General features: G+C 62.3%; 55 protein-coding genes and 1 pseudogene (2 of these 56 cut by a window edge). 37 read left to right on the plus strand and 19 right to left on the minus strand.

Annotation, left to right across the window (positions count from 1 at the left end; all coding sequences use genetic code 11):
- A protein-coding gene (locus tag SB822_RS31920; RefSeq protein ID WP_007586698.1) for a heavy metal response regulator transcription factor crosses the window boundary here: on the minus strand, nt 1-631 show its 5' portion. 47 nt of this gene lie to the left of the window's left edge; the window shows 631 of its 678 coding nt (coding positions 1-631); it begins with the start codon at nt 629-631; its stop codon lies beyond the left edge, outside the window.
- A 577-nt stretch (nt 632-1208) separates the two neighbouring features.
- Between SB822_RS31920 and SB822_RS31925 the strand changes: the two genes are divergently transcribed.
- The gene (locus tag SB822_RS31925; protein ID WP_410856428.1) at nt 1209-2801 is read left to right on the plus strand and encodes an aspartate:alanine exchanger family transporter; all 1593 of its coding nucleotides are present in this window, start codon (nt 1209-1211) and stop codon (nt 2799-2801) included.
- A 287-nt stretch (nt 2802-3088) separates the two neighbouring features.
- Nucleotides 3089-5026, plus strand: a complete 1938-nt coding sequence (locus SB822_RS31930; protein ID WP_410856429.1) for a putative bifunctional diguanylate cyclase/phosphodiesterase — start codon at nt 3089-3091, stop codon at nt 5024-5026.
- 12 nt (nt 5027-5038) lie between these two features.
- Here SB822_RS31930 and SB822_RS31935 read toward each other — a convergent pair whose 3' ends face one another.
- Nucleotides 5039-5497 (minus strand): Lrp/AsnC family transcriptional regulator, encoded by a 459-nt coding sequence (locus SB822_RS31935; RefSeq protein WP_007745325.1) that lies wholly within the window; start codon nt 5495-5497, stop codon nt 5039-5041.
- Between the two features lie 261 nt (nt 5498-5758).
- Here SB822_RS31935 and SB822_RS31940 point away from each other — a divergent pair, with 261 nt between their 5' ends.
- From SB822_RS31940 to SB822_RS31980, 9 genes are all read left to right on the plus strand, one after another.
- Entirely contained in the window at nt 5759-6829 is a 1071-nt protein-coding gene (locus SB822_RS31940) for a Leu/Phe/Val dehydrogenase (RefSeq protein WP_410856430.1), read from the plus strand.
- A gap of 939 nt (nt 6830-7768) precedes the next feature.
- Complete coding sequence (locus SB822_RS31945; protein ID WP_410856431.1) at nt 7769-8473, plus strand: FadR/GntR family transcriptional regulator; 705 nt, start codon at nt 7769-7771, stop codon at nt 8471-8473.
- Between the two features lie 65 nt (nt 8474-8538).
- On the plus strand, nt 8539-9429 hold the full coding sequence (gene ltnD / locus SB822_RS31950) for an L-threonate dehydrogenase (RefSeq protein ID WP_007739939.1): 891 nt from the start codon (nt 8539-8541) through the stop codon (nt 9427-9429).
- 26 nt (nt 9430-9455) lie between these two features.
- Nucleotides 9456-10772, plus strand: a complete 1317-nt coding sequence (gene otnK / locus SB822_RS31955; protein WP_410856432.1) for a 3-oxo-tetronate kinase — start codon at nt 9456-9458, stop codon at nt 10770-10772.
- Entirely contained in the window at nt 10769-11425 is a 657-nt protein-coding gene (locus SB822_RS31960; protein WP_410856433.1) for an aldolase, read from the plus strand. The genes otnK and SB822_RS31960 overlap by 4 nt, the downstream gene beginning before the upstream one ends.
- Before the next feature lie 136 nt (nt 11426-11561).
- The gene (locus SB822_RS31965) at nt 11562-12902 is read left to right on the plus strand and encodes an MFS transporter (RefSeq protein ID WP_007586680.1); all 1341 of its coding nucleotides are present in this window, start codon (nt 11562-11564) and stop codon (nt 12900-12902) included.
- A 24-nt stretch (nt 12903-12926) separates the two neighbouring features.
- A complete protein-coding gene (otnI, locus tag SB822_RS31970; protein WP_410856434.1) occupies nt 12927-13715 on the plus strand; it encodes a 2-oxo-tetronate isomerase in 789 nt (262 codons plus the stop codon).
- 48 nt (nt 13716-13763) lie between these two features.
- Complete coding sequence (gene denD / locus SB822_RS31975) at nt 13764-14750, plus strand: D-erythronate dehydrogenase (RefSeq protein ID WP_086917597.1); 987 nt, start codon at nt 13764-13766, stop codon at nt 14748-14750.
- Nucleotides 14751-14838: 88 nt separating this feature from the next.
- The gene (locus SB822_RS31980; RefSeq protein WP_410856435.1) at nt 14839-15096 is read left to right on the plus strand and encodes a hypothetical protein; all 258 of its coding nucleotides are present in this window, start codon (nt 14839-14841) and stop codon (nt 15094-15096) included.
- On the opposite strand, the gene SB822_RS31985 is transcribed toward SB822_RS31980, so the two are convergent.
- The 8 genes from SB822_RS31985 to SB822_RS32020 form a co-directional block, all read right to left on the minus strand.
- A complete protein-coding gene (locus SB822_RS31985) occupies nt 15093-16151 on the minus strand; it encodes a GlxA family transcriptional regulator (protein WP_007739946.1) in 1059 nt (352 codons plus the stop codon). The two genes, SB822_RS31980 and SB822_RS31985, sit on opposite strands and share 4 nt — an antisense overlap.
- Before the next feature lie 94 nt (nt 16152-16245).
- Nucleotides 16246-17016 carry a CbtA family protein gene (locus SB822_RS31990; RefSeq protein ID WP_410856436.1) on the minus strand — a complete coding sequence of 257 codons (771 nt, stop codon included), beginning with the start codon at nt 17014-17016 and terminating at the stop codon, nt 16246-16248.
- 13 nt (nt 17017-17029) lie between these two features.
- Complete coding sequence (locus SB822_RS31995) at nt 17030-17239, minus strand: CbtB domain-containing protein (RefSeq protein ID WP_410856437.1); 210 nt, start codon at nt 17237-17239, stop codon at nt 17030-17032.
- A 42-nt stretch (nt 17240-17281) separates the two neighbouring features.
- The gene (locus tag SB822_RS32000) at nt 17282-17629 is read right to left on the minus strand and encodes a nitrile hydratase accessory protein (protein WP_410856438.1); all 348 of its coding nucleotides are present in this window, start codon (nt 17627-17629) and stop codon (nt 17282-17284) included.
- A 10-nt stretch (nt 17630-17639) separates the two neighbouring features.
- Nucleotides 17640-18263, minus strand: coding sequence for a nitrile hydratase subunit alpha (gene nthA / locus SB822_RS32005; RefSeq protein ID WP_410856439.1), 624 nt, complete (start codon nt 18261-18263; stop codon nt 17640-17642).
- Between the two features lie 18 nt (nt 18264-18281).
- Complete coding sequence (gene nthB, locus SB822_RS32010) at nt 18282-19025, minus strand: nitrile hydratase subunit beta (RefSeq protein WP_007739952.1); 744 nt, start codon at nt 19023-19025, stop codon at nt 18282-18284.
- Between the two features lie 30 nt (nt 19026-19055).
- A complete protein-coding gene (locus tag SB822_RS32015; RefSeq protein ID WP_079487429.1) occupies nt 19056-19559 on the minus strand; it encodes a DUF1097 domain-containing protein in 504 nt (167 codons plus the stop codon).
- 34 nt (nt 19560-19593) lie between these two features.
- The gene (locus SB822_RS32020; RefSeq protein WP_410856440.1) at nt 19594-20562 is read right to left on the minus strand and encodes a CobW family GTP-binding protein; all 969 of its coding nucleotides are present in this window, start codon (nt 20560-20562) and stop codon (nt 19594-19596) included.
- Nucleotides 20563-21272: 710 nt separating this feature from the next.
- Here SB822_RS32020 and SB822_RS32025 point away from each other — a divergent pair.
- From SB822_RS32025 to SB822_RS32055, 7 genes are all read left to right on the plus strand, one after another.
- On the plus strand, nt 21273-22373 hold the full coding sequence (locus SB822_RS32025; RefSeq protein WP_410856441.1) for an asparaginase: 1101 nt from the start codon (nt 21273-21275) through the stop codon (nt 22371-22373).
- A gap of 223 nt (nt 22374-22596) precedes the next feature.
- Entirely contained in the window at nt 22597-23511 is a 915-nt protein-coding gene (locus SB822_RS32030; RefSeq protein ID WP_007586660.1) for a LysR substrate-binding domain-containing protein, read from the plus strand.
- A 181-nt stretch (nt 23512-23692) separates the two neighbouring features.
- Nucleotides 23693-24973 carry a dicarboxylate/amino acid:cation symporter gene (locus SB822_RS32035; RefSeq protein WP_007739968.1) on the plus strand — a complete coding sequence of 427 codons (1281 nt, stop codon included), beginning with the start codon at nt 23693-23695 and terminating at the stop codon, nt 24971-24973.
- Nucleotides 24970-26451, plus strand: coding sequence for an amino acid racemase (locus tag SB822_RS32040; protein ID WP_410856442.1), 1482 nt, complete (start codon nt 24970-24972; stop codon nt 26449-26451). Before SB822_RS32035 ends, SB822_RS32040 begins: the two co-directional genes overlap by 4 nt.
- A gap of 85 nt (nt 26452-26536) precedes the next feature.
- Entirely contained in the window at nt 26537-27982 is a 1446-nt protein-coding gene (gene aspA / locus SB822_RS32045) for an aspartate ammonia-lyase (protein ID WP_007739970.1), read from the plus strand.
- A gap of 251 nt (nt 27983-28233) precedes the next feature.
- The gene (locus SB822_RS32050; protein WP_007586656.1) at nt 28234-29541 is read left to right on the plus strand and encodes a dicarboxylate/amino acid:cation symporter; all 1308 of its coding nucleotides are present in this window, start codon (nt 28234-28236) and stop codon (nt 29539-29541) included.
- 13 nt (nt 29542-29554) lie between these two features.
- Nucleotides 29555-30502 (plus strand): amino acid ABC transporter substrate-binding protein, encoded by a 948-nt coding sequence (locus SB822_RS32055; RefSeq protein WP_410856443.1) that lies wholly within the window; start codon nt 29555-29557, stop codon nt 30500-30502.
- Nucleotides 30503-30522: 20 nt separating this feature from the next.
- Here SB822_RS32055 and SB822_RS32060 read toward each other — a convergent pair whose 3' ends face one another.
- Nucleotides 30523-30843: a hypothetical protein gene (locus tag SB822_RS32060; RefSeq protein ID WP_079500694.1), complete on the minus strand. Its 321-nt coding sequence runs from the start codon at nt 30841-30843 to the stop codon at nt 30523-30525.
- 191 nt (nt 30844-31034) lie between these two features.
- Nucleotides 31035-31931 (minus strand): transcriptional activator NhaR, encoded by an 897-nt coding sequence (gene nhaR / locus SB822_RS32065; RefSeq protein ID WP_007586651.1) that lies wholly within the window; start codon nt 31929-31931, stop codon nt 31035-31037.
- Nucleotides 31932-32078: 147 nt separating this feature from the next.
- On the opposite strand from nhaR, the gene SB822_RS32070 reads away from it, so the two are divergent.
- From SB822_RS32070 to SB822_RS32085, 4 genes are all read left to right on the plus strand, one after another.
- On the plus strand, nt 32079-32561 hold the full coding sequence (locus SB822_RS32070; protein WP_079500696.1) for a CBS domain-containing protein: 483 nt from the start codon (nt 32079-32081) through the stop codon (nt 32559-32561).
- A 93-nt stretch (nt 32562-32654) separates the two neighbouring features.
- Nucleotides 32655-33620 carry a Tim44 domain-containing protein gene (locus tag SB822_RS32075; protein ID WP_086917592.1) on the plus strand — a complete coding sequence of 322 codons (966 nt, stop codon included), beginning with the start codon at nt 32655-32657 and terminating at the stop codon, nt 33618-33620.
- Nucleotides 33621-33742: 122 nt separating this feature from the next.
- Nucleotides 33743-33940 carry a hypothetical protein gene (locus tag SB822_RS32080; protein ID WP_007586642.1) on the plus strand — a complete coding sequence of 66 codons (198 nt, stop codon included), beginning with the start codon at nt 33743-33745 and terminating at the stop codon, nt 33938-33940.
- A 348-nt stretch (nt 33941-34288) separates the two neighbouring features.
- On the plus strand, nt 34289-35641 hold the full coding sequence (locus SB822_RS32085) for a dicarboxylate/amino acid:cation symporter (RefSeq protein WP_007586640.1): 1353 nt from the start codon (nt 34289-34291) through the stop codon (nt 35639-35641).
- A gap of 57 nt (nt 35642-35698) precedes the next feature.
- On the opposite strand, the gene SB822_RS32090 is transcribed toward SB822_RS32085, so the two are convergent.
- From SB822_RS32090 to SB822_RS32100, 3 genes are all read right to left on the minus strand, one after another.
- The gene (locus tag SB822_RS32090; RefSeq protein ID WP_410856444.1) at nt 35699-36988 is read right to left on the minus strand and encodes an SUMF1/EgtB/PvdO family nonheme iron enzyme; all 1290 of its coding nucleotides are present in this window, start codon (nt 36986-36988) and stop codon (nt 35699-35701) included.
- 178 nt (nt 36989-37166) lie between these two features.
- Nucleotides 37167-37958, minus strand: a complete 792-nt coding sequence (fnr, locus tag SB822_RS32095; protein WP_007739988.1) for a fumarate/nitrate reduction transcriptional regulator Fnr — start codon at nt 37956-37958, stop codon at nt 37167-37169.
- Nucleotides 37959-38108: 150 nt separating this feature from the next.
- Nucleotides 38109-38588 carry a universal stress protein gene (locus tag SB822_RS32100; RefSeq protein ID WP_410856445.1) on the minus strand — a complete coding sequence of 160 codons (480 nt, stop codon included), beginning with the start codon at nt 38586-38588 and terminating at the stop codon, nt 38109-38111.
- Between the two features lie 101 nt (nt 38589-38689).
- On the opposite strand from SB822_RS32100, the gene SB822_RS32105 reads away from it, so the two are divergent.
- From SB822_RS32105 to SB822_RS32115, 3 genes are all read left to right on the plus strand, one after another.
- Entirely contained in the window at nt 38690-38845 is a 156-nt protein-coding gene (locus SB822_RS32105; protein ID WP_410856446.1) for a hypothetical protein, read from the plus strand.
- Nucleotides 38846-38901: 56 nt separating this feature from the next.
- Entirely contained in the window at nt 38902-39591 is a 690-nt protein-coding gene (locus SB822_RS32110) for a FadR/GntR family transcriptional regulator (RefSeq protein WP_007586633.1), read from the plus strand.
- A 143-nt stretch (nt 39592-39734) separates the two neighbouring features.
- Entirely contained in the window at nt 39735-41243 is a 1509-nt protein-coding gene (locus SB822_RS32115) for an MFS transporter (RefSeq protein WP_086915126.1), read from the plus strand.
- Between the two features lie 16 nt (nt 41244-41259).
- Here SB822_RS32115 and SB822_RS32120 read toward each other — a convergent pair whose 3' ends face one another.
- Nucleotides 41260-41847 carry an acyl-homoserine-lactone synthase gene (locus SB822_RS32120; protein WP_007586631.1) on the minus strand — a complete coding sequence of 196 codons (588 nt, stop codon included), beginning with the start codon at nt 41845-41847 and terminating at the stop codon, nt 41260-41262.
- A 142-nt stretch (nt 41848-41989) separates the two neighbouring features.
- Here SB822_RS32120 and SB822_RS32125 point away from each other — a divergent pair, with 142 nt between their 5' ends.
- The gene (locus tag SB822_RS32125) at nt 41990-42322 is read left to right on the plus strand and encodes a helix-turn-helix transcriptional regulator (protein WP_007586630.1); all 333 of its coding nucleotides are present in this window, start codon (nt 41990-41992) and stop codon (nt 42320-42322) included.
- On the opposite strand, the gene SB822_RS32130 is transcribed toward SB822_RS32125, so the two are convergent.
- Nucleotides 42306-43010, minus strand: a complete 705-nt coding sequence (locus SB822_RS32130; RefSeq protein ID WP_035538321.1) for a helix-turn-helix transcriptional regulator — start codon at nt 43008-43010, stop codon at nt 42306-42308. The genes SB822_RS32125 and SB822_RS32130 overlap by 17 nt on opposite strands.
- A gap of 595 nt (nt 43011-43605) precedes the next feature.
- Here SB822_RS32130 and SB822_RS32135 point away from each other — a divergent pair.
- The 8 genes and pseudogenes from SB822_RS32135 to araD all read left to right on the plus strand — a co-directional run.
- Nucleotides 43606-43966 (plus strand): annotated as a pseudogene (locus SB822_RS32135) (dihydrodipicolinate synthase family protein); the annotation flags it as partial.
- A gap of 75 nt (nt 43967-44041) precedes the next feature.
- Complete coding sequence (locus SB822_RS32140; protein ID WP_410856447.1) at nt 44042-45622, plus strand: aldehyde dehydrogenase (NADP(+)); 1581 nt, start codon at nt 44042-44044, stop codon at nt 45620-45622.
- 114 nt (nt 45623-45736) lie between these two features.
- Nucleotides 45737-46687 carry an SMP-30/gluconolactonase/LRE family protein gene (locus SB822_RS32145; RefSeq protein WP_410856448.1) on the plus strand — a complete coding sequence of 317 codons (951 nt, stop codon included), beginning with the start codon at nt 45737-45739 and terminating at the stop codon, nt 46685-46687.
- A 250-nt stretch (nt 46688-46937) separates the two neighbouring features.
- A complete protein-coding gene (locus SB822_RS32150; protein ID WP_086915128.1) occupies nt 46938-48128 on the plus strand; it encodes an extracellular solute-binding protein in 1191 nt (396 codons plus the stop codon).
- A 151-nt stretch (nt 48129-48279) separates the two neighbouring features.
- A complete protein-coding gene (locus SB822_RS32155) occupies nt 48280-49359 on the plus strand; it encodes an ABC transporter ATP-binding protein (protein ID WP_007586618.1) in 1080 nt (359 codons plus the stop codon).
- Nucleotides 49356-50243 carry an ABC transporter permease gene (locus tag SB822_RS32160; RefSeq protein WP_007739998.1) on the plus strand — a complete coding sequence of 296 codons (888 nt, stop codon included), beginning with the start codon at nt 49356-49358 and terminating at the stop codon, nt 50241-50243. The genes SB822_RS32155 and SB822_RS32160 overlap by 4 nt, the downstream gene beginning before the upstream one ends.
- Complete coding sequence (locus SB822_RS32165; protein ID WP_094298059.1) at nt 50243-51148, plus strand: ABC transporter permease; 906 nt, start codon at nt 50243-50245, stop codon at nt 51146-51148. The genes SB822_RS32160 and SB822_RS32165 overlap by 1 nt, the downstream gene beginning before the upstream one ends.
- 8 nt (nt 51149-51156) lie before the next feature.
- Complete coding sequence (araD, locus tag SB822_RS32170) at nt 51157-52908, plus strand: L-arabinonate dehydratase (RefSeq protein WP_024163039.1); 1752 nt, start codon at nt 51157-51159, stop codon at nt 52906-52908.
- 73 nt (nt 52909-52981) lie between these two features.
- Here araD and SB822_RS32175 read toward each other — a convergent pair whose 3' ends face one another.
- Nucleotides 52982-53587, minus strand: a complete 606-nt coding sequence (locus SB822_RS32175; RefSeq protein ID WP_410856449.1) for a short chain dehydrogenase — start codon at nt 53585-53587, stop codon at nt 52982-52984.
- Between the two features lie 174 nt (nt 53588-53761).
- On the minus strand, nt 53762-54211 hold the full coding sequence (locus SB822_RS32180) for a DUF3005 domain-containing protein (protein ID WP_007586605.1): 450 nt from the start codon (nt 54209-54211) through the stop codon (nt 53762-53764).
- A gap of 284 nt (nt 54212-54495) precedes the next feature.
- Between SB822_RS32180 and SB822_RS32185 the strand changes: the two genes are divergently transcribed.
- The 3 genes from SB822_RS32185 to SB822_RS32195 form a co-directional block, all read left to right on the plus strand.
- Nucleotides 54496-54729 (plus strand): hypothetical protein, encoded by a 234-nt coding sequence (locus SB822_RS32185; RefSeq protein ID WP_007586604.1) that lies wholly within the window; start codon nt 54496-54498, stop codon nt 54727-54729.
- 171 nt (nt 54730-54900) lie between these two features.
- Nucleotides 54901-55833: a serine O-acetyltransferase EpsC gene (epsC, locus tag SB822_RS32190; protein ID WP_007741453.1), complete on the plus strand. Its 933-nt coding sequence runs from the start codon at nt 54901-54903 to the stop codon at nt 55831-55833.
- A gap of 39 nt (nt 55834-55872) precedes the next feature.
- A protein-coding gene (locus SB822_RS32195) for an AraC family transcriptional regulator (RefSeq protein WP_007741452.1) crosses the window boundary here: on the plus strand, nt 55873-56673 show its 5' portion. The gene runs 36 nt beyond the window's last position; 801 of the gene's 837 nt are visible here — the first part of the coding sequence; it begins with the start codon at nt 55873-55875; the stop codon falls past the right edge of the window.

Here is a 56673-nt window from a genome sequence, read left to right on the forward strand (position 1 = left end):
TATGAATCAGCTTGACGGGGAAGTTATCGTCGATCTTGCTGCGCAAGCGGCGAATCGCGACTTCGACGACGTTCGTGTCGCTGTCGAAGTTCATGTCCCACACGTACGACGCAATCTGCGTGCGGCTCAACACTTCGCCGTGGCGGCGCGCGAGCAGTTGCAGCAGCGAGAACTCGCGCGGCGTGAGATCGATGCGGGTCGTGCCGCGCTTGACGCGGCGGCGGTTCACGTCCATTTCCAGATCGCCGATGCGGATCAGCTCGCTTTCGCGCGGCGGCCCGCGACGGGCGAGTGTGCGCACGCGCGCGAGCAGTTCGACGAACGCGAAGGGTTTGACGAGGTAATCGTCGGCGCCGAGTTCGAGGCCGCGTACGCGGTCGTCGATGTCGTCGCGCGCGGTCAGAAAGAGCACAGGTGTGGTGCGCGTGGCACGCAGCGTCTTCACGACGGTCCAGCCGTCCATCCACGGTAGCATCACGTCGAGAATGATGACGTCGTAGTCTTCTTCCTGCGCGAGGATCAGGCCGTGTGAGCCGTCGTTCGCCACCTCGACCGAATAGCCGGACTCTTCCAGTCCCTTCTTCAGGTAGGCCGCTGTTTTTGGTTCGTCCTCGATGACCAGGATGCGCATCGTTCTGCTCCGCTTTGCTGCTGGATTTTGACGTTTCAATCATACCGAGATGTGTGTGGCGTCTGATTACATTTCGGTAATGTTTTGGTTTGCTTGTGTGTTTTCTGGCATCCGCGTTACGGTGTCTGCCATTCAAGCGTCGCCCCTGTGCGGGGCGGCACCTACTTTTCTTTGCCGCCGCAAAGAAAAGTAGGTGCCGCCCCGCACAGGGGCGACGCTTGAATGGCAAACACCATCACGCGGATGCCAGCAAAAACACTAGCAAACCAAACCGGCCGCGCTACGAAGGCAAATCGCGGATGCCACCGCAAAAGCAAACCCCGAATGCCCACGCATAGCCAAACCGCAAACCTCAGCGAAGCAAAAAACCAAAACCCGCTGCGAAAGCGAATACGCAAACCAGATCACAAATGGCCTCAGGCACCCGTTGCCTGGATACGCCATGCGCCTGCACAGCGTCTATGATTGATCAGGCAATACATGGGCATTAGCGCAAGTGACGCGCGCGCCCATTCCAGTCGCATCATGCTCTTTCGTTAGCTAACGGCAAGGCCAGTACACGACCCTGGGAGCGAACATGGATGCAGTCCGGACGTTGCTTGAATCGCAGCCGTTGCTCACGTTGTTTCTCACCATCGCGCTGGGCTATGTGATCGGCGAATGGAGCATCAAAGGCGTGGCGCTCGGCTCCGGCGCGGTACTGTTCGTCGGGCTTGCAATCGGCGGCTTTGCGCCGAAGTCCGCGCCGCCCGCGGTGCTCGGCACGCTCGGTCTGTTGCTGTTTCTCTATGGCATCGGCGTGCAGTACGGCGCGCAGTTTTTCGCCGGCTTGTCGAGTGCAGATGGACTCAAGGCGAACGCAGCCGCCGTGCTCGGCGTGATCGGCGCGGGCTTCGTGTCGCTAGCGCTCGGGCCGCTGTTCGGCGTGAAGCTCGATCAGGCGCTTGGCCTGTATGCGGGCGCCGGCACCAGCACGGCAAGCCTGCAGGCGGTGCTCGCCGTGCTGAAGGGCGAAGGCGCGGCCGTCGGCTATAGCGTTGCTTACCCGTTCGGCGTCGCCGGGCCGATCCTGTTTCTCTATGTGCTGAGCGTCGCGCTGGCGCGCAAGATCGAAGCGCCGCCCGCAAACATCATGGAGACGGCCGAGATCGCGCTGCGCAACCAGGCGTTCGTCGGCCTCACGTTTCCCGAACTGAAAGCGCGTCTGCCCGCGGGCCTCGGCATCGCGGCCGTGCGCCGCGCGCATCACAACCAGTTGCCCGCCGACGATTTCGTCATGCAAACCGACGACGTGCTGCTCGCGACCTCGATGGACGGCGACGAGTTGCGTAAGGCCACCGAACTGCTCGGCCAATTGCACACCGGACGCATGACGCGTTTCCGCGAAGACCTCGATTATCTGCGCGTGTTCGCGTCGAGCCGCACCGTGGTCGGCCATGCGCTGCGCGATATCCGATTTCCCGACGGCATGGTGTGCTCGATCGCGCACGTGCGTCGCGGCGACGCCGACATGCTGCCGAGTCCCGATCTGATACTCGAGTTCGGCGACCGTGTCGGTCTGCTGATCGGTCCCGGTCAACGCGATGCGGTGCGCAAGCTGTTCGGCGATTCGATCAAGGGAACGGCGGAGTTGAGCTACATCTCGATCGGCGTCGGCGCGGCGCTCGGTTTGCTGGTCGGCCTGATTCCGCTGCCGATACCGGGCGTCGGCAAGTTGTCGCTCGGGCTCGCTGCGCTGCTGCTGGTCGCGCTCTATCTCGGCAAGATCCGGCGCGTGGGTGGACTCGTCTGGACGATGCCGCTTTCCGCGAATCTCGTGCTGCGGAACTTCGGCCTGACTGTGTTTCTCGCGCAAGTCGGGCTGTCGTCGGGACCGAAGTTCTTTGCGACGATCGGCCTCACTGGCATCTCGTTCCTGCTGTACGGCGCGGCCATTCTGATTGCGCTCGTGTGCATCACGGCGGCGTGCTGCCTGTGGCTTTTTCGCCTGCCGTTCGACGCGACCGTCGGCGTGATTAGCGGCGCGACGGGCAACCCGGCGATCCTCGCGTTCGCGAACCGCATCGCGCCGACAGATCGCCCCGATATCGGCTACGCGATGATCTTTCCATCGATGACGATCGTGAAAATTCTGTTCGTCGAGATCGCGGCGGTGGTCTTGGGCGGATAGACCGGTGCGCTGTTAACGTGCTATTGATCTGACGAATACATCGTAAAAAAGGGCGTTTCGCGAGCATTACGCGTGTGTGTTGCGCAAGCGTGTGTGGCGCCGTCGAGACAGCGCGGCCCATCTCGCAGCTTTCTTTACTGGCGAACATAGTCGGTCTCGTATCATCAGGTTCGCCGCGAAACTGCCGTAAACATGCAGGTACGCGACAGACGCCATCGCCTCTCGCAGCCTGGACGTACCAACAGGCGGCGCCCCCGGACTTGCCGACCCATTCACGCTGCCGAGCCATGATTCGCCCGCAGGACCTCGCTTCGTTTCGTACTGTTCCCGCCGTGAAGGCCGCGCTGTCACGCTCGCAGTTCGACGCGTTCTCGCGGCAATTGCCGCTGCTGTATGTGATCCTCGTGGTGAACAGCGTCGCCGTGGCCGCGACGCATGTCGCCGTTGCGCCGGCTTGGCTCGCCATCTGGGTACCGCTCGCGATGTGCACGGCCTGCGCGATCCGGCTGGTCGTGTGGGTAAGGCGAAGAAACTTCCTCGCGTCGCTGACGGATGAACAGGTCGCGTCGCGGCTCAAGACGACGATCTGGCTGATTGCACTGCTGGGCGTCATCTTCACGGGCTGGGGATTGCTGCTTTTCCCGTATGGCGACCCGTACGCACGCGCGCACGTGGCCTTCTACATGTCGATTACGGTGATCGGCTGCATCTTCTGTCTGATGCACATGCGCAAGGCCGCATTGCTGCTGACGGCCATCGTGATCGTGCCGTTCTCGCTGTTCTTTTCGCTGACGCATAACGCGGTGCTTGTCGCGATTGCGATCAACATGCTGCTCGTTGCCGTCGCGATGATCTTCGTGCTGGTCACCTACTATCGCGACTTTGCGAACCTCGTTGGATCGAAGCATGCATTGCAGGCGAAGCAGGCCGAACTGCAACGGCTGAGCGACGAAAATTCGCGCCTTGCCAATCTCGACATCCTCACAGGGTTGCCGAACCGCCGGCGCTTTCTGGCCGATCTCGACGCGCTCTTTGAAACGGCGCAGGCAGGGCAGGCGCGGTTCGCCGTCGGCGTAATCGATCTCGACGGCTTCAAGCAGGTCAACGATCTATATGGCCACGGCGCAGGCGACCGCGTGCTCGAAGAAGTCGGCCGGCGGCTTCTCGACGTTTCGGGGCCGCATATCCAGCTTGCGCGGCTCGGCGGCGACGAGTTCGGCCTGCTGGTGACGGACGTGCGCGAGCCACAGGACTTGCGCGACATCGGCGCGGCGATCTGCGAAACGCTGCGCGCGCCTTACGCGTGGCCTGGCGCGACTGCGCGGCTGTCGGGATCGCTCGGCTTTGCGATCTATCCCGATGCGGGCCGCTCGCCCGCGCAACTGTTCGAGCGCGCGGATTACGCGTTGTACTTCGCGAAGGAGCATCGCCGCGGCGGCACGACGATCTTCTCGGCGGAGCACGAAAAGCAGATTCGCGAACTCGGGCAAGTCGAACAGGCGCTGCGGCATGCGGATCTCGAGCGCGAAATGACGCTGCATTTCCAGCCTATCGTCGACACGGTGCGCGAGCATGTCGTGTCGTACGAGGCGCTAGCGCGATGGGCCAGCCCGACGCTCGGCGACGTGCCGCCGGCGCTGTTCATCAAGGTCGCCGAGCGCAGCGATTTCATTCATACCGTGACGGCGGCGCTATTGCGTAAGGTGCTCGCGACGATGCGAGAGTGCGATCCCGCCGTGCGCGTCGCTTTCAATCTGTCGGCGCGCGATATCGGCTCCCTGGACGCGGCTGCGAACATTGCGGGCATCGTTCGCGAGAGCGGCGTCGCGCCTGATCGGCTGATCTTCGAAGTGACGGAGACGGCCGTCATTCAGGATTTCGAGCAGGCGTTCGCTTCGCTCGATGCGTTCAAGCAGCTAGGTGTTCACATTTCGCTCGACGATTTCGGCACGGGCTATTCGAGCCTCACCTGCATTCACCGGCTGCCGCTGGACAAGATCAAGATCGACCGAGGCTTTCTAGACCGCATCGACGCCGATCCGGCGGCGCAGGACATCGTGCGCAGCATCGTGGATCTGTGCCGCTCGCTTGAACTGACATGCGTGGCCGAAGGCGTGCAGACGGAGGCGCAGGCGAGCGTGCTGCGTGGGCTTGGCTGCACGGTCATGCAGGGCTTCTACTTCGGCGTGCCGATGCCGCTCGAAGAGCAGTCACTTGCGGTGTGATGGCTGCAGCGCTCAAGGCTCGACGGACACCGAGCGCTTCAGGCAGCGCAGCGCGAAGATCGAGCGGCTGTCCTGAAAGCCGGGCAAGCGATACAGCTTGCGCCGCAGAAACGACTCGTAGCCTTCCGTGCCCGCCACCGCGACCTTGATCAGATAGTCGTATTCCCCCGACACGAGAAATGCCTCGACCACTTCCGGCAGATCGGCGAGCGCTTCGCCGAAGCGGTCCAGCGTGCGCTCATCGTGCTTCGCGAGCTTCACTTCGATGATGACGGTATCTGGCAAGCCTAGCGCTTTCTGATTGAGCAGCGCCGCATAGCCTTCGATCACACCCGCCTCTTCGAGTGCGCGCACGCGGTTCCAGCAAGGCGTCGCCGACAGGCCGACACGTTCGGCGAGCTTCGCGTTTGAAAGGCGTCCGTCGTTGCGCAGTTCGCGCAGGATGCGCTGATCAGTGGCGTCCAGTTTCATGCGGTCTCCGGGTCAAGACGATTCGTCTTCTGTAATGCCGTTCTGATAGTCGATTATTCTGCCACGATCCCGTTCTGTGCCTGATCAACAGCACAAAATTCCCAATTTGACCGCATACACTTTTGCGACGGATGACCTTGCCTTGCGCGGGTCCCGAGAACTTCGCTGCCTGCGTCCGTGACCCGGACGACGAGCGGCCAGCCGGCGCGAGGCGATCGCTTCGCGCGGACTCAACTGCCTGCCCACAAGGAAGGAACACTGATGGACCGACTGACGACGAACTTTGCCGGAACGCTTTTCGGGCTTCACGGCGAACCGGCCCACGAACGCATTGTCGTGGCCAGCGATGCCGAATCCGGCCTGCAAGCCGTGATCGCGCTGTACAGCACTGCGCGCGGCCCTGCGTTTGGTGGTTGCCGCTACTGGCAGTACGCCTCGGACTACGAGGCGTATCACGACGCGCTGCGTCTGTCACAGGGCATGGCGTTCAAGAATGCGCTCGCGGGACTGCCGTTCGGCGGCGGCAAGGCGGTGATCCTGAAGCGTCCGGAGCAGATGGATCGCGTGGCGCTGTTCAAGGCGTTCGGCAGGCTCGTGCAATCGCTCGGCGGCGTTTATCTGACGGCTGAAGACGTCGGCACGACGGCCGACGACATGCGCGCGGTGCAGGGCGAGACGCCGTATGTGAGCGGCATTCCGCGCGACAACGACGTGTATGGCGGGAATCCGTCGCCGCGCACCGCGTATGGTGTGTTCGTGGGCCTGAAGGCGGCGGTGCAGGTTGCGCTTGGGCGTGACACTTTGGAAGGCATTTCGGTTGCCGTGCAGGGTTTGGGTTCGGTCGGCTGGGATCTGTGCGAACGGCTGCATCGCGCGGGCGCGGAACTGATCGTGTCGGATATCGATGCAGGCAAGACCGGGCGCGCGCAGCAGATGTTTGGCGCGCAGATCGCTGATGCGGCGCGGATTGCATCCGTCAACGCTGATGTGTTTGCGCCTTGCGCGCTGGGTGGGTCGATTACCGAGGCTGTAGCGGCTGGTTGTCAGTTTAAGGTTATTGCTGGTGGCGCTAATAATCAGCTGATGTCGCTGGCTGAGGGTGATGTGCTGCATCAGCGTGGGATTTTTTATGCGCCGGATTTTCTCGTCAACGCGGGTGGGATTATTAGCTGCGTGCGGGAGTATCTCGGCTCCGCCGATAAGCAGGCCGTGCTGGATGAGGTTGCAATGATCGCGCCGCGGGTTTTTGAGCTTGCTGAGAGGGTTAAGGCAACTGGCGTTGCTCCGGCTCGCGCTGCTGTGGTTTGGGCTCGGGAAATGATGGAGAGTTGAGGTTTGGTTGTTGTCCGCGACGCGGTTTGGGTTTGCTTTTGCCTTTGGGTTTGCCTGTAACCGGCGTCGCTTTTGGATTTTTGCCTTTGCTCGGGCATCCGCGTGATGTCTTTGGTGTTCACGCGTTGCCCCTGTGCGGGGCGGCACCTACTTTTCTTTGCCGCCGCAAAGAAAAGTAGGCAAAAGAAAGCGGCTCACACCGCCAGCGCTAGTTCTTGCCTGAGGGCCCCCAACTGGTCCCGCGCTTCACACGGCAACCACGTGACTCATGCTTGTTGCCAGCGCTCTTGCGGTGCGCCTCACCCACTTCACGCGCCCGCGTCGCAGCATGCCGTGCCAGATATTCCACCGCCGCCCAGGTGGCAAACTGTGTGTAGGCTGTAGCGCTGCACACGCCTCACTTCGGACCAATAGCGCACGCGTCCCACCATGTAAGAGCGCCAAGCTATACGTCGCGACAACTTACACACAGTTTGCCACCTGGGCGGCACAAACCATTCGCTGCCGCTAGCCCTTGAGCGGGTGTTTGAAGTGGGTGAGGCGATCATTCGAAGCGTTGGCGACGAACGCGAACAGAAATGCTGCCGTGTGAAGCGTAAGACCCTTTGGGGGCCCTCAGGCAGGAAGAAATGTTGGCGGTGTTAGCCGCTTTCTTTTGCCTACTTTTCTTTGCGGCGGCAAAGAAAAGTAGGTGCCGCCCCGCACAGGGGCGACGCATGAACGGCAAACACCGTAACGCGGATGCCAGCGCAAACACAAGCAAACCAAACCGCCCGCGCCACGAAGGCAAAACGCGGATGCCAGCGCAAAGGCCAAAAAACCCCGACCGGCAACGCCCGCGCCACGAAGGCATAACCCCAAACCCCGAGGGTTTCCCCCCATACCACCCGCCGCAGGCAAATTTGTATGATGACCATATGACATGGCAAATCCACTGATATGTTCGAAAAGATCCCGAGCCGGGCACTCAGCGACACGGTCGCGCAACAGCTCCTCGCACAAATCGACAAAGGCACCTTCGCCCGCGGCGGCAAGCTGCCAACAGAAGCCGTGCTATCGCAAGAATTCGGCGTCAGCCGCACAGTAATCCGAGAAGCGATCTCACGCCTAAAGAACGAAGGCGTGGTCGAGCCCCGCCAGGGCAGCGGCGTGTATGTGTCAGCCCATGGCGCGATCCGCCCACTGCGAATCGACTACGCAGAAGCAATGGAAGGCGGCTCAGTGCTGCAGATCCTCGCAGTGCGCCGCGCAATCGAAGCCGAAGTCGCAGCAGAAGCCGCCATGCGCCGCACGGACGCCGACATGCTGGCAATCGACGCCGTACTCAAAAAAATCGACGAAGCCGTCTCCGAGGGCCGCGACGGTGTCGCTGAAGACGTCGCGTTCCACCGCACGATCGCGACCGTGACGGGCAACCCGTATTTCCTGAAGACTCTCACGTTCCTCAACCAGTACCTCGAAGCAGGCACCGTCGTCACGCGCCGCAACGAAGCGCTGCGCGAGGACTTCTCGCGTCAGGTGCGCGACGAGCACGCGGCAATCGTCGCCGCGATTCGCGCCGGCGATCCAATGGCCGCCCGCAACGCCGCGCAAACGCACATGTACAACGCCGCCCGCCGCCTGGCAGAGGCCGGTATCTGCTGATCCACACACGTCTGCTCGCGACACGCGCGAGCCGTCGTCCGAAGCATTGTTCGTAGAGGAATGGTATGTCCAGAAATGTCGGAGTGATCGGTCTTGGCGCGATGGGAATGGGCGTCGCGCGCTCGCTGCTGCGCGGCGGCTTCAACGTGCATGCGTGCGACGTGCGCCGCGATGTGCTCGACCAGTTCGTCGCCGATGGCGGCAAGGCTTGCGCAAGTCCCGCTGAACTCGGCGCGCAATGCGACGTCGTCGTCACGCTCGTCGTCAACGCGGCGCAAACCGAAACCGTGCTGTTCGGCGAGCAGGGCGCCATTCGGGCGATGAAACCGGGCGGCGTCGTGATCGCCTGCGCAACCGTTGCGCCCGACTTCGCCATCGACCTCGGCCGACGCGTCGAAGCGGCCGGCTTGCACTTGCTCGACGCACCCGTGTCGGGCGGCGCGGCGCGCGCAGCATCGGGCGAAATGACGATGATGACGTCCGGCCCCGCCGCCGCCTACGCCGCATGCGACGACGTGCTCGCCGCGATGGCGGGCAAGGTCTATCGCCTCGGCGATCAGCATGGCGCGGGCTCGAAGGTGAAGATCATCAACCAGCTGCTCGCGGGCGTGCACATCGCCGCCGCTGCCGAAGCGATGGCGCTCGGCCTGCGCGAAGGCGTCGACCCCGACGCGCTCTATGACGTGATCACGCACAGTGCGGGCAACTCGTGGATGTTCGAGAACCGCGTGCCGCACATTCTCAACGGCGACTACACGCCGCTGTCGGCCGTCGATATCTTCGTCAAGGACCTCGGCCTCGTGCTCGATACCGCGCGTCGCTCGAAGTTTCCGCTGCCGTTGTCGGCGGCGGCGCATCAGATGTTCATGATGGCGTCGACGGCAGGGCATGGCGGCGAAGACGATTCCGCCGTCATCAAGATTTTCCCCGGCATCGACGTGCCGCCGAAGCGCTAAGCGGAGCCGAACCGGAGCCGAACGACATGACGACCTCTACCCGCAAGCCCCTGCTCGGCTGCATCGCCGACGACTTCACGGGCGCAACCGACCTCGCGAACATGCTGGTGCGCGGCGGCATGCGCACCGTCCAGACCATCGGCGTGCCCGCTGCCGATACCCGCATCGAAGCCGACGCGCTGGTCGTCGCGCTGAAGTCGCGCACCATCGACGCCGCCGATGCCGTCGCGCAATCGCTCGACGCGCTGGACTGGTTGAGCGCGCAAGGCTGCCGCCAGTTCTTCTTCAAGTACTGCTCGACCTTCGATTCGACCGATAAAGGCAACATCGGCCCCGTCGCCGATGCGCTGCTTGATGCGCTGTCGGCGATCGACGGCGGCACGCCGTTCACGATCGCGTGCCCGGCGTTTCCCGAGAATGGCCGCACGATCTATCGCGGGCATCTGTTCGTCGGCGACGTGCTGCTCAACGAATCGGGCATGGAACATCACCCGCTCACGCCGATGACGGACGCGAATCTCGTACGCGTGTTGCAGCGGCAAACGCAGTCAAAAGTCGGCCTCGTGCGCTATGACGCGGTGGCGCAGGGCGCGCAAGTCGTGCGCGCGTCGATCGATGCGCTGCGCCACGACGGCGTGCGCATGGCGATCGCCGATGCCGTCTCGGACGCCGATCTCTACACGCTCGGCGAAGCCTGCGCGGACCTGCCGCTGATCACGGGCGGCTCGGGCGTCGCGCTCGGCTTGCCGGGCAATTTCCGCCGCGCCGGTCTGCTCGACGATGCCGCCGATGCCGGTGAACTGCCGCGCGTCGGAGGCGCGTCGGCAGTGCTGGCGGGCAGCGCATCGAAAGCGACCAATGCGCAGGTTGCCGCATGGCGCGACACGCGCCCCGCGTTCCGCATCGATCCATTGGCCGCCGCGCGCGGCGAGCCCGTCGTCGAACAGGCGCTCGCCTTCGCGCGCGATCATATGAACGCGGCGCAGCCTCAGCCCGTATTGATCTACGCAACGGCATCGCCGGATGAAGTGAAGGCCACGCAGCGCGAACTCGGCGTCGCGCAAGCCGGGGAACTGGTCGAACGCACGCTGGCTGCGATTGCGCGCGGACTGCACGATCTCGGCGTGCGCAAGTTCGTCGTCGCGGGCGGCGAGACATCGGGCGCCGTGGTGCAGGCGCTCGACGTCGAAATGCTGCGCATCGGCAAGCAGATCGACCCCGGCGTCCCCGCAACCGCGACCATCGGTGCTGAGTCGCTCGCGCTCGCGCTCAAGTCGGGCAACTTCGGCGCCGTCGATTTCTTCGCGAAGGCGCTGCGTCAACTCGACGGAGGCGCGCAATGACGCTCGCCATCCACACGGGAAGCGAGGCGAAAGTCCGCGAAGAAATCTGCGTGACGGGCGCGAGCCTGTACGAGCGCGGCTACACCGTCGGCAGCGCGGGCAACATCAGCGCGCGCCTCGACGACGGCTGGCTGATTACGCCGACGGACGTATGTCTCGGCCGTCTCGACCCGGCGCAGATCGCCAAAGTCGATCTCGAAGGCAACGCCGTGTCAGGCGGCAAGCCGTCGAAAACGCTCGCGCTGCATCGCGGCGTCTACGAGCGCAACCGCGAGGCGCGCGGCATCGTGCACACGCATTCGACGCATCTCGTCGCGCTGACGCTCGCGGGCGTCTGGAGCGAAGCCGACGTGCTGCCGCCCATCACGCCGTACTACGTGATGAAGGTCGGCCACATTCCGCTGATCCGCTACCGGCGTCCCGGCGATCCGCAAGTCGCGCAGCAGATCGCGTCGCTCGCCGAGCGTGTGCGCGGCGTGCTGCTCGAACGGCTGGGGCCTGTCGTGTGGGAGCGGTCGGTATCGCAGGCGTCGTATGTGCTCGAAGAGCTGGAAGAGACGGCGCGCCTGTGGCTGATGACGAATCCGCGTCCCGCCCCGCTCGACGAAACAGCGCTTGAAGAATTGCGCACGGTGTTCGGCGCGCGCTGGTGAAACGCTCGCACGCATAGAAGCTCAACGGTCCGCGAACGTCGCGGGCCATCCGCATGACCAACCAGGCAAAAAGCTGGAGGACCGACCGCCATGAAGCGGGCGGCCAATAACCGGCGCCATCCGAAGGAGACAGTGCATGACAAGCTATCAGGCGGCATCCGCACGCCCCGCATCAACTGCCGACGCAGCCGGACAACAACCCGGCGCGGCTGAAATCGAACGCACCTACGGCAAGGTGTTCTGGCGCATCGTGCCGTTCCTGATGCTGTGCTACGTGGTCGCGTATCTGGACCGTGTCAACGTCGGCTTTGCGAAGCTGCAGATGTCGCAGGACCTTGCGTTCAGCGAAACGGTGTTTGGTCTCGGCGCGGGCGTGTTCTTCGTCGGCTACTTCCTGTTCGAATTGCCGAGCAACATCTTGATGCATAAGCTCGGCGCGCGGATCTGGATTGCGCGCATCATGATCACGTGGGGCTTGATGTCCGCGCTGTTCGTGTTCGTCAAGACGCCGGCGCAGTTCTATGCGCTGCGCTTTCTGCTCGGTCTTGCCGAAGCCGGTTTCTATCCCGGCGTGATCCTGTACCTGACCTACTGGTTTCCGTCGCATCGTCGCGCGAAGATCATCGCGGTGTTCATGTCGGCGATTCCTGTGTCGGGCATTTTCGGCAATCCGCTGTCGGGCTGGATCATGCAGAGCTTCGATTCGCATCACGGCTTCGCGGGCTGGCAATGGATGTTCGTGATCGAAGCGGTGCCCGCCATCGCTATCGGCATCGCGACGATTCTGTATCTCGACAACGGCATCGCCAGCGCGAAATGGCTGACGCCGCGCGAGAAAAAACTGCTCGCCGATGAGATCGCCGCGCAGCCGCAAGAAAAAACCAAGTCGCATTCGGTGGGCGCCGTGTTTCGCGATCCGCGCACGTGGTGGATGTCGCTGATTTACTTCGCGTTCGTCACGGGTCAATATGGGTTGACGTTCTGGATGCCGACGCTCGTCAAATCGACGGGTGTTACGGGCGCGTTCCAGATCGGCCTGTTGAGCGCGATTCCGTTTCTGGTCGCGATCGTCGTGATGAACGTGATGGGCCACAGCGCGGACAAGCGTCGCGAGCGCCGCTGGCATCTGATCGGCCCGGCGCTTGCGGGTGCGGTCGGCTTTACGATCGCGGCTTCGTTTGCTGACAACACGGTCGTATCGATCGCGTCCTTGTCGATCGCGGCAGCAGGCGTGCTGACCTGCGCGCCGCTCTTCTGGTCGCTGCCGACGGCGTTCATGTCGGGCGCGACGGCGGCGGCGGGCATCGCTATCATCAATTCGATCGGCAATCTGGCGGGCTTCGCGAGCCCGTACATGATCGGCTATCTTAAGGACCTCACGCACAGCACGCAGTCCGGCATGTACGTGCTCGCCGCGATGCTCGTGATCGGTGCGCTCGCCACCTGGCTGACGCCCGCGCGCCTCGTGAACCGCTAAACGCGCATTTAAGGAGTTGCTTCGATGCCTCGCTTCGCCGCCAATCTGACGATGATGTACAACGAACACGCGTTTCTCGATCGCTTCGCCGCTGCGGCGCGCGATGGCTTCGAGGCCGTGGAGTTCCTGTTCCCCTATGACTTTCCGGCCGCCGATCTGAAGGCGCGCCTCGACGAACATGGCCTCACCCAGGCGCTGTTCAACGCGCCGCCCGGCGACTGGGCGGCGGGCGAGCGCGGCATCGCGTCGTTGCCGGGCCGCGAGGACGAGTTTCGCCGCAGCGTCGATACGGCGCTCGAGTATGTGCGTGTGCTCGGCAACGACAAGCTGCACGTGATGGCGGGTTTGATCAAGCCGGACCAATCGCGCGCGGCGCATCGCGAGGTGTATCTGAAGAACCTCGCGTATGCGGCGAAGACCGCGCAGGCGGACGGCATCACCGTCGTCATCGAACCGATCAACACGCGCGACATTCCCGGCTTCTTTCTGAACCGGCAGGACGATGCGCAGGCGATTTGCGCGGAAGTCGGCGCGGCGAACCTGAAAGTGCAGTTCGATCTTTACCACTGCCAGATCGTCGAAGGCGATCTCGCCGTGAAGCTCAAGCGCGACATCAAGGGCATCGGTCATATCCAGGTTGCGGGCGTGCCCGAGCGGCACGAGCCGGATATCGGCGAAGTGAACTATCCGTATCTGTTTTCATTGATCGACGAACTGGGTTACGACGGCTGGATCGGCTGCGAATACCGGCCGCGCGCGGGCACGTCCGACGGGCTTGGATGGATCAGGCCGTACGTGAAGGCACGCAGCTAAGGTCGTACCTGAGCGCGTTCGACAGACACACTGAGGATTAACAGGAACATGAAAGTACTGATCACGGGCGGCGCGGGATTTCTCGGCCAGCGTCTCGCGCGCGAGCTGCTCGCGCGCGGCGAACTGAAGGGCACGGACGGACAGCGTCAGCCGATCACCGAACTGGTGTTGCTCGACGTCGTCGCGGCGCCGGGTCCGAAAGACGAACGCGTGCGCGTCGAAGTCGGCGATATTGCCGAGCGCAGCGTGCTCGAACGTCTGATCGACGACAAGACGGCGGCGATCTTCCATCTTGCGGCGATCGTCAGCGGCCAGGCGGAAGCCGATTTCGAGCTTGGTATGCGCATCAATCTGGACGCGTCGCGGCTGCTGCTCGACGTGTGCCGTGCGCGCGGACATCAGCCGCGCGTTCTGTTCACGAGTTCGGTCGCCGTCTACGGCGGCGACTTGCCCGAGGTCGTGCTCGACGAAACCGCGCTCAATCCGCAGTCGTCGTATGGCGCGCAGAAGGCGGGCGCCGAGTTGCTGCTCAACGACTACGCGCGGCGCGGTTTCGTCGATGGCCGCGTGCTGCGCCTGCCGACCATCAGCGTGCGGCCCGGCAAGCCGAATGCGGCGGCGTCGTCGTTCGCGAGCGGCATCATTCGCGAGCCGCTCACCGGCGAACCGGCCGTGTGCCCGGTGAGCGGGTCGACGCGTTTGTGGCTACTGTCGCCGCGCAAGGCGATCGAGTGTCTGATCGCGGGAAGCGAGATCGACAGCGCGGCGTTGGGCAATCGCCGCACAGTGAACCTGCCGGGCGTTTCGGTGACGGTCGACGAAATGGTCGCCGCGCTGCGCGAGGTGGCAGGCGATGCCGTCGCGGCGCGCATCGAATGGAAGGCGGATGAGCGTGTCGAGAAGATCGTCGGCAGCTGGCCTGCGCGATGGGATGTGTCGCGGGCGGCGCAGCTTGGGCTGCACGGCGACGCGTCGTTCAAGGACATCGTCCGCGCGTTCATCGACGACGAACTCGGCGGGAAGATTCCGCAGTAGTGACTTCTACGGGAGCGTGCGGTTGCTCCCGTTACCTGCGCGCATCGGCTTCTATAATCGGACGATCCACTCACACCGAGGGAATCTGATGCGGCGCAGCGCGATTCTCCTGATGGTTTTTCTGACCGCATGCAGCGCGACTGTCAAGCCGACGCTCACGAACGGCCGCGACGGCGCGGTGATTTCCTGCGACGGCCTGCTCTATAACTGGAAGATCTGCGACAAGGCGGCAAGGAAAACATGTCCGGGCGGCTATGATGTGGTGGATCGCCAGGAAAGCAGAAACCGCACCGACTACGGCAGCTATCCGACGCGCAAGCTCGTAGTGAATTGCAAACAGTATTAGCGCGGGTCACGCATCGCGCTATTCGAAACCGTGGCAGACACGCGAGACTCCGCGCGCGGCGCTCCCGATTTCTTCTTCTCCGCGAGTGGCTTCTTCGATCTGAACCGGTCGCGATAGTCGGCCGGATTGATCTGCAGCCGGCGATGAAAAGTCCTGCGAAACCCGTCGGTGTCTTCGAAGCCGCAGCGTTGCGCGATGTCGCGCAGCGACAGATCGGTGGCTTCGAGAAAGCGCCTCGCCGCATCGATGCGCGCATTGGCGAGAAACGTCATCGGCGTGATGCCGCATTCCTTCGCGAAGAGGCGCGACAGGTTGCGCGCGCTCATGTGCACGCGTTCGGCGAGCGACGCCACCGTATGGTCCACATGCAGGTTGTCGAGCATGAACTGCTGCAGCGCGACCATCTGCGAACCCGGCGACGCCTGCGTCTCCAGCAGTGGGCTGAACTGCGACTGCCCGCCCGCGCGCCGCAGATAGACGATCAGATACTTCGCGACATCGAGCGCCATCTGGCGGCCGAAGTCGTCTTCGATCATGGCAAGCGACAAATCGATGCCCGCCGTGACGCCCGCCGTCGTGTAGATGTTGCCGTCCTGCACGAAGATGTGATCCGGTTCGATCTTCGCCTTCGGAAAGGTCGCGGCGAGGCGCGGCACGTCCATCCAGTGCGTCGTCACCACCTTGTTGTCGAGCAGGCCCGCCGCGCCGAGCGCAAACAGCCCGTTGCAGATCGCCGATACGCGGCGGCATTGTCTGTGCTGTGTCCTGAGCCAGCCGCTCAGCGCCGGGTCGTCGAACGCGTCGAAGATGCCGAGGCCGCCGGGCACGATGATCGTGTCGAACTCGGGGCACACGTCGAAGATCGTGCGGTCGGGCATCGTGCTCAAGCCGCTCGACGATTGCACGGCGCCGCGCGTCGTGCCGACCGTCAGCATTTCGTATTCGCACTCGCCTTTGCTCAGTATCTTCACTTCGGCGAACGCGTCCCTCGGCCCGGCGATATCGAGCAGCTGGAAACCGGGGAAGACAAGCATGCCGACCTTGATGCGTTTCATCGCGAGTGTCCGAATCCGCTGGAAGTCGGGCGCCCGCGTGGGCGGGCGCCTCGAACGGTTAGTCTATACGGCAATGCCCGACGCGTCCGGGCGGTCAAAAAGCCTGCGTTGCTGTGCCCGGTTCGCCCGTCTTGCGCGCATTTCTGGGCGCGCGCGAGTCCGCGAGTCCTGTGCGCTCGGCCAGCACGCCGAACAGCGCGCCTAGCGTCGTCCAGATCACTGCCTGCATGCCGATCGCGGCGATGCGGAATTTCCACAGCAGCGTGGCAGGAAAAGCGGCCGGGACTTCGTCGATGGCGGGCAATGCCGCGAGCACCACGGCCAGCATCACGACGAATGCGAGCAGCCCCGCCAGCGCGCCGTTCCATGCGCCGAAGCGACGCGCGGCGACGCTGCGCACGTTGAGCGACAGCACCATGATCGCGACCGAGATCGCGATCGTCAGGAAAAACAGCCCCGTGCGATAACCGATCGTATCCGGATCGCCGACGGACGGCGGGTTGGCGGGATACTTGAGATTCGGCACGACGACCAGCGCGACGAACGCACCCAGCGCGAGCCACGCGGCGAGCGGCCGTGCGCCGAGCTTGCCGACGCGTCCCCACGCCCACGCGAAGGTCAGCGCGAAGAGCCCGCCAAACGCCGCGCCGTACGCGACGACGCCTGTCAGCAAACCGGGGCCGGCTTGCGTGTCGCGGCTCACCAGTTCGGGTTCGTGCGCGTCGCCTTCCATGGCGTGCGTGTGCTCCTCGAAGGCGATCGCGCGATCGACCTGCGGCTCGCCCGCCACGCGCGCGAATCCAAACGCGATCAACCCCGCGACGACACCCGCGAGCATGCCGCGCATCAACAGCTTGCCGACCATGATCGTCTCCTCGTCAGTGGCAGGGAAAACCGAGCAGATGGCGCCCGTCGTGCACGAACTCGTGCACATACATACCTGGCACGAGCGACGTCGCGCCTTCCTCTGCGCCGACGAAGTACAGCACCAGCAACATCAGCAGGCCGCCGAAGACGATCCAGGGCAACAGCTCGCGCAATGGAATGGGCGTGAGCGCGTCTACAGGTTGGAGAACAGCCTCGTTCATGAATAACCTCTTGAGTGTGAATGAATGATCAGGATGTCCGGCTTACTGTTGAGCCACCACGCGCCGCGCCGTGATGACTCGCTGAAGTTCGTATCGCGACAGCACGCCGCTCGCTTCGACCACGTTCAACAGCGCTTCGAGAAAGCGTTCGTAGTAGTCCCAGCGCGGCTGGTTCTCGCAGTCGATCGTTTCCCACTTCGCAATCGACGCAATCAGACTCTGTCGAAAGTCTTCCCATTCGAAGCAGCCCGCCTTCGACAGCGACAGCGCGAGACCGAACACGTCGCGCTCCCAGCGGTTGGTGAAAAACAGCTTGCCGTCCAGACGCGGCGGCGAGTCCGGTGTGCCGAGCATCGATGCCGCGGCGTATTCCTCGAAGCGCGTGAACATGGCGATGTCCTCAGGCCGCGGGCGCGGCGACGAGCGCGACGCCCATCATCGATTCCGGCGTGACGAGCGCGGCGAGTTCTTCCTCGTTCAGATGCCCGGTGTTCGCGGGACGCTCCGGCACGACGAACCAGCGGATTTGCGCGCTGCTGTCCCACACCTTCACTTCCTTCTCCGCGGGCACGGTCACGCCGAATTCCTGCAGCACCGCGCGCGGCTCGCGCACGCCGCGCGCGCGAAATACCGGGTCCTTGTACCAGTACGGCGGCAGGCCGAGCACGGGCCACGGGTAACACGAGCACAACGTGCAGATGATCAGGTTGTGCACGTTGGCGTCGTTGGCGACGGCGGCCATGTGCTCGCCTTCCGCGCCCGCCATGCCGAGCGGCAGCGAAAGCTCGGCAATCGCTTTGGGCGTGTCTTCGATGAGTCGCTGCTTGTAGTCCGGATCGACCCACGCATGCGCGACGATCTTCGCGCCGTTGAACGGGCCTGCCATCGTCTCGAAGTGCGCGAGCACGGCATCGACGGAATCGCTGCCGATCACGCCTTTCTCGATCAGCAGCGCTTCAAGTGCGCGGACCTTGGCGGCACTCGACGCTTCGCGGTCTTCCGGATATTCGAACTGTTGGGTCATGCTGGTCTCGCTGTCGGTTTAGTTGGCCGGCTGTACGTAGGCTTCGTACAGGTCGGCGTAGAGGGTCGTGTTGGCTTCGCTCTTGCCTTCGCCCCAGATGTCGGCGGTATCGAAGGCGATCCGGTAGACGGGCATCGGCTCTCCGATGCCGTCCACGCCCGTCGAGACGAAGTACGAGAACGCGCCCGGATAGACGAGATCGACGGTGCCCGTCTTGTTGCGCAGATAGCCGGGCAGACGCGTGTGATCGACGGCGTCGGGGTCGGCGATGCGCACCGTGTCGCCTTTTGCAAAGCGCGCTGCGCGTTCGAGCGCGTGATAGCCCGAATCGCCGTTTTGCAGATACGCATCGACCTGCGCGGCGAGGGCCGTGTCCGGCTGGTCCGGCAAGGTGGCATCCGGGCTCGCGCGATAGTGCGCCGTCTTCTGCGCGAGTTCTTCCGCCGTGATGTAGCCCTGATCGACGAAGAACTGCGAAATGCCGCCTAGCCACTTCTCGTAGTAGCGGTACTTAAAGTAATCGAATGGCTGCATGTCTTCGGCGCCTGTGCGCAGCGACGCCCACGTCCAGTCGTTCTTGAACGTGGTCGGCAGTTGATCGATCGGATAAGGATGCAGCGCGTTCGCCAGATGCGCGCTCTCGGCCATCATCACGGTATGAATGCCGAAGATGCGCTTTTCCCACGGCTCGACGAAAACGCGCGTCTCGGTGCTGACGGGGCCGAGGTTTTCGATGCCGCCAAGGTGATGCTGTAATTTCACGATTCGCTCCGCAGAGTGGTGAAGAGAGACTTAACCAAGCCGATGCTCGCGCCTGAATGCGAGCGCTTCGCCAACGACCTCCGACACGAAGCCGAACGCCGCGCCCGTCACGAGCGCGGCAGCGGCGACGAGCGCAGGGTTGCCGATGCCTGCCGTCGTGATTGCCTTGCCGGTGGCGACGGTGGTGCCGACTGTCGATGCGAAGCCCCACACGATCGCGGGCAACACGTCGAGCAGCTTGAGCTTCGATGCCTGCACCATCGCCGCGCTGCCGATGCCGACCAGCACGGCGACCGCGAATGCGCTGCCGCTCGTCGTCGCAATGCACAGCAGCGTCAGCGAGGCGATCACGAGCCCAGTCAGATTCGACGCGACGCTCTTGACGAAGCCTGCGCGTCCGCCGCCCAGCACAAAGAACGATGCCCAGGCGATGAACGTCACCCAGACGGGAACGGGAAGCAGGGTTCCCGTGAGCCATGTGTCGGCGACAGCAAGAACGCCGATGCTCAATGTGTACGCCTCAGGCTTTTTCATTTGCGTGCTCCTTCAAGGAAGTTGAGTGAAAGGGTTAGTGCATGCAACTCAAAAGACCGTCGCGCATCCGCTCGGCGTCGATATTTCTGCCGATCATCACGAAGCGGTTCTCGCGGTGTTCATCGCCCGACCATGGCTTGCCGAACTTCGCGTCGAGCAGCATGTGAACGCTGTGGAAATGCAGCCGCCGCGCTTCGTCGTGCAGGTTGAGCACGCCTTTCATGCGTAGCAGTTGCTGGCCGTCGGTTTGCACGAGCTGATTGATCCAACGGTTGAAGCGCATTGCGTCGAGCGCGCCTGGCACGATGAACGCGCACGATGCAATCGTGTTGTCGTGCTCGTGGTCATGGCCCGCTTCGTCGAGCAGATCGGGTTCGACGGCGAGCAGGTTGTCGAGCGAAAAGCTGCGCACGCCGAGAAGTGAATCGACGGCGACGGCGGAGTGATTCGCGAAGTCGACCTGTGCGGTGGGATTGAGCTGACGGATGCGCTCGACCAGCGCATCGACTGCTTGCGGCGACGCGATGTCGGTCTTGTTGACGATGATCCGGTCGGCGAACACGACCTGTTCTCTCGCGATGTCGTCGTCGAGTTGCGCATCGGCATGCAGTGCATCGATGACGGCGACCACCGATTCGAGTTCGACGCGCTCGCGCACGTCGGGATCGGCGAGAAAGGTCTGCAAGACAGGCGCGGGATCGGCAAGGCCCGAGGTCTCGACGATCAGCCGCTCCAGCCGGTCGCCGAAACGAGTGAGCAGATCGCGCACGCTCGCGACGAGATCCGTGCGGACCGTGCAGCACACGCAGCCGTTGTTGATTTCGATGACGGCTTCTTCGTCGGCGACGATCAACTGGCCGTCGATACCTACTTCGCCGAACTCGTTCACGACGATGCCGATCTGCATCGGCCGCGTCGCGTCGAGGATGTGATTGACGAGTGTCGTCTTACCGGCGCCGAGAAAGCCGGTCACTACTGTCGTAGGGATTTTCTTGAGTCGCATCGCGGTCGTCCTTGGCGCTTGCCTTGCGGCGGTGCGCAGGTTGGGAACGCACGATTCTTAGCGACTTCCAGGCCGAATTTTCACGGCTGTCTTTGGGGCGACCATAGTTGGCAGGAATATGCGGCCCGGCTTACCGGATTTGCCGGAACGGTGCTGGACGGACAGAAAGCGGGTGGGAGAGGCGATGGGCGGCGCTATCGACAATGGGGCGCGCGTGATCGCAAACGGTGCGGGAGATGCATCGAAGCGTGCGGCGGGCGTGCTATTGCGCAGAGCAGTGAGGCGCAGGCGAAGCTGGTTGTTCAACTGCGCTCCTGGGAGATTGACCACTTACAGACCACTGGACCTTCGTGGCCGGCGGCGATGATGTCGGCGCGGTCACCTTATGCGAAGTCCGCATACCTGCATGCATGACTAGCATCAACTTTTTTTTGGCCATCCCTACCATCCGTTCTGACGCTGGAGCGCTGTTTGGCCAACATCGCTCCAGGCCTTTCCCAGCGTACTGCGGACGGATCACAACCCTGTTTTCACGACCCAGTGGTGCATACACTGAATGGAAGGCACAGCTCATCGGTCGGCGACCGTAACGCGCTTCGCCCGATCGTAGCCAGGCCGATGAATCCGGTTTAGTACCGTCACGGTTTCTTACTCATTCACATACGATCATGAACACACTATCCCGACTCGCTTTTGCGCCAGGCCCTACCGTGAGCGCGCTGCTGATCGCGGCATGTATTGCGCTTCCCGTCTGCTCGACATTCGCCGTAGCCGCTGAGTCCAATGCGGATCAGTCGACCACCGTCGATGGCCAGAACAAAAAGCTGCCACGAATCGTGGTACTTGCAACGGGTGGGACGATATCTGGAACGGCAGACGCACGTTCAGCCATCGGTTACAACTCCGGCGAGAGAACCGGCCAGCAGTTGCTCAAAGATGTTCCCGGAATCGGCAAGTTCGCAACGATCACTGCCGAACAGGTTTCGAATGTCGGCTCGCAAGACATGAACGACGGTATCTGGTTTCAGCTGGCCAAACGCATCAATGAAATCTTCGATCGCGGTGAGGCGGATGGTGTCGTGATAACGCATGGTACGGATACGATGGAAGAGACCGCCTTCTTCCTGAAGAATGTCTTGCATTCTCGCAAGCCGGTGGTTCTCGTCGGGTCCATGCGCCCGGGTGGCGTTGTCGGCGCTGATGGTCCGAATAACCTTCTCGAAGCAGTTGCGGTTGCGGCGAGTCCTCAGGCACAGGGGCGCGGGGTGATGGTGGTCATGAACGATACGATCCACGACCCGCGCTGGATCACCAAAACGAATACAACCTCCGTTCAGACATTCCTGTCGCCGAACGCAGGTCCAATAGGATTTGTCGATCCGGCATCGATCCGATTCGTCACGCCCCTAACGGACTCCCGTCAGTCTCCCTATACGCTGCCCGCCGCCGGACCGTTGCCCCGCGTCGAAATTGTCTACGCGCACAGCAATATGGATGCGTCGCAGATCGACCATGCAGTCGCCGACAATGCGAAAGGGATTGTGATCGCTGGCGTAGGCGACGGTGACGTATCGAAGGCGGCGTTGGCTGCCATGGAGCGGGCCGCGAAGATGGGGATTGTCGTGGTTCGCGCTTCCCGCGTCGGAACAGGCTTTGTGAATCGGAATGTGGAAGTTGACGATGACAAGAGCGGCTTTGTCGCCTCTCTTGATCTCAATCCACAAAAGGCTCGTGTGTTGACGCAATTGCTGATCGCAAACGGCATCACGACACCCGCCAAAGTGCAGCAGGCATTTTCTGCAACGTACTGACTTCGACAGACCGGTGTTGAAAATACCGCCGATGTTCTGGCGAAGCAGATTGCGGGATCTCGCGCCAAGGCAGGATGGCGTCTGCGGCTCAAAAGTGCAGACGCCGTCCGCAACCGGTGATGTGGAGGCTTCGTTGTGAAGCGAGCGGACCGGCCTGGTTCGCGCAGGAACGCAAACGGGCGAGAGGTAGAATGCCCGTGTCCCACAAGGCTACCCACTCGCTATGGAAATCAAGTGGATCGAGGATTTCATCGCCCTCGCTCAGTACCAGAGCTTCTCACGTGCAGCAGAATTCCGGAACGTGACCCAATCCGGATTCAGCCGGCGCATTCAGTCTCTCGAGCAATGGGTTGGCGCGGAACTGATCGACCGCAGCAGCTTCCCTCCCGTCCTGACACCTGCAGGGCAACTGTTCCGCGAAGTCGCCGATGACGTCCTGAACAAGCTCTTCGATACCCGCGCCATCATACGCACCGAGCAACGCATCGCCGGCAAGAGCCTGCAGATTGCAGCCGGGCACACGATCGCGCTGAGTTTCCTGCCTTCGTGGCTCAAGCATCTTTCGACTCACTTTGGAGAAGTGCGCGCACGTGTGGTGCCCACCAATGTGCACGACTCGATCCTGATGCTCGTGAACGGCAACTGCGAGTTGATGTTCGCGTACCACCACCCCGAACTACCGCTGCATCTCGATCCTGTGAAGTATGAGCACGTCACAGTCGGTATCGACACGCTGATGCCTGCCAGCAGGCCGAACCCGCGTCTGGCTCCGTTGTTTCGTCTGCCGGGAACGACGAAGCAGCCCTTGCCCCACATTTCGTACACGGAAACGAGCTATTTCGGACGTTGTCTTGCCCTGCTGCTCAGCCGGGCTTCCGATACCCCGGCATTGCGGCTTCACTATGAATCGGACATGGCCGAAGTGCTCAAGAAGCTCGTGATGGAAGGCGAAGGCATCGCGTGGCTTCCGAAGAGCGCCATCGCTGCCGAACTCGACGAGGGCGAGCTGGTTCCCGCTGGACCGTCTGCGTGGAATCTGGAGATCGAGCTTCGCGTCTATCGCGACGCATCCAACCGCAATGAGTTTCTGGATACGCTCTGGCAGCATCTTCGTGCCGTTTCACCCGTGACGGGCTAGGGTTTTCCCGCCTTATGCGAAATTCGCATGCCCGCATGCAGCACTTGCATTCACGTCTTTTTGACCATCTCTACCATCCGTTCTGATTCTGGCGCGACGTGTGGCCGACGTCGCTCCAGACCTCTTCCAGCGCATTGCAGTCACCTTGCGATTGCATTGCGCCACTCAAGGACGGATGGACATGAAAAATCGCCTTACTCTGAATATTGCCGCCGGGATGGTGCTCGGGGTCGTTGCTGGCTATGTGTGTCACACGAGCTTGTCCGACCCGGCGACGGTCAAGGCCGTGGCCGGTTATTTCTCGATCGTCACGGACATCTTTCTGCGGCTCATCAAGATGATCATCGCGCCGCTGGTCTTCGCTACGCTCGTGTCCGGGCTGGCCGGGATGGACAGCGGGCAGGATGTAGGCCGTATCGGCCTGCGCTCGGTGGGCTGGTTCGTCTGTGCATCCTTGCTGTCGCTGAGTCTGGGTCTCGTGCTGGCCAATCTGCTGCAGCCGGGCGCCGGCCTGCATCTGGTCGAGAATGCCGGTGAGGTGAGTACCGGGCTCAATACGTCGGCATTGAACGTCAAGGACGTCATCACGCACGCGTTTCCGACCAGCCTGATGGATGCGATGGCGCGCAACGACATCCTGCAGATTCTGGTCTTCTCGGTCATGCTTGGCCTTGCGCTCAGTGCGTTGAAGAAAGACGAACGCGTGATGGTCGTCATCAAGGCCATCGACGGAATGGTGCCCGTCATGCTGCGCCTGACCAACTATGTGATGCGCGCCGCGCCCTTGGGCGTGTTCGGGGCCATTGCTTCGGCGGTGACGCTGCGGGGCGTCGACGTGCTCTACACCTACGGCAAGCTGATTGGCTCGTTCTATCTGGGGTTGGCGCTGTTGTGGTTGATTCTGACGGGCATTGGCTACGTGTTCCTCGGCCGTCGCGTCGGTACCTTGCTCAAGGCTGTGCGCGAGCCGGCGATGATCGCCTTCTCGACGGCCAGCAGTGAGGCAGCCTATCCCCGTCTGACGGAGCAACTGGAGAAGTTCGGCGTCGACAAGAAGGTCGTCGGTTTTACGCTGCCGCTGGGCTATGCTTTCAATCTGGACGGTTCGATGATGTATCAGGCGTTTGCCGCGATCTTCATCGCGCAGGCCTTTGGTGTCGACATGCCCGTTTCGCAGCAGATCTTCATGTTGCTGGTGCTGATGCTGAGCAGCAAGGGCATGGCCAGCGTGCCACGCGGTTCGGTCGTCGTCGTCGCCGCAGTGGCGCCGATGTTTCATCTGCCGGCTGCAGGCGTGGCGATGGTGCTGGCCATCGATCAGATCCTCGATATGGGACGCACGATGACCAATGTCATCGGCAACAGCGTAGCGACAGCCGTCATTGCAAAGTGGGAGGGTCGCCGGCAGAGCGAACCTGACGACGCGTCGCTGTTCGATCAGGCGGAGGTCGGAGCGAAATGACGCCCGGGATCGTCGAGAACAGACGCAAGTACGGTATCGTCGGCGGCCTCGGGCCGCTGGGAAGCGCCGACGTGTTTTTCAAGCTCGTGAAGGCGATGCCGCCGTCGACGGACGCCGAGCACGCCGATCTGATTTTCCAGCAGCATCCGTTCAGGAGCTCGGGCGTGGGAAGCGCCGCCACGACCGAGCGCAAGCTCTACATCTTCAACATGATCCGCGATTTTGAAAAGCGGGGCGTGACGACAGTCGTGCTTCCGTGCTTTCTTAGTCACACCTTTATCGATGAACTGAAATCGAACACGACGCTGCAGATCGTCGATATGGTTGAAGCGGTGCGTCACCATGTCCGCAGGCGATTTCGCGGAGCGCGTCGGATAGGTGTCCTCGCGTCGGACTACACGCGGGAGAAACGACTGTTCGAGCGTTACTTCACGTCGCCGGAGTTCGAGGTTGTTCACCCGCGCATGGCCGAGGGCATCGACCTTGTCACCGAAGCGGTCTATGGCCCGGAAGGCATCAAGAGCGGTCATCTGCGCGGCCGGCCGGTTGAACTGCTGCACAACGCTTGCGCGGATCTCATCGAGCAAGGCGTCGATGTCATCGTTCCGGGCATGACCGAGATCGCGCTCGTCGCGGATGAAATCCGTCTGCTGAGCGTGCCGCTGGTCGATTCCAACCTCGTGTATGCACAGCACGTCGTGTCGGGCCAATACGACCCGCCCTCGGGTGTCTTCAAGGTCGGGGTCGTGGGCGGAGTCGGCCCCGCCGCGACGATTGATTTCCTCGACAAGATCGTGCGCAACACACCGGCCCAACGGGACCAGGATCACATCAGGTTGCTCGTCGAACAGAACCCGCAGATTCCCGATCGTACCGAGAATCTGATCGGCGACGGCGCGGACCCGACGGTGTCGCTATACGCAACATGCAAGCGGCTGGAGGAGGGCGATGCCGACATCATCGCCATTCCGTGTAACACCGCCCACGCGTTTGTGGAACGCATCCAGCCGTACCTCGGCATCCTCATCGTAAACATGCTGACGGAAACGGTCCGCTATCTGCGCGAGTCTTATCCGGCGCAACGCGAAATCGGCGTTCTCGCGACCTCGGGCACGATCGCGAGCGGTGTCTATGAAAAAGCGCTTGAATCGCAGGGGCTTCGCCAGGTTGCGCCGGGCCCCGCACTCCAGGCGCGCGTGATGGAGGCGATCTATGGCAAGGACGGAGTCAAGGCAGGGTTCACGACGGGGCAGTGTCAGGAAGACATCGCTGCAGCCGTCGAAGGCCTGATTGCTGAAGGTGTCGAAATCATCGTCCTGGGCTGCACCGAACTCCCGCTTCTTCTTCCGCAGAGTGAGTTCACAGGCAGAAACGGCGCTCGCGTGAGGCTGATCGATCCCACCGACGTGCTTGCCCGGCAGTGCATCGCCTATGCGACGGCGGCCAGCGAATCACCCGCCAGCAAGAGCGTAAGGTAAAGCCAAACTTGTCGACCAGATGCTCCCGTTGCCCTGTTGCACCGGGTGCATCGAACCATCCCTGACACGCTAACGGAGCAACACGATGTCCACGTCCAATGAACGCATCGAGCACGATCTTCTCGGCGACCTCCCTGTGCCGAATGACGCCTACTACGGCGTGCACACCCTTCGGGCACTCGTCAATTTCCCGATCACCGGCATACCGATCTCGACGTATCCGAATCTCGTCAATGCACTGGCGAGCGTAAAAGAGGCGGCGGCCATGGCCAACCACGATCTCGGCCTGCTTGCGGAACACAAGATGAAGGCGATCGTTCATGCGTGTCGGGAGATCCGCAACGGTACCGCGCATGACCAGTTCGTGGTGGACGTCATTCAGGGCGGTGCGGGCACGTCGACCAACATGAACGCGAACGAAGTGATCGCCAATCTGGCGCTGGAACATCTTGGCCACCAGCGCGGCGACTACGCGCTGCTGCATCCCAATGAAGACGTCAATCTCGGTCAAAGCACGAATGACGTGTACCCGACCGCGTTGAAGATCGCGACGTACATGGGTATCGTTCAGCTGGTCCATGCGATGGGTGTATTGCGTCACTCATTCGAACGCAAGGCTGAGGAATTCCGCGACGACCTCAAGATGGGGCGAACGCAACTGCAGGACGCTGTTCCCATGACGCTCGGTCAGGAGTTCAGCACATTCGCGGTCATGCTTGGAGAAGACGAGGATCGGCTCACGGAAGCTTCAAAGCTGATCTGCGAGATCAACCTCGGCGCAACGGCCATCGGCACCGGGATCAACACGTCGCCCGAGTACGCTGCACTTGCGTGCCGGCATCTTGCCAGTATCACGGGCATACCCGTCACCACGTCACCCAATCTCGTCGAAGCGACACAAGACGTGGGCTCGTTCGTCCAGTTGTCGGGCGTACTCAAGCGCGTTGCCATCAAACTCTCCAAGACGTGTAACGACCTTCGGCTTCTTTCGAGCGGTCCGCGCGCGGGTTTTGGTGAAATCAATCTGCCGCCCGTCCAGGCTGGCTCCAGCATCATGCCCGGCAAGGTCAACCCCGTCATTCCGGAAGTCGTCAACCAGATCGCCTTTGAAGTCATTGGTAACGACGTGACGGTGAGCTTTGCGGCAGAAGCCGGTCAGCTGCAATTGAATGCGTTCGAGCCGCTCATTGCACACAGCCTCTTCAAGAGCGTCGCACACCTGCGCGCGGGATGCCTCACGCTTGCTTCAAGATGCGTTGACGGAATCACGGCGAATCGTGACAGGCTTCACGCGCTCGTTGAGAACTCGATCGGCATCGTGACGGCGCTCAATCCTTATATCGGCTATACCAACGCGACGCAGGTTGCACAGGAGGCGCTCGCGTCAGGGAGAAGCGTCGCCGAGATCGTCATTGAGAAGGGTTTGCTGAGCCGGGCGCAACTCGACGAAATTCTGCAACCGTCGATGCTGACTCAGCCAAGACAGGCCGTTGTCTTTCCACCGCAGTCGACCGAGGGGGACGCCGGTTGACGGCGCCTCGTTGCCCGCCCTTCGCACGCGATGGATGCGCGCGCCGTTAGAACGTCGACTCAGGATGAGCGACTAGGCTACACTCTAATTATTCGACGACCTACCGTAAGCTGTCGGGACGGGCCGGGGTTCACGGGCGGCCCAACGAACGATGGGCGCAGCCCCCAGTAGACAGCATTCCGGGTAACACTTGGCGCATCCAGTTTCGACCTTTCCAGCCGCAAATACACGTGGTGAATGGAGGCTTCGAGATGAACAGAAAAAATGCCGCGGCCATCTGGATTCTGATTGCGATGCTGGTGGGCATCGGGATCGGCTACATGATCTACACGAGCTTTCCTGACAAGAAGGCTGCCACGGAGATCGCGGGCTACATCTCGCTGGTGTCGGACGTGTTCCTGCGTTTGATCAAGATGGTGATTGGCCCGCTCGTCTTTTCGACGCTCGTCGTCGGCATTGCGCACATGGGCGACGCCGCCTCGGTCGGACGCGTATTCGCGAAAGCGCTAGGCTGGTTCGTCACCGCTTCGCTGATCTCGCTGCTGCTCGGCCTGTTGATGTCCAATCTGCTCAAACCCGGCGAGAATCTCGGGTTGCCGCTGCCCGACATCGGCGCGTCGGCGAACCTGGCCACCGCCAAGTTCACGCTCAAGGACTTCGTCGGTCACATGGTCCCCAGGTCCTTCGCCGAGTCGATGGCCAACAACGAAATCCTGCAGATCGTCGTGTTCTCGATGTTCTTCGGCGTCGCGCTCGCCGCGCTGGGCGAGAAGGGCAAGGTGCTCGTGGCCGCGATCGACCAGCTCTCGCACGTCATGCTCAAGATCACCGGTTACGTGATGAAGCTTGCGCCGCTGGCGGTGCTGGCGGCGATGGCCGCTACCGTGGCCGTCAACGGGCTGACCATCCTGTTGAAGTTCGCGGTTTTCATGGGCGACTTCTACCTCAGCCTTTTCCTGTTGTGGGCGGTGCTCACGGCGGCCGGCTTCGTGTTCCTCGGGCCGCGCGTGTTCAAGCTACTGGCGCTGATCAAGGAGGCATTCATGCTTTCCTTCGCGACTGCGAGTTCAGAGGCCGCCTATCCGAAGATCCTCGACGCGCTCGACCGTTTCGGCGTGAATCGCAAGATTTCCAGCTTCGTGATGCCAATGGGCTATTCGTTCAACCTCGACGGCTCGATGATGTATTGCACGTTCGCGACGCTATTCATCGCCCAGGCGTACAACATGCACCTGTCGCTGGGTACGCAGCTGACGATGCTGCTGATCCTGATGCTGACGTCCAAAGGAATGGCTGGCGTGCCGCGCGCTTCGCTGGTGGTGATCGCCGCCACGCTCAACCAGTTCGGCATCCCCGAGGCCGGCTTGCTGCTGATCCTGGGCGTGGATACGTTCCTCGACATGGGCCGTTCGGCGACGAACGCGGTGGGCAACTCGATCGCGAGCGCGGTGGTCGGCAAGTGGGAAGGGGAACTGCTGTCAGAAGCCGACGCCGAGGCCAACGCGGCGCGCATCGACGCCGAGCTTGGCGCGACGCTCGCCCATCCGGCAGAAAGCTGACGGGGACGGGGCCATGAAGACGCAGCGATTCTGGTCGATGCTGGCCATCGCGGGGCTGCTGGTTGCCGGTGCCGCAGTGCGGGCACAGGAGGACGCGCAGCCATCCCGCCTGGGTCCCGACAGCGTTGCACCCGTCGCGCTGACGGGCACGCTGTCCAAGGTGCGGGAGTCGGGCACCATCGCGCTGGGTTACCGCGAGTCCTCGGTGCCGTTTTCGTATCTGAACGCGCGCAACGAGCCAATCGGCTATTCGATCGAGCTGTGCAAGGCACTCGTGTCGGCGATCGGGGACGCGGTCAACCGGACCCTGACCATCCAGTGGGTGCCTGTCATGCCCGAGAACCGCATTGACGCGGTGGTCAGCGGCCGGGTCGATCTGGAATGCGGCTCTACAACCAGCAACGTGGAGCGCCAGAAACGCGTGGCCTTCTCGCCGATCATTTTCGTGGCGGGCACCAAGGTGATGGTCAAGAAAGGCTCGCCAATCGGCTCGTTCCGCGACCTCGCTGGCAGGAAGGTCGCGGTGACGGCCGGCACCACGAACGAGAAGGCGCTGCGCGATCTGGACGCGAAATTCAGGCTCGGGATTCAATTGCAGGTGGTGCCTGACCACGCGCAGGGCTTCGCGCAGGTGGCCGACGGAAAGGCCGACGCCTTCGCTACCGACGACGTGCTGCTGTATGGCTTGATCGCCCAGCATGCCGGCGAGCGCGGCGAGTACCGCGTTGTCGGCGATTATCTGTCCTATGACCCGTACGGCATCATGTTCCGCAAGGACGACCCGCAGCTCGCGCAAGTGGTGAGGGATACTTTCCAGGAGCTTGCGGCGGACGGAGAAATCGATCGCCAGTACAAGCGCTGGTTCTTGCGCCGCCTGCCGTCGGGCACCAGCCTCGACCTGCCGATGAGCAGGCAGCTTGCGACCATCATTCAGTCGATGGCCGGTGGCGAGGCGCAGTGAGCGTTGCGCTTGCGGCGTATCTAGTGGCGCCAGCCGCGATACCCGTAGTAACCACGTCTGTAGTAGTAGCCAGGGCCATAGTAGCCGCGGCCGTAATAGCCTCGATATCCGCCGTACCAATAAGGATAACGATAGTATCCGGGCCAGGGGCGCGGTCCATATATCACCGGCGGCCCATAGATGACGGGCGGCGGCGCATAGATAACGGGCGGACCGGCATACACGACGCCCGGCACACCGATGCCTATGCCGACGCCTACAGACACACCACCCGCCTGTGCGAAGCTGGCCGACCCCGCGCCGAGCGCGGCAGCGACCAGAAAACGAACGAGCTTGATCATTTGCGTACTCCTCGCCTCGAGTCCAGTTCGAACGACTGGCGACGGCGCAACGAGGCATGGACAAATAGCGCTGAGTCCGTTTTCTAAGGGTTCAATACGCAGAGGCTCATACGTGAGGTCGAAGACCCTGATCTTTAGAGTCGGCGGTTCGGAAGTCGTTCAGGAAGGACCGCAGAGGGGCGCACCGTCCTCTAACCATTGAACAATTCGCTTCGCGCCGCGTCCATGATCATCGCGACAGCCGGATGACTGATGCGGCGCTCAATCGAGATCGCAAAGAACTCTTCGACGATGGTGTTGATCTGCCCGACCATCGTCAGTTTGTGCTCGGCCTGTAACTGGCTCTCCAGCGCGGTTGGCGCGAACAGCAGGCCGCGGCCCTCGCGGCCGAACGCCATGGTCATCGCTCCGTCGTCGAATTCGCCGACGATGCGCGGCGAAATGGCATGTGACGCCAGCCAGTGGTCCAGCTTTCGGCGCACTGCGGATTCCGTGCCGGGCAGCAACACCGGCAACTGACCGAGCGACAACGGGAAGCGTTTTCTGGCGGTTTGGACCAGCGACTCCGCGCCGAAGCAGCTCAGCGTCGAACGGCCGAGCCGGTGATTGAACGCCTTGATGTTGACGTCGGCGGGAATGGGGGCATCCGCGATGATCAGGTCGAGACGGTGCACGGCCAGTTGCGCGAGCAGCGCATGCAGCTTGCCTTCGTGACAGATCATGCGCAGCGACACGGGCGCGCCCAGCGCGGGTTCCAGCAGCCGGTACGCGATTGCCTTCGGAACTGAATCCGCGATCCCGACCCGAAACCGCGTTTGCGCGCCGGATTCGTTCTCGCGCCGCACCGCGCTCTCGAGTTCCGAGCCCAACGAGAAGATTTCGTCCGCGTAGTCGAGCACCAGCCGGCCAGCATCCGTCAGTTCGATCGTGCGCCCGCTCTTCCTGAACAGTTTTTTATCCAGCGCTTCTTCGAGCAGTTTGATCTGGCCGCTGAGCGTTTGCGGCGAGATGTGCAATTGCTCGCCAGCGCGGACGATCCCTCCCGCGTGCGCCGCAACCCAAAAGTAATGCAGATGCTTGAAGTTCACGCCCCCTCCGTCAGTCAATCAAAGCTACGGTTTTTTCGAACTATTGGCAACAAAAATACGAATTTTATGTTCTATCAGATTCGGTTAGATTGAAGCCTCGCACCTGGACGCCGGTGAGCGGCTAACGACTACTGACAGAGGTGACTTATGGCATCGGTTGCGCAATTTCTTCGTTCAAAAGATTCCCAGACAGTGTGGTCCACCCACGCGTCCGCATCCGTCTACGACGCGATCGCGATCATGGCGCACCGGCAGGTGGGAGCACTGATCGTCGCAAACGAAGGACGCCTGGCCGGTATCGTCACGGAGCGGGATTACGCGAGGAAAATCGTTCTGATGGACCGCTCATCAAGGAATACGCCGGTGCGCGACATCATGTCGACAGAGGTGCGCCATGTCAGCCCTCAGCACACAACCGACGAATGCATGGCGCTCATGACGGAGCACCGGATACGTTATCTGCCCGTGATTACGGCGGGGCAGGTGATCGGAATGGTGTCGATCGGCGACCTGATCAAGAACCTGATTACCGAGCAGGAACACACGATCCGGCAACTGGAGCACTACATCCACGGCAACAGTTTTCACGTCGGCCATAACGGAGTGCAGGCTCAACAGCCGCGAGTCTGACGACCCAATAATATTTACTGTTCGTAATGTTTTCCGCGCGACTATGAAGAGCGCGATCCGGGCAGCCCCCGGACTTACCAAAAGAGGTTTTTTATGTTCATGCAATTCGTCAATCACCTTCGACGTGCTGCCGGTGCGGTAACGCGCGGGACGGCAGCGCTCGGTCTGGCGGGACTGCTTGCCCTCGGCGCGGTGGCGTCGAATGATGCCGAAGCGAAGCGGGTGGGCGGCAGTCAAAGCATCGGGCGCCAGTCGCAGTCGGCGTCGCCGTCCGGGCAGGCGCAACAACGCCAGCAAGCCCAGCCGGCGCAACAGGCAACGCAGGCGCCTGCTGCCGCGGCAGGTAACCGCTGGATGGGCCCGCTCGCCGGCCTTGCCGCCGGCCTTGGAATTGCGGCGTTGTTGTCGTCGTTTGGGCTGGGTGAAGGGCTCGCGCAAATGCTGTCGAATGCGCTGCTCATCGGGCTGGTGGTTTTCGCCGGCGTGATGCTGTTCCGCTTTATCGCTAACCGGCGTCGTCCGGATCTGGCTTATGGGCATGGTGCCGCGAACCGGCAGCAAACGAACGGCTCACAATTTCTCAATCAGATCCGGCAAGCGCGGCCAGAAGCGACGCCCATGGGCTGGCCGCGAGCAGCGATGAATTCGACGGGTGCTGCTGGCGCCGTGCAGGCACCGGAACTTGCGCTCGGGCCCGATCAGGCTGCCTTTCTGGCATCGGCAAAGACCCTGTTCATGCGTCTTCAAGGCGCGTGGGACAGGAACGAACAGGGTGACCTGTTCGAGTTGACGACGCCGGAAATGTTCAGGCGGCTCAAGATGGACCTGGAAGCCCGCGGTCGCGAGCCGAGCGTGACGGAAGTCACGCAGCTCGATGCCGAGATGCTGGGCACGGAAAGCAACGCAGAGGAAACGCTGGTCAGCGTTCGCTTTTACGGTCAGATGCGGGAGGACGACGCACAGACGGCCCAGCCGTTCCAGGAGATCTGGAACATCGTCAGGAACGCACAGGGCGACCAGGCGTGGCGAGTGGCGGGCATCCAGCAGATAAATCACTAAAGGCGCGTAGTTGAACTGGCAGTCGGCTTGCTGCATGTCAGCGAGCCGACGTCGTTTATTTTGCCAGGCGGAGAGGGTAAGGAATGCTGCCCTGCGCAGACAGACTCAATCGAGGAGACGGTATGTTGAGTCCACACGAATTCGCCACCTTGATGCTCATCAAGGACGCGCCGGATCAGATCGAACTGGGCCGCGCTGAGCTCGACACGCTCCTGCAGCGCCAACTCATATCATTGGAAAACCTCGCTTCAGGACGCCCACGTGCTCATGTCACAAGCGATGGTGATTCCATTCTCAAGGCGGTCTCCCGGATGCGCTAGACATCCGCGACGTGCGCCACACGGCCCCGAACGAAGCCACGGGGTTCGCTTTCCTCCATGCTCGACAGCTTTTGTTAAGGCTTGTTTACTATTTCCAAACGGTCTGCTGCAGCGCACGCTCGGGTTTGCCCGGTTGTCGCGGACGGATGCGAAGCATAGCCTTCGTAATGATTTGGTAAGAAGCTATTCGCAGGTTGCCGGGTAAGCAAGCCGTGCTCGCGACCTGCGCTGCATGCATGGGTATTAGATTGCAGTCCACCGTTCGGTGCCGGGAGACGTCACACGGATCACGCTGGCGTGTCGAACGATGCTTTGAATGACGCCTGAAGTGACTGTTCGGGGGCTCAAATGGCTGCGCACAAACCGCTTTACAGATCACTTTACTTTCAGGTGATCGTCGCGATCATCGCCGGTATGCTGCTGGGATTTTTCGCTCCGCACACTGGCGAAGCGATGAAGCCGCTCGGCGACGCGTTCATCAAACTGATCAAGATGATCATCGCCCCCATCATCTTCTGCACGGTGGTCGTCGGCATCGCCGGCATGGAAGACATGAAGAAAGTGGGCAAGACGGGCGGGCTGGCGTTGCTCTATTTTGAAATCGTCAGCGGCCTTGCCCTGGTGGTCGGATTGTTGATCGTCAACGTGGTCCAGCCCGGTGCCGGCATGAACGTGGACCCGAAGACGCTGGACGCGAAGGCGGTCGCTACCGTCACCAGCGGACGCAAGATGGAGAGCACCACCGAATTCCTGATGAACATCATCCCGTCGACCGTGGTCGATGCGTTCGCCAAGGGCGAGATACTTCAGGTTCTGTTGTTCGCGCTAATGTTCGGCTTCGCTTTGCACTGGTTCGGCGGCAGAGGCACGCTGATATTCGACTTTGTGGAGAAGATCTCCCACGTCTTCTTCCGCATTGTCGGCATCATCATGAAAGTGGCGCCGATCGGCGCGTTTGGCGCGATGGCCTTCACCATCGGCAAATACGGCATCGGCAGCATGCTCTCTCTTGGGAAGCTGATGCTCACGTTCTATGCGACCTGTCTTCTCTTCGTCTTCGTCGTGCTAGGACTGATTGCCTGGTTCCATGGTTTCAGTGTGTGGAAGTTGATCAAGTACCTCAAGGAAGAACTGTTTATCGTACTTGGAACGTCTTCATCGGAAGCCGCGCTGCCTCGCGTGATGGTGAAGCTGGAGAATCTTGGCGCGAAGAAGTCGGTGGTTGGCCTGGTCATTCCAACCGGGTATTCCTTCAACCTCGATGGCACGTCGATCTATCTCACCCTGGCTGCCATCTTTATCGCCCAGGCGACCAACACACCGCTGGACCTCACGCATCAGCTCACGTTGCTCGCCGTTTTGCTGCTGACCTCCAAAGGCGCTGCCGGCGTTACGGGCAGCGGGTTCATCGTGCTTGCAGCAACCTTGTCTGCCGTCGGACATGTACCCGTTGCAGGGCTTGCGCTTATTCTTGGGATCGACCGCTTCATGTCGGAAGCGCGCGCGTTGACGAATTTCATCGGCAATGCCGTGGCTACGCTGGTGGTCGCCAAATGGACCAACGAACTGGACCAACCCAGAATGCGCCGGGTCCTGGATAACGAAACGCCGGAGGAGGCGGACGAGCCGGAAAAAGTGTTTGACCGTACAGACGAAACGATGCCTATCGCCACGGCGGGAGCGCGATCGCCTAACGTCTGATGAGCGCGCGAACACGGTGATCCTGGAAGGCGTGTTCGCCAACTTATGCGTTGTTTGTCAAACCCTCACGCACCTGAACCCCGCATACACATGCTGATACCGCGGCTGGAACCAATTGCGGAACGTCGGCCGGATCATGCATTGCGCGGTGCGCGCCGAACCGCCCTTCAGCACGTAATGCTGTCCGTCGTAGAAATTGGCCGAGTAGCCGAGATAGAACGGAAACGCCTCGAAGCCCGGCAGTGCGTCAAATAACGACGATGTCCATTCCCACCCATTGCCGAACTGGCCTTCGACACCGAACGCGCTGACATTGTCCGGCGACGCATCGACGGCTTGCGGGTCCCAGCTGCGGAAACCGTAGTTGCCCGATGGTGCATTCGGCACGCCTTGCGCAGCGCGCTGCCACTGTGGTTCCGTGGGCAACGCCTTGCCGGCCCAGCGCGCGTACGCGCTCGCTTCCGCATGGCTCACGTAGACGGGCCAATCGGGCGGCAGTGCGATATCTTCGAACATCGTGCGCAAGGTCCACTGGCCGTCAGCATTCTGCGACCACGTGACGGGATGCGCGACGCCCTCGGCTTCCTTCCACGCCCAGTCCTTATCGTTCCAGTAAGCGCGATTGCGATAGCCGCCTGCGTCGATGAACTCGCGGAATTGCGCGTTGGTCACCATATAGCGGTCGATCTCGAACGCTTCGACCTGCACGCGCTGCTCGCCGAATTCGTTGTCCCAGCCGAAGCGGCCATCTTCCTTCTTCATGCCGAGTAGGGCAACGCCAGCCGACACGCGTACCATCGGCGACGCTTCGACGTTGCGCGCGGATTGCGCGGCGGACGTTACGCCCGGCGGCGCGGCCTTCATCTCCAGCGGCAACTGATGCAGCATGTACGCGAGCGTTTCCGCGTGCATCAGCCGGTGTTCGATGGCGACATGCATGAGCTGCTCGGGCGAGCCCGTCGCCATGCCGCCGCGGCCGAATTCATAAGCGGCGAGACGACTGTCGATCTGCGCCCGCGCCTTGTTCGCATAGTCGCGCACGGCGTCGATTGAAGGCCAATCGGAAGGTTGATCGGTTGGAAAGCCGCCGTCGACGGGATCGATGCCGAACGCGAACAGCCTGTCGAGCTCCGGCGCGAACGCGGGCAGCGGGCACAGGCGTTCGTCGAACAGATTGCGGTCGAAGGCTTCGAGATGGCCGATGTAGAACACGATCCGGTGGCGCTCGCGGATCGGCCGGTCATAGAGGTATTCGGGTTTGACAACCGAGAACAGGGCGTCGGTCACGCGGCGCGCGTCGATGAGACGTTCGGCCAGCGGGTGGTGCGGTGCGGGGTCGCGGTTCATTCGCCGGGTCTCCTCGTGGGGACAGCAAGCATCTTTGCACGAGACGAGTGCGGGGTGCCGAAGACCCGACTCTCGCCGAGAAGAATAATCTTGAACTGTACCGCAGGCGCAGGAGACGTGCCAGGCGGATGCGCGCGGGCGTCGTGCGAGACGAAGCCGCGCGGCGGACCCTGGCGGATCAGGCGTTCGACGAAGCGCCGACCTGGCGCAAGCCTTCCGGATCGACGATGTGGATCAGGCGGCCTTGTGCGTCGATCAGTCCGCGCTTTTGAAATCTTGACAGGGTGCGGCTCACCGTTTCGAGTGTCATGCCGAGATAGCTGCCCATGTCTTCGCGCGTCATCCGCAGATTGAATTCCGCCGACGAATAACCGCGCTGCGCATTGCGCTCGGAGATATCGAGCAGGAATGCAGCGACACGCTCGTCGGCGCTCAACGAGCCGAGCACCATCATCTGCGCGGCCTCGCGCACGATCTGCTCGCCCATCAGCTTGTGCAGCCGCTCCTGCATCGAGCTGATCTCGCGGCACAGATGCTTGAGCGCCGCGTAAGGGATGATGCATACCGAACTGTCTTCCAGCGCGACGGCGCTGCATGCGTGCTGGTCGCTGCTGATGCCGTCGAGGCCGAGCGCTTCGCCCGCGATCCTCAAGCCCGTGACCTGCTCGCGACCGTCGCGATGGGCCATCACTGTCTTCAGCGATCCCGAGCGCACGGCGTACAGACTGTCGAACGAATCGCCCGCTCGATAGAGCGCCTCACCGCGACGCACCGGGCGCGCCGAGCAGATCAGCGCTTCGAGCTGCGGCATTTCGTTGGCGGCCACGCCTTGCGGCATGCACAGATGCCGCATCGCGCACGACGAACAGCGTGCAGCGCTGCGCACGGCGCGCTGCGTGGAGGAGGCGGGGCTGCGGCGGACAGCGCGGGCAGGGGCGACAGCGGCGGTAACTGCGATGGGATTGAGCATGGGACCAACCGGCATTAAAAGGTTGACAAGCAGGGTGACAACCGATTGTCCCACTCGATGCGCGCGCAACCAGGCGGCAAAATGACGCGTCGCAAGCGATCGCGTTGTTGAGCGGCGTCAGGCTTCGCTTTCGGTTTTCGCGCGCGACGCTCAGGCCTTGGGTTCTTCCTCCGCTTCGCCGCCGCCCGCAGCGGACGGAATCAGCAGCACGGGCAATGTCGATTGACGCACGCAGCGTTCTGCCACGCTGCCCAGAATCAGCCGCTGCATGCCGCGCCGGCCATGCGTGCCCATAATGATCAGGTTGGCGTTGAAATCGGCGGCGGCGCGCAGCACGAGCGTCGGCACGTCGTCGAGCGACGACGCCTCGCCCACCGCGATATCGCCCGATACCCCCTGCGCGCGCATCGCCGCCGACAGTTCGGCCGTCAGCTCCTTGCCCTGCTCGACGAGCCGGTTGCGCAAGATGGACGGATCGTAGCCGGGCGCGTCGAAGTACATCGGCGTGTTCTCGACCGCGTAGAACGCGCGCAGCGTCGCGCCCAGCTTGCTGGCCAGATTCAGGGCGCCGTCGAACGCGCGGCGCGACGTGTTGCTGCCGTCGACGGCAACAAGGATGCGGGTGTACATGAAGCCTCCGTGTCGTGGAGAGCGTCGCGCCGCCGTGTTCCGCCTGCGCGGGCCGCCCGTGAAAGCGGTATGAATGGGTCCGGATTGCGCTTGCAGCATAAATGATCGACGAAAAGGGCGCGCTTTGGTCGGCGGGAACACAGATGTCAATCAAAGATTTGTCAGATTTTGCCGTGGGACGCGAGGTCGGTCATACTGGCGGCGTGCACGCTACCACGCGTCTTCTGGCTGGAATCAGCCGTTATTTCGCCAGGTAGCACGCGTTATTTGCCTTACAATTCCAATCTATTCTGACAAGCCGCTTCTCTCGACGATGAACGAGCGCAAATCGACAGGTCTGCCGGACAAGATCTACAGCGACATCCTGAACCGCATTCTCGAAGGCGAATACAAGGAAGGCGAACGCCTGCCGACCGAGCATGCGCTCGCGGAACGCTTCGAGACGTCGCGGCCGACAGTGCGCGAGGCGCTCGCGAGGCTGCGCGCCGACGGCATCATCGTGACGCGGCACGGCTCGGGCACGACGGTCGCGCGCCGTCCGGACCCCGACGTGCGCCGCTTCGCGCCGCTGGAGACGCTCTCAGACATCCGCCGCTGCTACGACTTTCGCATCGTGACGGAGTCGGGCGCTGCCGAACTGGCCGCGCAAATGGCCGAAGCCGACGACATCGCCGCGATCCAGCACGCATGGGACGAACTGGAGCGCGTGATCGAAACGCAGGGCATCGGCGCGAAGGACGACTTCGCGTTTCACCTCGCGGTTGCGCGGGCGTCGAAGAACCAGTTTTTCATCACGATGATGTCGTTCATCGAAGAGCAGATCGTCTTCAGCATGAATCTGTCGCGCAATCTGTCGCTGGTGAAGACGCTTGAACGCCAGCGGCTCGTGCAGACCGAGCACCTGGCCGTGCTCGACGCGATCCGCAGCAAGGACGCAGCCGCGGCCGGCCAGGCGATGCGCCTGCATCTCGAGCATGCGCGCGACCGGATGTTCGGCTCCTGACGTTTTCCGCCTTGCCGGGCCGTTGCGTCGTGCTTGCGGCCCTGTTCCCTCTTCCCTGATCTGAAAATACGGCGCGCACTGCGCCGTATCGCAAAGAAGTGAACCCTTCCCGTCCCCTGGTTTTTCGCGACGCACTGCTGGCCATGCTTGGCATCGGTCTCGTCAACATGCTGGTCGCGCTCGATCAGACAGTGGTCAGCACGGCATTGCCGTCGATCGTCGTCGAACTGCACGGTTTCGAGTATTACGCGTGGATTGCGAGCGCCTATCTGCTTGCGTCCGTGGTCACGGTGCCCGTGTTCGGGCGCCTTGGCGACTATTTCGGCCGCAAGTATTTCGTGATTACGGCCGTGATCGTCTTTACCGTGGCGTCGGCGCTATGCGGCCTCGCATCCAGCATGCCGTTTCTGGTGTTCGCGCGCGGCCTGCAGGGCGTGGGCGGCGGGATGATGGTCGGCACCGCGTTCGCGTCGATCCCCGATCTCTTTCCCGACCCGCGCACCCGCGTGCGCTGGCAGGTGGTGCTGGCGGCCGCATACGGAATCGGCACGGCGGCGGGACCGTCGCTGGGCGGCTGGCTCAGCGAGCAATTCGGCTGGCGCTCGACATTCCTCGTTAATCTGCCCGTCGGTGCGCTCGCGCTGTACTTCATCTGGGCGCATCTGCCGTACTACCGGCGCGAACGCACGGGCGACGTACGGATCGACTGGGCGGGCGCCGCGCTCGTCGCGCTGGTGCTCGGCGGACTTCAGACTTTCATCGAAGCCGTGCCGAAGGATGGTCTGACCACGGGCAACCTGATTCTCGCCGCGCTGGTCGTAGTGGGTACGGCGGCACTGCTGGTCTGCGAGCGGCGCGCGACGCACCCGATCGTGCCGCTCGATCTGTTCAAGGACCCGCAGCTCGTGACGCTTTTCACGCTGTCGGTGCTGTCGGGTTTCGTGATGTTCTCGCTGATCTTTTTCGCGCCGCTGCTGCTGCAAGGCGGCTTCGGGCTGTCGCCGCAGCAGGCCGGCCTGCTCGCGACGCCGATTGCCGCCTGCATCGCCCTCGGCAGCATGATCAACACGCGCATCGTGATTCACATGAAGCGGCCGACGGCGATTCTGACAATCGGCTTCAGCCTGCTGGTGGTCGCGTCGGTGGGTATCGCGCTCGCCACGCCCGCGACGCCGCATCTCTATCTCGAAATGTCGATGGCGGCCGTCGGCATTGGCCTCGGTTTCATTCTCAACAACCTGAACGTGTTCGGCCAGGAGATTGCCGGCCGCGAGCGCTTCGGCATCACGACGGCGCTGCTGCAATCGACGCGCATGGTGGGCGGCATGCTCGGCACCAGCATCGTCGCGACGATCGTGAACCGGCGCTATGCGTCGGGCGTGGAAGATTCGTTACGCGTGCTCGGCGAAACCGTCGCGTCGGCGTGGCGGCCGAAGCTCGCCGATCCGCGCATTCTCGTCGACGAAAACCTGCGCGACTCGCTGCTGATCGAGATGAAACGCGCCGGTCTCGAAGGGCCGGCGCTGTTCGACGCCGCGCGTCACGTGCTGGTGCAGTCGATCCACATCGGCGTCGTGCTGACGGGCTGCGCCGCGCTGGCGGCGGCGCTGCTCGTGCGCCGGATCTCGCACATCACGTTCCGGCGCAGCTAGTCTCCGCTCAGGCTCATCACGCCGCCACAGGCATCGGCTTGCAGACGGCCGCGCGAATCGCGTCGACGGTGATGTCGAGCGCGATCGTCCGTTCGACGCCGATCTTCACGGGCGGCCCCAACCGCGTCACCTCGATGCCCGTGCGCCGCAGCAGCCGTTCAATCGACGTCGTCGTGACGGTCACATAGCGCGTAATACCCATCCGGTCCGCGAAAGTCACCAGTTCGTGGATCGCGTGCATCGTCAAATCTGCAAAGCCAAACGTTTGCTCGCCATCCGTTTCGATAGCAAAGCGGCTCAGTTCCCATATATGCCGTCCGACTGGCGCGTCCTGACCGTCGAGCAACTGCGGGAAGGTGTCCTTCAGCATGTTCGGGCCTTCCGTCGGCATCAGCCGCCAGCAGCCGCGCACGGCGCGGTCGGCGTCCTGAATGAGCATGTAGTACGGCCCGAGCGCGTCGTAGCCGTCGATCTCCATCCCGGCGATGGTCGGAACGTCCCATCCCATGCGGTCCCGAAACACGCGGGCGCGCAGCCGGTACATCTCGTTGATGTGGTTGTTGTCGAACTCTTGCCGTGTGCCAATCCGAATCGCCGTATGCATGGTGTGCTCCTTACGTTGGTCGCGGGTACGCAGGAAACCGTATGCATTTCGGATAAAAAAAACACCTATTCACCTGGATAGGTGCTCAGTCCGTCTGATGATTACAAAATTGAGATGAGGGCCAACACAGGGAAAAAACATCATGGAACTTCAGAATCATTGGCAAGCGGGCGTTCACGCAAACGTTCAACCGACCGTGCAGAGCCGCGGCGCGGATACTTCGACTGGTGTGGACCGCGTGCTGATCATCGCGTACCGCAAGAAAAAGAAAGAGAGCCAACGTCAATTCTGGGCGCGCTTTGGCGTGACCCAGTCGCGCGGCAGCCGCTTCGAATCGGGCGCGGAGATTCCGGCACCCGTTTCGATCCTGCTGGGCCTCTACTTCACGAAGACGGTCACGGACGGCGACCTGGGCAGGGCAGAGAAGGTGCTCCATAACCCGGAAGCGCGCGAGCTCATCAACCTGGATCAATAAGGCCGAGTTGCGTTGCAATCACGGCCGCCGCGCGCCGTGAGTTCACGCCGAATTTCGTGCGAATGTTCTTAAGGTGGAAGTTCACCACGGCTTCCGAGCAATTAAGAATGTGCGAAATTTCCCAAGTGGACTTACCGCGTGCGGTCCATTTCAGGCATTCCTGTTCCCGCGGCGTGAGCTTCGGCACCAACGCCTGCGTGTGCGCATTCAGGTGAGGCTGGCTCGTGTCGATGACGAGATCGCGCAACAGCACCAGGTTGGGCAGCACGACGTCGAGATGACGCCAGAAGTCGTCGGTCGGATTATGGTCGTTGACGAAACAGATCAGTCCCGATTCCTGTCTCGGCCCGTGGATAGGCAGGCTCACGCCGGCGCGCAAGCCGTACGCGCGCGCTTCCTCATACATGGTTTGCGCCGGATTCGATTCGAACAGATCCGGCGACCAGATCAGCGGTGACGACTTCGTCATGCAATGCGCGACCGTCGGGTCGATGTGCGCAAACCCCTGGTCGTTGTAGAACTGCCGCCACGACGGCGAGTACGTGCTGCGGATGAACGCGTCTTCCAGCCGCATGCCGGGCCGCGGAAGGATGCCGACCAGCACGCGGTCGAACCCCCAGCCGTCTGCCAGTCGGGCGACTTCGCGGAACCAGCTGACATCGTTCTCCGCTTTCAGCAACGGCGACATCTGTTCAATAAAATGTTGCGGCAAGGTGCTATCTCTCGAGGTTCGCAGCGGAGGGGGCTATGGCCATGCCGATGCTGCGGTTACTCATGGGTCTTGTTGCGCATCAATCTATCACTATATTCGCCGGATAATACGAATTGGCGATAGAGAATTTCTTGCCTGTTTCATTTATGGCTAAAAGTCGGCCTTCACGCCAACCGACATTTAATTGCGTTGACGCAATTCTGCAGGAAATGCCGCAAATCCGCTCCTGCCGTGCCTGACAGCGATCTGAATAAACGGCTATTTAGTAGAGTTTTCCACAGTTTTGAATCGGTATTAAATACGGTTCGATCCCGAAAATCGGAAGAGATTACGAAACGTTTGATTCAAACCAGTCTGCTTTTCCACTCGTTGTCATACCAAAATTATTAAGAGTTTGATCTGCAGCGCAGCATGCAGGGCCAGTATTCATGTGAGGAAACCGCGCTCATGCGTGTTGCATTGTAAAATCTGTGCACCCAAAGTTGTTTGACAACATTGGCGTGGCGATGCTAACTTGCCAGGGTGATCGTCTTTGCCGCGAGCCGCCCCATGAACGTGTCTCCAATCGTTCGTCGACACGCTCGCACGGCTTGGATCGCGGCACATTCGTTGCTGTGCAGTACGCGATCGTGCGCGACGATCCTTCGCGCGATGACTACCTGCGCCGGCTGCTGCAAAGCGTAAAGGCGGCAAAGGTGATATCAGGAGTGGGTGACTGACACGCGTTCATGCCGCTTGAAACCCTGCGCGACGACGTTTCGCCGATACGCGTGCTGCACGACGTGGTCACGTTGGCGACGCTCGCGGACATAGGGCAGATCCTGCCGCTGTTGCGTTCGACGCCGCCTGAACATCATGCGAAGATCGAAGTTGCGACGCTGGCTTTGCTCGACTTCGAGCGCCGTCTCGCGGAATCGTCCGCCCATTCTTGACGTCGCACTATTTGGATTTCCGGCCGCGCGACGCGACATGCGTTCCTGCCGCGCAGCCATCGACAGGAGCAGGACATGCAAATTACCGGAGACATGCTGATCGGCGGGTCCGAGGTGCGCGGCACCAAGGGCACGCTGCGCGCGTTCGACCCGGCGCGCAACATGGAAATCGAACCCGAGTTCGGTGCGGGCGGCGCGGTCGAGGTGGATCGTGCATGTACGCTGGCCGCGCTCGCGTTCGACTCGTACCGTCAGACGTTGCTCGAAATTCGCGCGCATTTTCTCGAGACCATTGCCGAGAACATCCTCGGGCTCGGCGACACATTGATCGAGCGCGCGCAAGCCGAATCGGCATTGCCCAAGGCGCGGCTCGAAGGCGAACGCGCGCGTACTGTTGGGCAGCTCAAGCTGTTCGCATCGCTGGTACGCGAAGGCCGCTGGCTCACCGCGACGCTCGATTCCGCTCAACCGGATCGCAAGCCGCTGCCGCGTCCTGACATGCGCTTGCAGAAGATTCCCGTTGGTCCCGTCGGCGTGTTCGGAGCTAGTAATTTCCCGCTCGCGTTTTCCGTAGCGGGCGGCGATACGGCATCGGCGCTCGCGGCGGGTTGCCCGGTTGTCGTGAAGGCGCACCCTGCGCACCTCGGTACGTCTGAACTGGTTGGCCGCGCCATTCAGAAAGCGGTCGCCGATTGCGGTCTGCACGAAGGCGTGTTCTCGCTCGTGGTTGGCGCAGGCAATGAGATCGGCGAGGCGCTCGTCCAGCATCCGGCGATCAAGTCGGTCGGCTTCACAGGTTCGCGCGCCGGCGGCCTTGCACTCTTGAATCTCACGCAGAAGCGCCGCGAGCCGATTCCCGTGTTTGCCGAGATGAGCAGCATCAACCCGTTCTTCGTGCTGCCCGGCGCGCTTGCGAAGCGCGGGGATCAGATTGCGGCAGGCTTTATCGAATCGGTCACGCTTGGCGTCGGACAGTTCTGCACGAATCCTGGTCTCGTGCTGCTTCTCGACGGACCGAACAAACAGATATTTATCGACGCCGCGGCAAAGGCACTCGCGCAAAAGAGTGCGCAGACGATGCTCACGCCGGGCATCGCCAGCGCGTATCAGGGCGGCATTACGCATCGCACCGAGCAGCGCGGCGTGCAGAGTATTGCGCGCGGCACGTCGTCGGATGCGACCTGCGCCGCGCTGCCCGCGCTGTTCCAGACGTCGGCGATACAGTTCCTGACATCCGCGGAACTCGAGGACGAGATATTTGGGCCGACTTCGCTGATCGTTACGTGCGCTGATATAGAGGAGATGATGAAGGTGGCCGAATACCTCGAAGGCCAGCTCACGGCAACGCTGCAGATCGAACCCGAAGACTATGACATCGCGCGGCGCCTGCTGCCGACGCTGGAGCGCAAGGCCGGCCGCATTCTGGCGAATGGCTTTCCGACGGGCGTCGAAGTGTCGTACGCGATGGTGCACGGCGGTCCGTTCCCGGCGACGTCCGATCCGCGTGCGACCTCGGTCGGCGCGACGGCGATCGAGCGTTTCCTGCGTCCCGTCTGCTACCAGGATCTGCCCGCCGAACTGCTGCCGCAATCGCTGCACGACGACAATCCGCTGAAGCTCTGGCGTCTGCGCGACGGCAAGCCGGCGCAGGCGTAACGGCTCGCGTTTGTTCGCGACAGCGTTTCAAGCAGCGTCATTACCAATAACCAGTAACCACCACGAACGCCGGGCGTCGATCGATTCGACGCCCGGCGTTGCTCTGACAGCGCCATGACCGAACTCAGCCACCCGAACCAGCGCCGCTATCCCGACCCCTCCATTCGTAGTTTCGATCCCCGCTTCGATGCATTGCGCCTCGCCTCTGCTTCCGTCGAATGCCTGTATCAGGGCACGCGCTGGTCCGAGGGCCCAGTGTGGTTCGGCGATGGCCGCTACGTGCTGTGGAGCGACATTCCAAACGATCGCATCCTGCGCTGGGACGAGGAGACGGGCGCGGTGACGCCGTTTCGCCGGCCGTCGAATAACGCGAACGGCAATACGCGCGACCGCGAAGGGCGGCTCGTCACCTGCGAGCATCTGACGCGACGCGTCACGCGCACCGAATACGACGGCTCGATCACCGTGATCGCGGACCGTTACCAGGGCAAGCGCTTCAATTCGCCGAACGACGTCGTCGTGAAGTCGGATGGCTCGGTCTGGTTCACGGATCCATCGTTCGGCATCGACAGTTTCTATGAAGGCGAGAAGCAGGAGCCGGAGCTGCCGCAAAACGTGTATCGCGTGGACGGGCAGACGGGCGAGGTCACGATGGTCTGCGACGAAGTGATCGGCCCGAACGGCCTCGCGTTTTCGCCGGATGAATCCGTGCTCTACATCGTCGAATCGCGCTCCACGCCGCGCACGATCCGTGCGTTCGATGTGGTCGGCCAAGGGCGGACGCTTGCGAACAACCGTGTGCTGATCGACGCGCAGGACGGCACGCCGGATGGTTTTCGAATCGATATTCACGGCAACCTGTGGTGCGGCTGGGGCATGGGCACCGATGAACTCGACGGCGTGCGCGTGTTTTCGCCACAAGGCGAAGCGCTCGGGCATATTGCGCTGCCGGAGCGCTGCGCGAACGTGTGCTTTGGCGGGAGGCATCGCAACCGCCTGTTCATGGCCGCGAGCCACGGCCTGTATTCGCTGTACGTCAATACTCAGGGCCTGCGCGGCGGCTGAAGTTGCCTAACAAATCGTATCTTGGTGTTCTCCCTATGCCGAACGGACGAATCGGCAAAACCCGCTGAAATCCTTACCATAAAAGGACTTGAAGAATTTGAAAGGTCATCGCGCGATGAACGTGTCAGGCTAAAATTTGCTTGACATCATGCGTGCCCGTTCGTTATGTTTCACCCACTAGCAGCCCGTAACACGTCAGCGCCGCGCATCCCGTCGGCGGACGTTCCATATAAAGAGGCGAGGAGACGAAATGGCTTTTTCTGGCAAGTTGTCAGCGAAGTTGCCACTGAAGGTGGCCGCACTGTGCGTAGCCGTTGGCGCAGCAGTAGCAGGGTTCACGCAATCGGCGCGAGCGGCGGATGCCGTCACGATCAACATCGTCGACGTTGCGGGCGATCTTCAGTTGACGCAAAAGGGTTTTGAAGCCTTCAAGGCCAAGTACCCGAATCTCGTTTCCAACATCACATACACGAACGCGCCCGCGCCGCAGTTGCCCGGCAAGATCAAGGCGATGCAGGCGGCCGGCCGCTCGGACATCGACCTCGTGCTGACGGGCACCGACGCGCTGGCCGCCGGTATCGAGCAGAACCTGTGGATCAAGCTGCTGCCGGAGAACAATGCGGCATTCCCCGGCGTGCTCGACAAGTACGCGCCCGGTCCGCGCAAGATGCAGGATCTCGCGCAGGGCTTCGGTCTCGAAGTCGCCTATATGCCGGCCGGCCCGCTGATCGAATACAACCCCGCCAAGGTCAGCGATCCGCCCAAGACGCCGGACCAGCTCCTGCAATGGTGCAAGGCGCATCCGAACAAGCTGATCTACGCGCGTCCGGCCAATTCCGGTCCGGGCCGCACGTTCCTGATGGGCCTGCCGTACGTGCTCGGCGACAAAGATCCGAAAGATCCCGTCAATGGCTGGGATAAGACCTGGGCGTTCCTCAAGCAGTTGAACGACTGCATTCCTTATTACCCGGGCGGCACGTCGGCGGTGATGAAGGAACTGGGCGAAGGCACGCGCGACATGACTGTCACCGTGACGGGCTGGGACATCAACCCGCGCGCGCTCGGCATCGTGCCGGCTGAATTCAAGGTGCAGGCCTTCGACAACATGACGTGGGTCAACGACGCGCACTTCATGGTGATTCCGAAAGGCGTGCCGAAAGAAAAGCTCGACACGCTCTACAAGCTGATGAACTTCATGCTGGAGCCGGCGCAGCAGGCCCTGACCTATGACGACGGCTATTTCTATCCTGGCCCGGCCATCAACGGTTTGACGGAAGCGCAAGCGCCCGCGCAGAGCCAGGAAGTGCTGAAGAAGTTCGGCCGTCCGGAATACGCGAAACTGCTTGCCGATCGTCCGCACGTTCAGCCGTTGAGCGCGGCAGCGATGGTCGCAGCGTTCCAGAAGTGGGACCGCGAAGTGGGCGCGCAAAAGACCAAGTAAGTTCATACCAACGCGTACCCATCACCGCGCAAAGCGGAGCAGCCGGTGTCGCGCAGGGCGTGCATGACGCCTCGCGCGCATCGGCGATTGTGACGGCGCGTCATATGGCGAGTCATATGGCGCAGCCATGCAACATCGTAGGGAAGCGATCATGAAGCATCACTTTGAACAGTTGCGCCTCGAGTCCGTCAGCCGCAGTTTCGTGAATGCCGAAGGGCACGCGGTCTCGGCGCTGCAGGGTCTCGATCTGAGTATCCGCCGCGGCGAGTTCATCGCATTGCTCGGTCCGTCGGGCTGTGGCAAGTCGACGGCGCTCAACTGCATCGCGGGCTTGCAGCCGCTGTCGGGCGGCGGCATCTGGCTCGACGACAAACGCATCGATGTGCTGCCGCCCGAAAAGCGTGGCTTCGGCATGGTGTTTCAGAACTACGCGCTGTTTCCGCATATGTCGGTGCTCGACAACGTCGGCTTCGGCCTGAAGATGCGCGGTATCGCGAAGGCGGAAACGGTGAAGCGCGCGCGCGAAGCGCTGCAACTCGTGCAACTGGTCGGGCATGAGAAGAAGCTGCCGGGGCAGTTGTCGGGCGGTCAGCAGCAGCGCGTCGCGATCGCGCGCGCCATTGTGATCGAGCCGCCGCTCATTCTGATGGACGAACCGCTGTCGAATCTCGACACGAAACTGCGCATCGAAATGCGCGCCGAGATTCGCCGCATTCATAGCCAGCTGGATCGCGCGACCATCTACGTGACGCACGACCAGGACGAAGCGCTGTCGATGGCCGACCGCATCGTCGTGATGAAAGAGGGCGTCGTGCAGCAGGTCGCGACGCCGAAGGAAGTCTACGGGCGGCCGAAGAATCTGCACGTCGCGCGTTTCATGGGCTATCGCAATGTGCTGCCGTTCACGCTCGAAGGCACGCAGGGCGAAGGCGTGGCCGTCGAAGCGAACGGTGTGCGGCTGATCGGCACGGCCATGGATGGCTTCAACAGCAAGCGTGTTTCCGTCGCGATGCGTCCCGAGGACATGGAGCGCGCCGCGCCCGGCTCGGAAAACGCGTTCGACGCGCAGGTCACGACGGTCGAATACGGCGGCCGTGATTCGCTGATTCGTGTGAAGAGCGCGTTCGGCGAATTGTGGGCGCGCGTCGCGGGAGAGTTCGCCGAAGGCGAGCGCGTCACGCTGCGCGTGCCGCCGTCGCGCACGCTGGTCTACGACGGAGAGCCGTCATGAGCACGCTGACGCCCGCTGCCGCAGCGACACCCGTCGCGCAACGTGACGGCAAGGCGTGGCTCGTGTCGCCCGCCTTGCTGTTCATCCTCGCGCTGTTCGTCTACCCGTTCGTCTACGGCCTCGCGCTGTCCTTCAGTCCGATGGAAGGCGGCGGCATGTGGGCGAACTACGCGAAGTTCTTCAGCGACACGTCGATGTGGCCGACCATCATCGTCACGCTGAAGCTCGCGGTGCCTGCCACCTTGATCAACGTCGGCATATCGGTGCCCGTCGCGTTCGCGCTGCGCCGTCCGTCGCCGTATCAGAAATTCATTACGACGCTGCTCGTGATTCCCATCACGCTCGGCACCGTGCTGATCGCGGATGGCATGCTCACTTACTTCGGTCCGAACGGCTGGTTTCCGCAAGCGCTGCAAGGGCTGCACCTTTATACCGACGAAGTGCGCCTCACGCACAACTTCTGGGGCGTGCTGATCTCGCTGGTGGTGTCGGGCTTTCCGTTCGCGTTTCTGTTGACGCTGTCGTACGTGACGGGCATCGATCCGACGCTCGCAAGCGCCGCCGCGACGCTTGGCGCAAACCCCTGGCAGCAGTTCCGGCAGATCTATCTGCCGCTGCTCGTGCCGGGCTTGACGATGGCCGCATGTCTGTCATTCGTGCAGGCGTTTTCGGTGTTTCCATCGGCAGTGCTGCTCGGCGCGCCTGCGGGGCCGACGCGCGTGATGTCGATTGCCGCCGCGGAGGCCGCGTTCGAGAGCTACGATTACTCGCTTGCGTCGGCGATTGCGATCGTGATGGGTTTCGTGCAACTGGTGATCGTCGCCGCGATGCTCGGCGCGCGCCGCTTCTTCTATAGTGGACCGGCGACGGGAGGTAAGGGCTGATGGCAACCGATCATCAAGTCGCGCATCCGTGGCCCGCTGCGCCGCAAGGGCAAACGGTGAAATCGATGAAACCTCACGTCAGTTTGCGCGACCGCATCTACAAGGCGCTGGTCTGGGGCGCAATGATTTTCTTCCTGCTGAACATCGTGTTGCTGATCGCGACCGTCGCGGTCAATTCAATAGCGACGCGCTGGTTCGGCACGCTGTTGCCGCAGGGCTTCACGCTGCACTGGTATGCGCAGGCCTGGAGCGACTTCCAGCTCGCGGCGGTGTTGTGGGTGACGGTCGAAGTGGTCGGCGCGGTGGTGCTGCTGTCCATTTTGCTCGGCGTGCCCGCCGCATACGCGCTCGCACGCGTGCAGTTTCGCGGCAAGCGTTTCGCGATGCTCGTGTTCCTGCTGCCGTTGATGGTGCCGCCTGTCACATACGGCATTCCGATGGCGACCGTGATGTACAAGATCGGCCTGGCGGGTACGCTGTCCGGCGTGATTCTCGCGAACCTGGTGCCCGCGCTGCCGTTCGTCATTCTCGTGATGACACCGTTCATCGAGCAGATCGATCCGAATCTGGAATCGGCGGCGCGTATCTTCGGCGCGAATACGTTCCGCTATTTCCGCTATATTCTGCTGCCCTTGCTGGTGCCCGGCATGCTTGCCGCCGGTCTGCTGGTGCTGGTTCGTACCATCGGCATGTTCGAACTGACGTTCTTTACGGCGGGGCCGGCGACGCAAACGCTCGTCGTCGCGTTGTACTACGCTGTATTTTCAACGGGCGTGCGCGCACCGCAGTCGATCGACGCAATGGCGATGATCTACATGGCGATCACGCTGATCTGGGTATTGATTGCGCTGCAGTTCGTGAGCCCGACGCAGATCGTGTCGCGGGTGAAGGAGCAGCGCCGGTAGGAGTCGAAGTGTCGAACGATCAGACGAAGAAACGCAAGTCCCCCGACGAACTGCGCAGCCACCGCTGGTATGGCGTGAACGACCTGCGTTCGTTCGGCCATCGCTCGCGCACGGCGCAAATGGGCTATAGCCGCGAGGAGTATGCGGGCAAGCCCGTCATCGCGATCCTCAACACGTGGAGCGAGATGAACCCGTGTCACACGCACTTCAAGCAGCGTGTGGAAGAGGTCAAGCGCGGCATCTGGCAGGCGGGCGGCTTTCCGATCGAGTTGCCGGTGCAGACCTTGTCGGAGCCGTTCCAGAAACCCACCACGATGCTCTACCGCAACTTCCTCGCGATGGAAGCGGAAGAGACGCTGCGCTCGTATCCCGCCGACGGCGTCGTGCTGATGGGCGGCTGCGACAAGACCACGCCCGCGCTGCTGATGGGCGCGATCAGCATGGACCTGCCAACAATCTTTCTGCCCGCCGGCCCGATGCTGCGCGGTAACTGGAACGGCGCGACGCTCGGCTCCGGTTCGGACACGTGGAAGTACTGGGCCGACCTGCGCGCGGGCAAGATCACGGAAGAGGACTGGCAGGGCGTCGAAGGCGGCATTGCCCGCTCGCCGGGCCATTGCATGACGATGGGCACGGCGTCCACGATGACGAGCGCCGCCGAAGCACTCGGCTTCACGCTGCCGGGTTTCGCGTCGATCCCCGCGCCGGATTCACGCCATGCGCAGATGTCTGCGAAAACGGGCATGCGCATCGTCGAGATGGTGTGGGAAGACCTGAAGCCGTCGGACATCCTCACCGTGAAGTCAATCGACAACGCGGTGACGACGTGCCTCGCGCTGTCGGGCTCGACCAACGCGATCGTGCACATGATTGCGCTCGCGCGCCGCGCCGGGATCGAACTGACGCTCGACCGTTACGACAGCATTTCGCGCCGCACGCCGGTGCTCGCGAACATCCGGCCGACGGGCGCGTATCTGATGGAAGACTTCTATTACGCGGGCGGCCTGCAGGCGATGCTCGCAGAACTGGGCGATCTGATCGACCGCTCGCAGAAGACGGTGAATGGCCGCTCGCTTGGCGAGAACCTCGAAGGCGCGCAGATCTTCAACGACGACGTGATCCGCCGCCGCGACAACCCGCTGATGCCGGACAACGGTCTGGCTGTCCTGCGCGGCAACATTGCACCCGATGGCGCCGTCATCAAGCCGGGCGCGGCCGAGCCGCATCTGCTGGTGCACACGGGCCGTGCGGTGGTGTTCAAGGACTACAACGACATGGCCGCGCGCATCGACGACGACGCGCTCGATATCGACGAGAACTGCGTGATCGTGTTGCAGCATGCGGGGCCTGTTGGCGCGCCGGGCATGCCCGAGTGGGGCCAGTTGCCGCTGCCGAAGAAGGTGCTGCAAAAGGGCGTGCGCGACATGCTGCGCATTTCCGACGCACGCATGAGCGGCACGAGCTATGGCGCCTGCGTGCTGCACGTGGCGCCGGAGTCGTTTATCGGCGGGCCGTTTGCGCTGGTGCGCGACGGCGACATGATCGAACTCGACGTGCCACAGCGCAAGCTGAACGTGCTGGTATCGGATGAAGAACTCGCTCGCCGCAAGGCGGAGTGGGTCGCGCCCGCGCCGAGATTCTCGCGCGGCTACGGCGCGATGCATCAGGTGCATGTGCTGCAGGCCGACAAGGGCTGCGACTTCGACTTCCTGCAACGCGGTGGCGCAAGCACTGCAACGGGTGAGCCGGAGATTCACTGAAGCGACAAGCGCCGCGCAATGAAAAACGAGCGCACGACAACGTGCGCTCGCTAACAGACGTCAATCGAACGTTCTAGTACCCAACGCGATACACGCGTCCCGTCTGCGCGCCCTCGACGCTGCGCAGATAGGCCTGCGCAGCCTTCTTCGCATCGACAGGTTCGAAGCCGCGGAAGAACGGCGCATAGCTTTCCATCGATTCCGTCAGCACAGTCGGGCTCACGACATTGATGCGAATATCGCGCGGCAGTTCGATCGCCGCGCCGCGCACGAAGCCTTCGAGCGCGAGATTGACTGTCGTCGCGCTGACGCCCAGGTTGATCGGCTCGTCGGCGAGAATGCCGCTCGTCAGCGTGAACGAGCCGCCGTCGTTCACATACTTCTGCGCGGCGAGCACGACATTGATCTGTCCCATCAGCTTGTCGCGCAGACCGACCCAGAACTGCTCGACGGTCATCTCGGGCAACGGGCCGAAGTGGACCTTGCCCGTCGTCGTGACGACGCCATCCACCTTGCCGATTGTTTGAAACAGCCGTTCGACGCTCGCCGGGTCCGTGCTGTCGACCTGATGCGCGCCACGCGTTGCGCCGACTTCGATCACTTCATGCCGCGCTTTCAGTTCGGCGGCGACGGCCTGGCCGAGTGTGCCCGTTGCGCCGATCACGACGATTTTGCTCATCTGCTGCTCCGTGGATGGAATTGCGCTGATTGTGCTGATCGTTTCAAACGCGAAAAAGATGTGCGTGCGACGAAGTCATGAAACCAGCAGTTTCGAATCGCATCTACATTGGTACAAACGCGAAGGCGCACGACGCGCCAACCGACGACGCATCGTGCGAAAGGGACACGGCGCTCACTTGACGCGCTCGAGTTCGATCACGCGCATCGGCCGCTGATGATTGAGCGCGAAATGCACGCGCCCGCGCGTGCGTTGGCCCGCTTGCGTGCTGGGTTCATGAAAGCGGTCGTCGAAGTGCTCGACGGGCTCGGGCACCGTCATGCCCTTGTCGATCACGCGGTAGCCCGGTTCCAGCGCGAGCAGCAGATGGTTTCCGCCGATGCGGCTGTCGAATCCCGCCAGTTCCGCATACGGGTTGTCGGGCACGCTGTTGACGAGCGATGCGTTGCTGGTCGTGATCTCATCGGGGCCGATCGGCGCGTGTCCTGCGATGCGCGCGGCTTCGTGGTTCTTGCTGTCGGTATCCACCGTGCTGTCGTGCGTGCGGTCGTTGTGCATTTCGGCGCTGCGCGCGACGTCGGTTCCTGTTTGTGTCGCCGGTATCTTGCGGGTGTTGAGGCTCATTTTTACGCCCTCCTTGACTCATGCCTTCAAAGCATTGGGAGCGAGCAAAACTCGTTCCGCGTGAGCGCCCAATCACGTTGGAATCCACGTGCGACGGCGCTTAGGGCAACCCGCGAATTTTTACTATTTTTTTGATGGACGCCCTTTTCCTACAGAGTATGATTCTGGTTCGAGTGTAGCAACGCACACAAGAGCATGACCGCTGCAGTCTCATGGACTGCCACGACACACGGCATCGCACTCGCAAAAGGACCATCTATGAGGCAGTCAGGGGCGGGTGACTCATGCACGTTGATGCTGCATTCACACATCGTGGCTACTTGCTTAACTGCGCGCCAGCGCGCGCGGGCGATGGGACTTGGCAACCGTATGTGGTCGTGTCGCGCTCCAGCGATGGCGAACTCGTCGCCAACCGCTTCTTTCCCACCGACCTCCGCTTCACTGACGAAGCAGCTGCTATCGCGCATGCCCGCGACTGGGCCGTGCGCTGGATCGATGCAAGCAGTATGACCGTATAGCACGTCATTTGCTACGCACTCCCGCACATGCAACGGCCGGCACTGCATGAGCTGTTCCGTATGCGTTCATTATGCAATCCGCACCGGCGCCCGGCGGCGCGCGCCGAAACGCGGTAATCTCTGGGGACAATTCACTATCGTCGCGCTTCACGCGCGACTGCCGTCCTCGCCATGTCAAACGTTTCCTCCCACAACTGGGGCCTCGAACAGATCGTCTCCGAACTGCGCGCGTCGCGTGAGGAACTGCATCGCACGCGCCATCCGCGTGGCATCCGCGAGCTACCTTCTCGCGATGGCGTGATCAACATCGTCGCGGGATTACGCGCCGCGCTTTTCCCGACGCACTATGGCGCGCCCGATCTGACCGACGAGAGCGTCGATTATTACGTAGGTCATACGCTCGAAAGCACGCTGCGCCTGCTGGCCGAACAGATCCGCCGCGCGTTGCGCTTCTTGCCGGAGCACGCGGAGACGCCGGACGCAGATCTGAGCGCCCTCGCATTCGATGTCGCGCGCCAGTTCGGCAAGCAGTTGCCGGGCATTCGCGCGTTGCTGGTCAGCGATATCCAGGCGGCGTACGTCGGAGACCCCGCCGCGCAGCACATCACTGAAATCCTGCTCTGCTATCCGGGCGTATGGGCGATGACGCATCACCGGCTCGCGCATGCGCTGCACCGGCTCGGCGTGCCGCTGCTCGCGCGCTTCATCAACGAGATCGCGCACTCGGCGACGGGTATCGACATTCACCCTGGCGCGCAGATCGGCCCGAGTTTCTTCATCGATCACGGTACGGGCGTCGTGATCGGCGAAACGGCGATCATCGGCGAGCGGGTGCGTGTCTATCAGGCGGTGACGCTCGGCGCGAAGAGTTTTGCTGCGGATGAAGACGGCACGCTCGTGAAGGGCAATGCGCGTCACCCGATCGTCGAAGACGATGTTGTGATTTACGCGGGCGCGACCATTCTGGGGCGCGTGACGATCGGGCGCGGCTCGGTGATCGGCGGCAACGTGTGGCTCACGCATAGCGTGCCGCCGGGCAGCAGCGTGTCGCAGGGCAAGATCCGCGAAGGCGAGCGCGGGCGCAACGACGAAGGGCGGCGCTGATGCGTGGGCCCAGTTTCATCTGCGCAGGCGCCTGAGACGATGAAGCCGCGTGGGCGCGTCCAGATGCTGCGTTGCGCGCTCGGCGGCGTCGAAGCGACCGTCGCGCATACGACGCACGCGTTCGCGCGTCATTCGCACGATCGCTTTGGCATCGGCATCGTCGTCGCTGGCGGGCAGCGTTCGGCAAGCGGCCGTGGCCCTGTCGAAGCGCGCGTGAACGATGTCATCACCGTCAATCCCGGCGAAGTGCATGACGGCAGTCCGCTCGACGAACACGGACGCGCCTGGCGGATGCTGTATTTCGAGCCGTCGCTGGTGATCGGCACGGTCGCCGAATGCGCGGAGTCGCCGTTGCGGGAAGTGGAGTTGACGCGCCCCGTGTTGAACGACGCGCAACTGTCGCTGCGTTTTGCGCGACTTTTCTCGGTTGCAGTGAACGAGGCAAACGAGGGCGTGTCGCCCGACAATCTCGCTTGCGAAGAAGCGTTGGTCGCGTTGTTTTCGTACGTCGCCCAATACCACGCGACGTCATTGCCGCACAGACCCGGGCATATTGGTCCTGTAGGTCCCGTAGCGCGCGCAAAAAGCCGTATCGACGACGATCCCGCGTCGGCATCGACGCTCGCCGATCTCGCCGCCGAAGCCGGTATGAGCCGTTTTCAGCTGCTGCGCAGTTTCGCGCATGAAGTCGGTTTGCCGCCGCATGCCTACCGGATGCAGCGCCGTGTCGTGCTGGCGCGGCAACTGATCGCCAGCGGTTCCACGCTGGCGGATTCCGCGGTCTCGGCGGGCTTCTCCGATCAAAGCCATATGACGCGCGCTTTCGTGCGGCTTCTCGGT

The organism is Paraburkholderia sp. SIMBA_054, from assembly GCF_046534875.1.
Taxonomy (GTDB): domain Bacteria; phylum Pseudomonadota; class Gammaproteobacteria; order Burkholderiales; family Burkholderiaceae; genus Paraburkholderia; species Paraburkholderia hospita.

Excerpts from the sequence above, each read along its gene's own strand:
- SB822_RS31930 (WP_410856429.1), top strand. The coding sequence starts at position 3,089 with ATGATTCGCCCGCAGGACCTCGCTTCGTTTCGTACTGTTCCCGCCGTG.
- SB822_RS32150 (WP_086915128.1), top strand. The coding sequence starts at position 46,938 with ATGGCTTTTTCTGGCAAGTTGTCAGCGAAGTTGCCACTGAAGGTGGCC.
- SB822_RS32160 (WP_007739998.1), top strand. The coding sequence starts at position 49,356 with ATGAGCACGCTGACGCCCGCTGCCGCAGCGACACCCGTCGCGCAACGT.
- SB822_RS32035 (WP_007739968.1), top strand. The coding sequence starts at position 23,693 with ATGAAAAATCGCCTTACTCTGAATATTGCCGCCGGGATGGTGCTCGGG.
- SB822_RS32000 (WP_410856438.1), bottom strand. The coding sequence starts at position 17,629 with ATGTTCACGCGCTTCGAGGAATACGCCGCGGCATCGATGCTCGGCACA.
- SB822_RS32105 (WP_410856446.1), top strand. The coding sequence starts at position 38,690 with ATGATCGACGAAAAGGGCGCGCTTTGGTCGGCGGGAACACAGATGTCA.
- SB822_RS32085 (WP_007586640.1), top strand. The coding sequence starts at position 34,289 with ATGGCTGCGCACAAACCGCTTTACAGATCACTTTACTTTCAGGTGATC.
- SB822_RS31925 (WP_410856428.1), top strand. The coding sequence starts at position 1,209 with ATGGATGCAGTCCGGACGTTGCTTGAATCGCAGCCGTTGCTCACGTTG.
- SB822_RS32040 (WP_410856442.1), top strand. The coding sequence starts at position 24,970 with ATGACGCCCGGGATCGTCGAGAACAGACGCAAGTACGGTATCGTCGGC.
- SB822_RS32060 (WP_079500694.1), bottom strand. The coding sequence starts at position 30,843 with ATGATCAAGCTCGTTCGTTTTCTGGTCGCTGCCGCGCTCGGCGCGGGG.
- denD (WP_086917597.1), top strand. The coding sequence starts at position 13,764 with ATGAAAGTACTGATCACGGGCGGCGCGGGATTTCTCGGCCAGCGTCTC.
- SB822_RS32115 (WP_086915126.1), top strand. The coding sequence starts at position 39,735 with ATGCTTGGCATCGGTCTCGTCAACATGCTGGTCGCGCTCGATCAGACA.
- SB822_RS32075 (WP_086917592.1), top strand. The coding sequence starts at position 32,655 with ATGTTCATGCAATTCGTCAATCACCTTCGACGTGCTGCCGGTGCGGTA.
- SB822_RS31965 (WP_007586680.1), top strand. The coding sequence starts at position 11,562 with ATGACAAGCTATCAGGCGGCATCCGCACGCCCCGCATCAACTGCCGAC.
- SB822_RS32100 (WP_410856445.1), bottom strand. The coding sequence starts at position 38,588 with ATGTACACCCGCATCCTTGTTGCCGTCGACGGCAGCAACACGTCGCGC.
- SB822_RS32080 (WP_007586642.1), top strand. The coding sequence starts at position 33,743 with ATGTTGAGTCCACACGAATTCGCCACCTTGATGCTCATCAAGGACGCG.
- SB822_RS32175 (WP_410856449.1), bottom strand. The coding sequence starts at position 53,587 with ATGAGCAAAATCGTCGTGATCGGCGCAACGGGCACACTCGGCCAGGCC.
- epsC (WP_007741453.1), top strand. The coding sequence starts at position 54,901 with ATGTCAAACGTTTCCTCCCACAACTGGGGCCTCGAACAGATCGTCTCC.
- SB822_RS32070 (WP_079500696.1), top strand. The coding sequence starts at position 32,079 with ATGGCATCGGTTGCGCAATTTCTTCGTTCAAAAGATTCCCAGACAGTG.
- SB822_RS32125 (WP_007586630.1), top strand. The coding sequence starts at position 41,990 with ATGGAACTTCAGAATCATTGGCAAGCGGGCGTTCACGCAAACGTTCAA.
- SB822_RS32050 (WP_007586656.1), top strand. The coding sequence starts at position 28,234 with ATGAACAGAAAAAATGCCGCGGCCATCTGGATTCTGATTGCGATGCTG.
- SB822_RS32155 (WP_007586618.1), top strand. The coding sequence starts at position 48,280 with ATGAAGCATCACTTTGAACAGTTGCGCCTCGAGTCCGTCAGCCGCAGT.
- otnK (WP_410856432.1), top strand. The coding sequence starts at position 9,456 with ATGACGACCTCTACCCGCAAGCCCCTGCTCGGCTGCATCGCCGACGAC.
- SB822_RS32055 (WP_410856443.1), top strand. The coding sequence starts at position 29,555 with ATGAAGACGCAGCGATTCTGGTCGATGCTGGCCATCGCGGGGCTGCTG.
- nthA (WP_410856439.1), bottom strand. The coding sequence starts at position 18,263 with ATGACCCAACAGTTCGAATATCCGGAAGACCGCGAAGCGTCGAGTGCC.
- SB822_RS32030 (WP_007586660.1), top strand. The coding sequence starts at position 22,597 with ATGGAAATCAAGTGGATCGAGGATTTCATCGCCCTCGCTCAGTACCAG.
- SB822_RS31995 (WP_410856437.1), bottom strand. The coding sequence starts at position 17,239 with ATGAACGAGGCTGTTCTCCAACCTGTAGACGCGCTCACGCCCATTCCA.
- aspA (WP_007739970.1), top strand. The coding sequence starts at position 26,537 with ATGTCCACGTCCAATGAACGCATCGAGCACGATCTTCTCGGCGACCTC.
- SB822_RS32120 (WP_007586631.1), bottom strand. The coding sequence starts at position 41,847 with ATGCATACGGCGATTCGGATTGGCACACGGCAAGAGTTCGACAACAAC.
- SB822_RS31935 (WP_007745325.1), bottom strand. The coding sequence starts at position 5,497 with ATGAAACTGGACGCCACTGATCAGCGCATCCTGCGCGAACTGCGCAAC.
- otnI (WP_410856434.1), top strand. The coding sequence starts at position 12,927 with ATGCCTCGCTTCGCCGCCAATCTGACGATGATGTACAACGAACACGCG.
- SB822_RS32145 (WP_410856448.1), top strand. The coding sequence starts at position 45,737 with ATGACCGAACTCAGCCACCCGAACCAGCGCCGCTATCCCGACCCCTCC.
- SB822_RS31990 (WP_410856436.1), bottom strand. The coding sequence starts at position 17,016 with ATGGTCGGCAAGCTGTTGATGCGCGGCATGCTCGCGGGTGTCGTCGCG.
- SB822_RS32020 (WP_410856440.1), bottom strand. The coding sequence starts at position 20,562 with ATGCGACTCAAGAAAATCCCTACGACAGTAGTGACCGGCTTTCTCGGC.
- SB822_RS31940 (WP_410856430.1), top strand. The coding sequence starts at position 5,759 with ATGGACCGACTGACGACGAACTTTGCCGGAACGCTTTTCGGGCTTCAC.
- ltnD (WP_007739939.1), top strand. The coding sequence starts at position 8,539 with ATGTCCAGAAATGTCGGAGTGATCGGTCTTGGCGCGATGGGAATGGGC.
- SB822_RS32140 (WP_410856447.1), top strand. The coding sequence starts at position 44,042 with ATGCAAATTACCGGAGACATGCTGATCGGCGGGTCCGAGGTGCGCGGC.
- SB822_RS31985 (WP_007739946.1), bottom strand. The coding sequence starts at position 16,151 with ATGAAACGCATCAAGGTCGGCATGCTTGTCTTCCCCGGTTTCCAGCTG.
- SB822_RS32110 (WP_007586633.1), top strand. The coding sequence starts at position 38,902 with ATGAACGAGCGCAAATCGACAGGTCTGCCGGACAAGATCTACAGCGAC.
- SB822_RS32090 (WP_410856444.1), bottom strand. The coding sequence starts at position 36,988 with ATGAACCGCGACCCCGCACCGCACCACCCGCTGGCCGAACGTCTCATC.
- SB822_RS31960 (WP_410856433.1), top strand. The coding sequence starts at position 10,769 with ATGACGCTCGCCATCCACACGGGAAGCGAGGCGAAAGTCCGCGAAGAA.
- SB822_RS32015 (WP_079487429.1), bottom strand. The coding sequence starts at position 19,559 with ATGAAAAAGCCTGAGGCGTACACATTGAGCATCGGCGTTCTTGCTGTC.
- SB822_RS32165 (WP_094298059.1), top strand. The coding sequence starts at position 50,243 with ATGGCAACCGATCATCAAGTCGCGCATCCGTGGCCCGCTGCGCCGCAA.
- SB822_RS32185 (WP_007586604.1), top strand. The coding sequence starts at position 54,496 with ATGCACGTTGATGCTGCATTCACACATCGTGGCTACTTGCTTAACTGC.
- SB822_RS31945 (WP_410856431.1), top strand. The coding sequence starts at position 7,769 with ATGTTCGAAAAGATCCCGAGCCGGGCACTCAGCGACACGGTCGCGCAA.
- SB822_RS32180 (WP_007586605.1), bottom strand. The coding sequence starts at position 54,211 with ATGAGCCTCAACACCCGCAAGATACCGGCGACACAAACAGGAACCGAC.
- fnr (WP_007739988.1), bottom strand. The coding sequence starts at position 37,958 with ATGCTCAATCCCATCGCAGTTACCGCCGCTGTCGCCCCTGCCCGCGCT.
- SB822_RS32130 (WP_035538321.1), bottom strand. The coding sequence starts at position 43,010 with ATGTCGCCGTTGCTGAAAGCGGAGAACGATGTCAGCTGGTTCCGCGAA.
- SB822_RS31980 (WP_410856435.1), top strand. The coding sequence starts at position 14,839 with ATGCGGCGCAGCGCGATTCTCCTGATGGTTTTTCTGACCGCATGCAGC.